Source organism: Streptomyces sp. ISL-100 (assembly GCF_018614615.1).
Taxonomy (GTDB): domain Bacteria; phylum Actinomycetota; class Actinomycetes; order Streptomycetales; family Streptomycetaceae; genus Streptomyces.
On the sequence record NZ_JAGGOK010000007.1, the window covers coordinates 1 to 56,844 of the forward strand.

At 67.5% G+C, this 56,844-nt stretch carries 54 protein-coding genes and 1 pseudogene; 14 read left to right on the top strand and 41 right to left on the bottom strand.

Annotated elements, in window-relative coordinates; genetic code table 11:
- On the bottom strand, positions 1-627 hold a 627-nt coding region (locus J7E89_RS04075), incomplete at its 3' end, for a reverse transcriptase domain-containing protein (protein ID WP_251060086.1).
- 443 nt (positions 628-1,070) lie between these two features.
- Between J7E89_RS04075 and J7E89_RS04080 the strand changes: the two genes are divergently transcribed.
- Complete coding sequence (locus J7E89_RS04080) at positions 1,071-1,679, top strand: IS5 family transposase (protein WP_308315327.1); 609 nt, start codon at positions 1,071-1,073, stop codon at positions 1,677-1,679.
- A 19-nt stretch (positions 1,680-1,698) separates the two neighbouring features.
- Here J7E89_RS04080 and J7E89_RS04085 read toward each other — a convergent pair whose 3' ends face one another.
- From J7E89_RS04085 to J7E89_RS04130, 10 genes are all read right to left on the bottom strand, one after another.
- Complete coding sequence (locus tag J7E89_RS04085; protein WP_214968435.1) at positions 1,699-2,814, bottom strand: hypothetical protein; 1,116 nt, start codon at positions 2,812-2,814, stop codon at positions 1,699-1,701.
- Positions 2,815-2,853: 39 nt separating this feature from the next.
- Complete coding sequence (locus tag J7E89_RS04090; protein WP_214968437.1) at positions 2,854-3,537, bottom strand: hypothetical protein; 684 nt, start codon at positions 3,535-3,537, stop codon at positions 2,854-2,856.
- A 41-nt stretch (positions 3,538-3,578) separates the two neighbouring features.
- Positions 3,579-4,811: a putative T7SS-secreted protein gene (locus J7E89_RS04095; protein WP_251060087.1), complete on the bottom strand. Its 1,233-nt coding sequence runs from the start codon at positions 4,809-4,811 to the stop codon at positions 3,579-3,581.
- A 26-nt stretch (positions 4,812-4,837) separates the two neighbouring features.
- Positions 4,838-5,128 (bottom strand): hypothetical protein, encoded by a 291-nt coding sequence (locus J7E89_RS04100; RefSeq protein WP_214968442.1) that lies wholly within the window; start codon positions 5,126-5,128, stop codon positions 4,838-4,840.
- A gap of 380 nt (positions 5,129-5,508) precedes the next feature.
- Positions 5,509-6,501 carry a type VII secretion-associated serine protease mycosin gene (gene mycP / locus J7E89_RS04105; RefSeq protein ID WP_251060088.1) on the bottom strand — a complete coding sequence of 331 codons (993 nt, stop codon included), beginning with the start codon at positions 6,499-6,501 and terminating at the stop codon, positions 5,509-5,511.
- Between the two features lie 198 nt (positions 6,502-6,699).
- The gene (locus tag J7E89_RS04110; protein WP_214968444.1) at positions 6,700-6,915 is read right to left on the bottom strand and encodes a hypothetical protein; all 216 of its coding nucleotides are present in this window, start codon (positions 6,913-6,915) and stop codon (positions 6,700-6,702) included.
- The gene (locus tag J7E89_RS04115; protein ID WP_214968446.1) at positions 6,905-7,906 is read right to left on the bottom strand and encodes a hypothetical protein; all 1,002 of its coding nucleotides are present in this window, start codon (positions 7,904-7,906) and stop codon (positions 6,905-6,907) included. The genes J7E89_RS04110 and J7E89_RS04115 overlap by 11 nt, the downstream gene beginning before the upstream one ends.
- Positions 7,907-8,388: 482 nt before the next feature.
- A complete protein-coding gene (locus J7E89_RS04120) occupies positions 8,389-8,655 on the bottom strand; it encodes a hypothetical protein (protein WP_214968448.1) in 267 nt (88 codons plus the stop codon).
- Between the two features lie 569 nt (positions 8,656-9,224).
- A complete protein-coding gene (locus tag J7E89_RS04125; RefSeq protein WP_214968450.1) occupies positions 9,225-9,410 on the bottom strand; it encodes a DUF397 domain-containing protein in 186 nt (61 codons plus the stop codon).
- Entirely contained in the window at positions 9,389-10,294 is a 906-nt protein-coding gene (locus J7E89_RS04130; RefSeq protein ID WP_308315323.1) for a helix-turn-helix transcriptional regulator, read from the bottom strand. Before J7E89_RS04130 ends, J7E89_RS04125 begins: the two co-directional genes overlap by 22 nt.
- Positions 10,295-10,528: 234 nt before the next feature.
- On the opposite strand from J7E89_RS04130, the gene J7E89_RS04135 reads away from it, so the two are divergent.
- Entirely contained in the window at positions 10,529-10,939 is a 411-nt protein-coding gene (locus J7E89_RS04135) for an ATP-binding protein (RefSeq protein ID WP_214968452.1), read from the top strand.
- An 83-nt stretch (positions 10,940-11,022) separates the two neighbouring features.
- Here J7E89_RS04135 and J7E89_RS04140 read toward each other — a convergent pair whose 3' ends face one another.
- From J7E89_RS04140 to eccB, 19 genes and pseudogenes are all read right to left on the bottom strand, one after another.
- Complete coding sequence (locus J7E89_RS04140) at positions 11,023-11,214, bottom strand: hypothetical protein (protein WP_214968454.1); 192 nt, start codon at positions 11,212-11,214, stop codon at positions 11,023-11,025.
- Between the two features lie 93 nt (positions 11,215-11,307).
- Positions 11,308-11,565, bottom strand: coding sequence for a hypothetical protein (locus J7E89_RS04145; protein WP_214968456.1), 258 nt, complete (start codon positions 11,563-11,565; stop codon positions 11,308-11,310).
- Between the two features lie 31 nt (positions 11,566-11,596).
- Positions 11,597-11,899, bottom strand: a complete 303-nt coding sequence (locus tag J7E89_RS04150) for a hypothetical protein (RefSeq protein ID WP_214968459.1) — start codon at positions 11,897-11,899, stop codon at positions 11,597-11,599.
- A gap of 128 nt (positions 11,900-12,027) precedes the next feature.
- Positions 12,028-13,287 carry a hypothetical protein gene (locus tag J7E89_RS04155; RefSeq protein WP_214968461.1) on the bottom strand — a complete coding sequence of 420 codons (1,260 nt, stop codon included), beginning with the start codon at positions 13,285-13,287 and terminating at the stop codon, positions 12,028-12,030.
- 216 nt (positions 13,288-13,503) lie between these two features.
- Positions 13,504-14,262, bottom strand: coding sequence for a hypothetical protein (locus J7E89_RS40565; protein WP_251060089.1), 759 nt, complete (start codon positions 14,260-14,262; stop codon positions 13,504-13,506).
- Between the two features lie 16 nt (positions 14,263-14,278).
- Positions 14,279-14,542, bottom strand: a pseudogene (locus J7E89_RS42290) (WXG100 family type VII secretion target); the annotation flags it as partial.
- On the bottom strand, positions 14,539-14,877 hold the full coding sequence (locus tag J7E89_RS04165; RefSeq protein ID WP_308315324.1) for a hypothetical protein: 339 nt from the start codon (positions 14,875-14,877) through the stop codon (positions 14,539-14,541). The pseudogene J7E89_RS42290 and the gene J7E89_RS04165, both read right to left, overlap by 4 nt.
- 144 nt (positions 14,878-15,021) lie before the next feature.
- Positions 15,022-16,356, bottom strand: a complete 1,335-nt coding sequence (gene mycP, locus J7E89_RS04170; RefSeq protein ID WP_251060090.1) for a type VII secretion-associated serine protease mycosin — start codon at positions 16,354-16,356, stop codon at positions 15,022-15,024.
- A gap of 89 nt (positions 16,357-16,445) precedes the next feature.
- Positions 16,446-16,784, bottom strand: coding sequence for a hypothetical protein (locus tag J7E89_RS04175; protein ID WP_214968468.1), 339 nt, complete (start codon positions 16,782-16,784; stop codon positions 16,446-16,448).
- Positions 16,785-17,380: 596 nt separating this feature from the next.
- Positions 17,381-18,733, bottom strand: a complete 1,353-nt coding sequence (locus tag J7E89_RS04180) for a hypothetical protein (RefSeq protein ID WP_214968470.1) — start codon at positions 18,731-18,733, stop codon at positions 17,381-17,383.
- Positions 18,730-19,884: a WXG100 family type VII secretion target gene (locus tag J7E89_RS04185; protein ID WP_214968472.1), complete on the bottom strand. Its 1,155-nt coding sequence runs from the start codon at positions 19,882-19,884 to the stop codon at positions 18,730-18,732. The genes J7E89_RS04180 and J7E89_RS04185 overlap by 4 nt, the downstream gene beginning before the upstream one ends.
- Positions 19,884-20,219, bottom strand: coding sequence for a hypothetical protein (locus tag J7E89_RS04190; RefSeq protein WP_308315325.1), 336 nt, complete (start codon positions 20,217-20,219; stop codon positions 19,884-19,886). The genes J7E89_RS04185 and J7E89_RS04190 overlap by 1 nt, the downstream gene beginning before the upstream one ends.
- Positions 20,220-20,422: 203 nt before the next feature.
- On the bottom strand, positions 20,423-21,754 hold the full coding sequence (mycP, locus tag J7E89_RS04195) for a type VII secretion-associated serine protease mycosin (protein ID WP_214968475.1): 1,332 nt from the start codon (positions 21,752-21,754) through the stop codon (positions 20,423-20,425).
- Positions 21,755-21,843: 89 nt separating this feature from the next.
- On the bottom strand, positions 21,844-23,403 hold the full coding sequence (locus tag J7E89_RS04200; protein ID WP_214968477.1) for a hypothetical protein: 1,560 nt from the start codon (positions 23,401-23,403) through the stop codon (positions 21,844-21,846).
- 35 nt (positions 23,404-23,438) lie between these two features.
- Positions 23,439-23,789, bottom strand: coding sequence for a hypothetical protein (locus tag J7E89_RS04205; protein WP_214968479.1), 351 nt, complete (start codon positions 23,787-23,789; stop codon positions 23,439-23,441).
- Positions 23,790-23,851: 62 nt separating this feature from the next.
- Positions 23,852-25,123 carry a type VII secretion-associated serine protease mycosin gene (gene mycP / locus J7E89_RS04210; protein WP_214968482.1) on the bottom strand — a complete coding sequence of 424 codons (1,272 nt, stop codon included), beginning with the start codon at positions 25,121-25,123 and terminating at the stop codon, positions 23,852-23,854.
- 134 nt (positions 25,124-25,257) lie between these two features.
- Entirely contained in the window at positions 25,258-25,542 is a 285-nt protein-coding gene (locus J7E89_RS04215; protein WP_214968483.1) for a WXG100 family type VII secretion target, read from the bottom strand.
- Between the two features lie 46 nt (positions 25,543-25,588).
- A complete protein-coding gene (locus J7E89_RS04220; protein ID WP_214968486.1) occupies positions 25,589-25,900 on the bottom strand; it encodes a WXG100 family type VII secretion target in 312 nt (103 codons plus the stop codon).
- Positions 25,901-26,105: 205 nt separating this feature from the next.
- Complete coding sequence (gene eccB, locus J7E89_RS04225) at positions 26,106-27,692, bottom strand: type VII secretion protein EccB (protein ID WP_214968488.1); 1,587 nt, start codon at positions 27,690-27,692, stop codon at positions 26,106-26,108.
- Positions 27,693-27,990: 298 nt separating this feature from the next.
- Here eccB and eccE point away from each other — a divergent pair, with 298 nt between their 5' ends.
- The 4 genes from eccE (at position 27,991) to J7E89_RS04245 (ending at position 33,526) form a co-directional block, all read left to right on the top strand.
- A complete protein-coding gene (gene eccE, locus J7E89_RS04230; RefSeq protein WP_214968490.1) occupies positions 27,991-29,322 on the top strand; it encodes a type VII secretion protein EccE in 1,332 nt (443 codons plus the stop codon).
- Positions 29,322-30,161, top strand: coding sequence for a hypothetical protein (locus J7E89_RS04235; RefSeq protein ID WP_214968493.1), 840 nt, complete (start codon positions 29,322-29,324; stop codon positions 30,159-30,161). The genes eccE and J7E89_RS04235 overlap by 1 nt, the downstream gene beginning before the upstream one ends.
- Before the next feature lie 215 nt (positions 30,162-30,376).
- A complete protein-coding gene (locus tag J7E89_RS42005; RefSeq protein WP_214968495.1) occupies positions 30,377-33,163 on the top strand; it encodes an SCO5717 family growth-regulating ATPase in 2,787 nt (928 codons plus the stop codon).
- 129 nt (positions 33,164-33,292) lie between these two features.
- Positions 33,293-33,526 carry a DUF397 domain-containing protein gene (locus tag J7E89_RS04245; protein WP_214968497.1) on the top strand — a complete coding sequence of 78 codons (234 nt, stop codon included), beginning with the start codon at positions 33,293-33,295 and terminating at the stop codon, positions 33,524-33,526.
- 82 nt (positions 33,527-33,608) lie between these two features.
- Here J7E89_RS04245 and J7E89_RS04250 read toward each other — a convergent pair whose 3' ends face one another.
- Positions 33,609-34,223, bottom strand: coding sequence for a hypothetical protein (locus J7E89_RS04250; protein ID WP_214968499.1), 615 nt, complete (start codon positions 34,221-34,223; stop codon positions 33,609-33,611).
- 312 nt (positions 34,224-34,535) lie between these two features.
- Here J7E89_RS04250 and J7E89_RS04255 point away from each other — a divergent pair, with 312 nt between their 5' ends.
- The 5 genes from J7E89_RS04255 to J7E89_RS04275 all read left to right on the top strand — a co-directional run bounded on the left by J7E89_RS04255 (position 34,536) and on the right by J7E89_RS04275 (position 40,570).
- A complete protein-coding gene (locus J7E89_RS04255; protein WP_214968501.1) occupies positions 34,536-36,383 on the top strand; it encodes an ABC transporter substrate-binding protein in 1,848 nt (615 codons plus the stop codon).
- A 3-nt stretch (positions 36,384-36,386) separates the two neighbouring features.
- The gene (locus J7E89_RS04260; protein WP_214968506.1) at positions 36,387-37,457 is read left to right on the top strand and encodes an ABC transporter permease; all 1,071 of its coding nucleotides are present in this window, start codon (positions 36,387-36,389) and stop codon (positions 37,455-37,457) included.
- Positions 37,454-38,371: an ABC transporter permease gene (locus J7E89_RS04265; RefSeq protein ID WP_214968508.1), complete on the top strand. Its 918-nt coding sequence runs from the start codon at positions 37,454-37,456 to the stop codon at positions 38,369-38,371. Before J7E89_RS04260 ends, J7E89_RS04265 begins: the two co-directional genes overlap by 4 nt.
- Complete coding sequence (locus J7E89_RS04270) at positions 38,368-39,351, top strand: ABC transporter ATP-binding protein (RefSeq protein ID WP_214968509.1); 984 nt, start codon at positions 38,368-38,370, stop codon at positions 39,349-39,351. Before J7E89_RS04265 ends, J7E89_RS04270 begins: the two co-directional genes overlap by 4 nt.
- A gap of 190 nt (positions 39,352-39,541) precedes the next feature.
- Positions 39,542-40,570: an ABC transporter ATP-binding protein gene (locus J7E89_RS04275; protein ID WP_214968511.1), complete on the top strand. Its 1,029-nt coding sequence runs from the start codon at positions 39,542-39,544 to the stop codon at positions 40,568-40,570.
- On the opposite strand, the gene J7E89_RS04280 is transcribed toward J7E89_RS04275, so the two are convergent.
- The 9 genes from J7E89_RS04280 to rimP form a co-directional block, all read right to left on the bottom strand.
- On the bottom strand, positions 40,567-41,517 hold the full coding sequence (locus J7E89_RS04280) for a bifunctional riboflavin kinase/FAD synthetase (protein ID WP_214968514.1): 951 nt from the start codon (positions 41,515-41,517) through the stop codon (positions 40,567-40,569). The genes J7E89_RS04275 and J7E89_RS04280 overlap by 4 nt on opposite strands.
- Positions 41,518-41,562: 45 nt before the next feature.
- Positions 41,563-45,540: a serine protease gene (locus J7E89_RS04285; RefSeq protein WP_214968516.1), complete on the bottom strand. Its 3,978-nt coding sequence runs from the start codon at positions 45,538-45,540 to the stop codon at positions 41,563-41,565.
- 218 nt (positions 45,541-45,758) lie between these two features.
- Positions 45,759-46,661: a tRNA pseudouridine(55) synthase TruB gene (gene truB / locus J7E89_RS04290; protein ID WP_214968518.1), complete on the bottom strand. Its 903-nt coding sequence runs from the start codon at positions 46,659-46,661 to the stop codon at positions 45,759-45,761.
- Positions 46,658-47,146, bottom strand: coding sequence for a 30S ribosome-binding factor RbfA (gene rbfA, locus J7E89_RS04295; RefSeq protein ID WP_214968520.1), 489 nt, complete (start codon positions 47,144-47,146; stop codon positions 46,658-46,660). Before rbfA ends, truB begins: the two co-directional genes overlap by 4 nt.
- Before the next feature lie 25 nt (positions 47,147-47,171).
- A complete protein-coding gene (locus J7E89_RS04300) occupies positions 47,172-47,465 on the bottom strand; it encodes a DUF503 domain-containing protein (RefSeq protein ID WP_214968523.1) in 294 nt (97 codons plus the stop codon).
- A gap of 154 nt (positions 47,466-47,619) precedes the next feature.
- Positions 47,620-50,787, bottom strand: a complete 3,168-nt coding sequence (gene infB, locus J7E89_RS04305; protein WP_214968525.1) for a translation initiation factor IF-2 — start codon at positions 50,785-50,787, stop codon at positions 47,620-47,622.
- Between the two features lie 156 nt (positions 50,788-50,943).
- The gene (locus J7E89_RS04310; RefSeq protein ID WP_214968527.1) at positions 50,944-51,222 is read right to left on the bottom strand and encodes a YlxR family protein; all 279 of its coding nucleotides are present in this window, start codon (positions 51,220-51,222) and stop codon (positions 50,944-50,946) included.
- Positions 51,223-51,297: 75 nt separating this feature from the next.
- Positions 51,298-52,296 (bottom strand): transcription termination factor NusA, encoded by a 999-nt coding sequence (nusA, locus tag J7E89_RS04315; RefSeq protein ID WP_214968530.1) that lies wholly within the window; start codon positions 52,294-52,296, stop codon positions 51,298-51,300.
- A 2-nt stretch (positions 52,297-52,298) separates the two neighbouring features.
- Positions 52,299-52,796: a ribosome maturation factor RimP gene (gene rimP / locus J7E89_RS04320; RefSeq protein ID WP_214968533.1), complete on the bottom strand. Its 498-nt coding sequence runs from the start codon at positions 52,794-52,796 to the stop codon at positions 52,299-52,301.
- 154 nt (positions 52,797-52,950) lie between these two features.
- Between rimP and J7E89_RS04325 the strand changes: the two genes are divergently transcribed.
- The 3 genes from J7E89_RS04325 to J7E89_RS04335 are packed head-to-tail and all read left to right on the top strand — an operon-like array spanning position 52,951 to position 54,853.
- Positions 52,951-53,463: a hypothetical protein gene (locus J7E89_RS04325; RefSeq protein ID WP_214968535.1), complete on the top strand. Its 513-nt coding sequence runs from the start codon at positions 52,951-52,953 to the stop codon at positions 53,461-53,463.
- Between the two features lie 20 nt (positions 53,464-53,483).
- Complete coding sequence (locus J7E89_RS04330; RefSeq protein ID WP_214968573.1) at positions 53,484-53,924, top strand: ferritin-like domain-containing protein; 441 nt, start codon at positions 53,484-53,486, stop codon at positions 53,922-53,924.
- A gap of 35 nt (positions 53,925-53,959) precedes the next feature.
- The gene (locus J7E89_RS04335) at positions 53,960-54,853 is read left to right on the top strand and encodes an aminoglycoside phosphotransferase family protein (RefSeq protein ID WP_214968537.1); all 894 of its coding nucleotides are present in this window, start codon (positions 53,960-53,962) and stop codon (positions 54,851-54,853) included.
- Positions 54,854-55,121: 268 nt separating this feature from the next.
- On the opposite strand, the gene J7E89_RS04340 is transcribed toward J7E89_RS04335, so the two are convergent.
- Positions 55,122-56,828, bottom strand: coding sequence for a proline--tRNA ligase (locus J7E89_RS04340; protein ID WP_214968539.1), 1,707 nt, complete (start codon positions 56,826-56,828; stop codon positions 55,122-55,124).
- Between the last annotated feature and the right edge of the window lie 16 nt (positions 56,829-56,844).

Consider the following 56,844-nt stretch of genomic DNA (forward strand, 5'->3'; position numbering starts at 1 on the left):
AGTTACCCATTGCGTTGGGGGCGTGATCGGCGCCCCTTGCGGGGTTCCACACTCCCGTTCCAGCAGAGAACCGTCGGGCATGGCGAGCGGCGCATGGAGCCACCGCCGCACATACAATTTCACCCAAACGGCGTCGGTGTGAGCTTCCACCGCCTTGACCAGCAGGTCCCAGGGCACACTGTCGAAGAACTTGGTGATGTCGAATTCCACCACCCAGTCCCGCTTCCAGCAGCGCTCCCGGCACCTTTCCACTGCGTCCAAGGCGGACCGTCCGGGCCGGTATCCGTAGCTGTCAGGATGGAAAATCGGATCCACCCTTCGCATCAGATGCCGGGCCACCACGGTCTGGGCAACGCGATCGGCGACAGCGGGAATACCGAGCATTCTCGTGCCGCCGCCATGCGGCTTGGGGATCTCCACCGCACGCACCGGAGGCGGAAAGTACGAGCCCGATGACATTCGGTTCCAGACCTTGTACAGATTGTTCTTCAGGTCCTTCTCGAAGTCCTCGATGCTCTGCCCATCCACACCGGGCGCGCCCTTGTTCGCTCTGACTTCCTCCCACGCCTCTTTGACTTCCCACTTCGAGATATCAAACGGCTTGATCTGAGACTTCAACTGGCCCATCGCACTCCTCCCGGACGCAGTCCGGTTGATGTGATCAACACAGTCACGAACGACCCGGCCCCTTCGCTCCACCCTCATTACAGGGGCTTCGTCACTACTACGAACCGGTCCGCCAGCAGGTCCCGCTTCGGTACTCGACCCCTTGCGGTGTCCGCCACTTGGGGCACTCCCTCTCCCCCGCGACATGGCGGGGCATGTCGGGACCTGCCTTCTCCTGTTCCATGCGAAAGCAGCAGACTGGACTCGCGTCGCCTACATGCCGGACACCACCTGGCCAATAAACGGGCACCCGCCAGGCTCATCCCGGGATTCTGGTCACACCCCGGTTTCGATGCCGCCTTTATCTTTTTCGACACGTCAGCAGCGATTCACTTGCGTTCGCCTTTCCAGTCCCCACCTGACGCCTCTCACGACGCCTTTTCCTCATCGCTCACCACGACGGTATTCAGCCAACGCAGCATGAGGCGGTTTGGAGCCTCCCCCCGCAGGGCGACTCCGAAGGGCCAAACCTTCATCTCTCGCACAGCACCTTTTCCAGAAGCTGTCCTACTACCAACTCCCTTTCATGTTCAGGACACAAGACCAGCAAAATCCATCTCGCATCGGACCGCAGATGCCGCCCCCTGTCACTCGTCCTGACCGCGGGACAGGCCGCCGACAGCCCACAATTCGTCCCCGTCCTCGCCGGTGTCCGAGTCCGCCAGCCCCAGGGCCGGCCCCGTTCCCGCCCCGGCGCGGTCGCCGCAGACAGGGCCTACTCCTCCCGCGCCAACCGCGCCTACCTGCGCAAACGCCAAATCAAAGCGGTGATCCCGGAGAAGAGGGACCAAGCCGCCAACCGCAAGAAGAAGGGCAGCCGGGGCGGCCGGCCCGTCACCCATGACTCCGAGCTCTACAAGGAACGGAACACCGTCGAACGCCTGATCAACAAACTCAAGGCCTGGCGAGGCATCGCAACTCGCTACGACAAGAAACCCGAAAGCTACCTCGCAGGCCTCCACCTCCGCGCCTCGATGATCTGGATCGACGACCTCCTGAAAACATCCCGCTGATCACGACATCACACAGGGCCTAACCGAAATCCGAAGTCGCAACTGAGCGAACCTGCCGACGGCACTCCGATTGCACCTCTATCGTGAGATGCCCTTCCCCCATGTCGGCATTGACACTTATGGAGTGCCGCGGTCTCCCATCTCCCGAGAGACCCACCTGCTGAGCTTGCACCCGCCCCTCGTGTCGACCGTCCTCCAACTTCCAGCCATGGTCGGTGAAATAGGCCGACACACCCTCCAGAGCAACGGTCAGCTGGTTGGCAGTGAGGTCCCCCACGCGCCAATGGTGCTGCGCTGTGCATGAGGACCGAAGTCCTCTGCTCCAGCACTCCGAGCATGCGGCGCCCGACATCCAGTCCTGGTCTTCGATGAACCGCCCCCGGACCACACAAGCTTCGAGCACACGGCTGGAATGCCAACGGAGGTCCTGCCTCATATCGTCCCCCAAGCTGTCACTAGGGGCGGAGGCGAGGGCTTCGCGGCGATGGAACTCGGCAACGTCCTCGTCAGTGGAGTAGTCGATGGTACGGAGGATCTCAGCGAAGAGTTCGGAGTAGAGGTCCCAGTCTTCTAGGCAAGTGGTGCTCAGTTCGAAGATGAGAAGTTCCGTGCTATGGGGGATGGGGACATACGCCTGGACGAGGTTGCGGGGAACAGCGTGAGCCTGTCCGTCGGGGGCTATTTCGGCGGATAGGAAGATGGAGTCGGCCCCGATGCGCGTGACAGCAGGCACCCTAGGGAGGAACACGATGCGGATGTCGTCGCCGGGGTAGGCGCGGCGGAGAGAGTCCTCGGTCTGGGAGCAGACTGCCACGTCGCTGTCACCGTCGTGTGTGATTTGGGATACGAGGATGGTGGCCATGCTGGTGCGGCCGTCGATGTCGAGGAACGCCATTCCCGCGTAGACGGCGTTCGCCTGCTCGATCAGTTGAACGGTGAGCTGGAAGAGGACGACTGCGAACTGGGCCTGCTCTTCAGGGCTTCGGCCTTCGAGGATCGTACGGGCTCGGTCGCAGACCTCATCGACCAGGTTGTCCTCGTCGGTCGCCTCCAGGGGAAGCTCCAGCAGAAACGGCGGCATCAGCCAGCCCATTCGGGCCTTCGAAGGGGATGATGGAGCGACTGGAATGCTCATGCGGGACGGGCACCTCGCGAGATTGTGCGGTGGGTCAGGTCAAGCTGGTGGGATGGGCTGGGTACGGGGGAGGATTTCAGGGAAGACCTCGCCATAGTCGGGGAAGCCGTGGACGGCAGCAGCCACCAGCGTCATCCAGGAGCCATCGGCAAAACCGAGCTGGAGACCACCGTCGTTGAGCTTGTCCCGGCTGTCACGGGTCCAGGTCAGCTGTTGAATGGGGATCGTCCAGTTGGCCTCGGCAGCACTTCCGAAGTTTGCGCTGCGGGTGGCGTTGAGGACGTGGAAGACCAGCAGCTTGGTCGGGGTGACGGCAAGATAACTGTCAAAGCGACTGCGGGACTTGGGTTGGGACGCGACGAGCAGCTGGCCAGCGATGCTGTCCCAGTCGCCGAACTGCCAGCAGGCCCTGATCCAACCGATTGTTCGTTTAGTCGACTTCTGCTGCAGTTTCGCGCGCTCTTCTGGAGTCGTAGGGCGCCGAGTGTCCTCGCCGGCGGGTGGCCCACCCAATCCCTCCAAGAGGCTGATCAGCAGGCGACGCAGCCCACTGCCAGGGCGTTCGTAGCCATGCAGGATCTCAATCCGACGCTTGTTGGAGATTAGGGAGTGGCCTGCGTCGCCAAAGGCAAAGAGGCCACGGACCTGCTCGCCGTTGCTGAAATGCGTGGCCCAGGACGACACTTTCTCGGCACGTGCGGCGCGTTTCTCTTTCATCATCATTCTCCGCTGTGGAACTTTCCCGCCGTCGCAGTCTTCTCCAGTCACGCAGCCAACGCGCCATGGAACGCGGTACCGCTGGGAGCCTTCGGGGCCTGGACAGTTGTCTCACCGTCATCACCCATTCTCTGGATGGCGCCGTAGGCGGAGCTGGCGCCCTTGATGATCCCCTGCGAAGCCGCGTTGAAGTTCTCCACGGCCTTTTCGCCCATCTCTGCGCCGAATTTTCCGAGGATCTTTTGAGTGGGGTTAGTGATGAGGTGCATTTGGGTGAGGGAGTCCCTGAGTTTCGTCGCGGTGCCTTCCGCGAATCGGCTCAGCGCACCCCCGGTGGCAGTAGCGTCCTTGCCGAGCTTGCCGAGCTTGGCGAGCTTGGTGAGCTTGGTGACGCCACCGACGAAGGGCAATACTCCGGCGGCATCTAGTGCAACCTTCCAACCAGGAGTGCCGTTACCACGGGCGTTACCCATCCAGTGCCCGGCCATCGCCCCGGCGGCGCATACCCCAGCACCGACGGCGAGCACGCCCCCGGCGATGTTGCCGACCACGGGGATGAACTGGAGAGCCATGGCGGCGGCGGCCAGACCTGCTGAGATGGTCGACAGCAGGTCGGCGTTCTCAACCAGCCAGTCTTTGAAATCACGCCATGCCTCCTTGAGGCCGTCCGTGATGCGGCCCCACAACGACAGATCCGGGGGAGAGTTCTCCGATGCCTTAAGGATGGATCGCTCTGCCTCACCGGCACGGTCTTTCCACTGGGCGTGGATCCTCTCGGCCTCCCTGATCAAGCCGCCTAGCTTTTCATTTGCCGAAGAAGCATCATCACGCGCTTCATCAAGCGTGCGATTGATCTGCTTGACCTGATCCTCAGGGAAGATCCGCCCCTGATACTGGGCGACAAGCCCGTCGTACCGGGCTGCGCACCGCTCGGCGGTTCTACGGGCAGTGACAGCCTCCGCCTCGATGCGCTCGGCACTGGTCTGAAAGTCCTGGAGCTGGCCTTGCCAGCTATGGAGGGCCTTCGCGCAAGCCTGCATCGACTCAGTGCCCTGCTTAAGGTACTTGGGGAGTTCACCAAGCTTTTTGGCGAATCGGTCTGCGGCATCCCCCCTCCAGAAGCTGTCTGAGTCCCCGACGGTCTTCAGTAGATGCTCCAGCTCGTCAAGTTCTTTACCGACGGCATCCACGTCCTTGGCCAGAAAGCCAATGGCTTCCAAGTCACCCTTGGCGGGGTTGAACTGGACGCCAGGCCACGCACTGTCGTCCTCGATGAACATGCTTCGCCACGTCATATCTGATCCCCCTACTTCACGCCGAAGCCTTCAGCGTTCGCCTTGTCGCCTGCCTTGTAAGCATCGATCGTCGCCCCAAGACGGTCCTTGATATCCTGGGAAGCCTTCTCGATCTGCTTAATACCGTCGCCCCACTCACTTTGGAAAGTGTCGCAGGCTTGATCGAGCCCCTCAGTGCCAAGGGTTTTTGGCCCGACCTTCTTCAGCCGATCTCTCGCCTGCTGCATACGCTCAGGCGCATCTGTCAGCTTGCGAAGTGCTTTCTCGGCATCTTGAATGTCGATCTGGAAGCCAGAACTCATCGTTCGATTCCCCGTGGTCATGGCCTACGGCCAAGTGGTCTGAGGGCTATGTGTGAAACTGACGTACCGTAGTAACCGCTGGCAGCGTTCCACCTTGTGCGTTCCGCTCTGCGGCCCGGTCGCGTTGACGCGAATAAGGGCTCGGACAATACCTCGACTGACAGGACGTCGTTACTGCTCCTGGTACGGCGGCTGTTGCCCGTAGGGATTCCCGCTGGGATTGTGCGGAGACTGACCCGGAGCGGCGGTGTGGTAAGGCTGCTGGCCCGATGGATACGGCGGTTGGTTCGGATAGTCCACGCCCCCTGGGGAAGCTCCGCCGCCGTCACTGCGGTTGCGGCGGCTACGGACTAGCGCGAAGACGATGCCGACTACGACAACTACCGCTGCGATGCTGGCGATGACAATGATGCTGCCGGAGGAGAAAATCTTCTTCGCCGGGGACCCGCTATCCTGCCCCTCCCCGGAACTCGGGGGAGGGGCAGGCAACGAGATCTTGCCGAGAGGGCCTTGCTGGGGCCCTTCGGGATGTCCATCGTGAGCGCCGAGTATGGGCGGATCATTCCGTATCCGTACTCCTCATCGGGTACTTTTTCCACCTTATGATCAAGCAGCGTTGCTGACTTGATCAGACGGTTTATTACCTGACCGGCCGTGAGGTTAGGAAACTTAGATCGGACTAGCGCCGCTGCAGCCGAGACGTAGGCAGCAGATGCTGAGGTGCCGGTCCCGTTGGCGTACCCGTTCGATTTGGTCGGATCCGCGCCCACAATGTCGACGCCCGGGGCACTAAGAACTACCTCTTTACCGGCATTTGACCCGTACCAGAACTCGCCATCCTTGTCGATGGCGCTTACTGCCACCACACCGGGAAGTGCGGCGGGGTCGTCGACACCCAGGCCATCGTTTCCAGTGCTTGCAACCACGATTACATCGTGAGCCTGTGCGTACGCGAGGGCTTCCTCACCTTCACGTCCGGTGAGGCCGAAGGTCTTACTCAAGGACATGTTCACTACCGATGCGCCGTGATCAACCGCGTACTTAACTGCGGCTGCCCAACGCTTTTCGGGAAATTTGTCGTCTTTCGTTGTGCCGTAACGCAACGGCAGGATCTTAGCCTTGGGTGCCAGCCCCATTACCCCCGAGCCATTGCCCGAGCCATGACCGTGCCCAGCGATGAGGCTTGCCATGGAGGTACCGTGGCCGTACACGTCTTCCTGCGCATTTCCGTTACCGGTGAAATCTTTTCCCGCCAAGACTTGTCCAGTGAGGTCCGGGTGACTGCCATCCACTCCTGTGTCGACAACCGCGACTGTGACACCTTGGCCTTGAGATTGAGCCCAGACCTCTTCTACGCTGAATTGATCGAGCATCCACTGCCGATCCCGGATGTGATCCGCTGAAGCCGCCGGGGCTGAAGTGAGGAGCAAAGCTCCCGTCAACGCCACGACTCCAGCCGTGGACCAGACTCGCTTGGCACCCAATTCCTTGCTCCTCACTCAACTGCGACTGGTTACGCCAGCCTTCGCGTACGAACCGACGACAGCTTTCCGTGTGGCTCGCTCGTGTGCCTACTCGATGTTCCGCGGCACGTTCCGGTTACGGTCCTCTTCCGACACCCAGGTCTCTTCGTCCTCGACCAGGTAGTCGGGACGATCGCCCCGCTCATTCTCTTCTCCTGCGCAACGGCCGCTGCGACCGCCCATGCCTCCAGCCATGCCACCGCGCTGCGTACCGCCCCGGCTGCCGTGCAGGCCCGCGCCGCCGCCGGTCCCCTTACCAATCATTTGCTGCCACAGCGTCGGGTTCGTTTGAAACATCCACAGGACGAAAACTGATGCGGCTGCCACGAACCCCAAGAGTGCACACCACGTCCCGATCTGGCTGGACCAGAGCATGAGCTACCTCATGACGCGAGATGTCCGCCACATCGCACTGCCACGAGGGTGAGGTAAAGCGACCCGACGAGGCGTCCATCTTGATGCGCGCGCCGCCGAATTCGAGCTCGTCCTTCTCACCGCCGTATCGCTCGGCATCCCATCCGATGTCTTCGCCCGCGCTGTTGTAGAGCTTCGCGTACGTTTTGCGGTCGGGCTCGAGTACTACGAGGAAGCCCTTCGGCGTGTTGGCCACCGAGGGCCCCTTCGACTCCCACAGCTCCAGATCAGTCTTGGCGCCCTGCTCGATGATCGGGGCGAAACGGCTCGCGTCTGCGGCGTTCTTCTTGGCCGCGATCGTGACGGTGTGGGGCTGACGCTTCACGTACATATCGTCGTAAATGTCCCAGGGGGCTGGGTAGTAGACCGCGGAGGCACTGCCGCACGCGGAAGGCGAGCCACCCACTTCTGTGATGCGCGGCTCCGCTGCCTCGGACTGCCGTTCCACCGTCCATCGGTACCACTCGGACACCGGGTGTACGTCAACCCCCTCGACCTGATGGACGAACGCGACGTCGAGCGCAAGCTTCACATCGGACCCGTATTCGTTGGTTCCATCCCCTGTCTGCAGGATGACCTTGTACTTGGCTTCCGCGAAAGGAACCTTGCGAAGATTGCGAAACAGCTTTCGCTGGGTCTCTTTCGCCTTACCGGCAAAGGGAGCGAGGCACTCGTCCTCGTCACCGCTTTTCAGCGCCGTCGTCCGGCCGTCGAGCAACGTGCCGATGTCCTCCTGGCTCAGCACCTGGTCGGCATCGGGGACTCCGCCCTCGGCGCCGTTCATTGAATTTCCGCCCACGGCCTTGAAAAGGGCGAGTCCGCCGACGCCGAGCACAGCCACGACAGCCAGGTTCAGGAGGCCAATGACAGCCCCTTCAGCCCCTTGCCACCACCGGAGTTGTGCGGCGGTGGTGGCGGCAGAGGTGGCTGCCAACTTGGCTGCTGCACCGGCGCCCCATAAGGGCCCGCACTCCCTGGGCCTCCAGCGGCGTCGAATAAGACATGACTCCCATCTCACACAGTGCTTCTGGTGAGGGGCGCGAGGCGCGGCAGTCCGCACACAAGGGCGGGTCAGCATCTCGGCCGACCCGCAACGGAGTTACAAATACGAGTCGGCGCCACGCACCACCCGCAACTTCCGCTTACACCCTCCCCGTTAATCACACAACACCCTATGGCCTTCACTAACGCAGGGCGTACAACCCTCGTGCGACTTCCGTGCAGGAATCGTGATCGACTAAGCCCGTCCACCCCTGCCCGGCAGGGTGCCGTCCGGCTGAGGGCACCATGCCGGGCGCCCAACCCGGAGAGCCCCCAGGCCGACTATCCGGGCAAGACACTGAGCCGCTGCCGCTGCGTACGGTCAGGCCGCCAGTCCCCGTGCGGCAGGAACCCGGTCGGCGAGGTCGGCGCCGCCGCCTCCGGCACGTCCCGCGATGCCGCCCGCTTCCGCCGCGTGGGGGCCCAGGAGATCAGCGGCCCGAGCAGGGCCACGCCGATGTAGGCCAGCACGTCCCATCCCGAGGCGGGTTCGATGTACCGGAGCAACAGGCAGACCGCGACGCCGGCGAGCCCGCCCCACTTCAGCACGCCACCGACATCAGACCCGCGCAGGGAACCCGGGCCTACTGGCCCTGGTGCGGGGGTTGTGTCCTGTAGGGGTTCGGGTTCTGGGCAGCTCACCCTGTCGTTACGGCCCTTCCCGGCACCGCGGAACCCGAAGACCGCGAAACCTGCGTAGATCAACAGCCAGGCGAACACTGCCGCGTATCTCTGCACTTCTCTCCAGAACTCTCACCACCTTGTCCGCGCCGGTGACATGGCGGTGGCGAACGCCACAACGAAGCTCATCACCAGCAGGACAGCGGGAGCGATCGCCCCTTACGGACATTGCGACGACTCGTGTGTACGACCACGGCGTCGGATGCCGACGAACGCGTATACGACGGGACCGTGCGCGCGATCCCAGCCAAGGCGCCCACGCGCTCCGAGGCGCCCACCACCCCAGGGACCGATGGGCAGTGCCACCGGCTGAATCCGTCGTTGAGGCTGGTGGCTCAGCGCCGCTGTCCAGCGTCTTGGCCCGTACGACCTTGGGCTTCACCCCTTGTAGTTGTGCTGCAGCACCAGTTCGACGGCACGGGCCTCGGGCAGGCTCGTCAATTGAAGATTCCGTGCGCCTGAAATGCGAATGCTTGCCATGCAGCCGTGCCGAAGCGGAGTATCTCGCCATCCGGGTCCTTGGAGTCCCGTACCGCGATGGTGCCTGGGATGTTCGTGGCAACCTCGACACATTCGCCGGCGGACGTGCTGTAGCTGGACTTCACAAACTCGAACCGGGCCACGCCTGCTTCCCCTTGCCAATGCTGTCGATGAGTAGCTCGGAGTCGTGCGGCGACAGGCTGAGCCTGGCCGTACGGTCGAAGAACGTGCCGTACGCCGCGCCTTCGTTCGTGTCCTCCACCCATACCGTAGAGGCAATGGTGTCCACATGAACCACGTCCACGGCACCAGCTTCGGCGAACGAGACGATGTTGAAGGCCCCGCCGATACAGGGGTATCCACCGGCCCGGAAGGGCAGCACCTGAACATGGATGTTGGGGAGTTCGGCCATATCCAGCAGGTGATCGAGCTGGGCTCGCATGACCTCCGGGCCGCCGACTAGTTGCCGCAGCGCCGCCTCCCAGATCACAGCGTGCACCTGCAGGGGCGTCTCGCCAGTCAGGCGGGCTTGCCGCTTTATCCTGACCGCGACGATGCGCTCGATGTCGTCCGGGTCCTCCCATACGCCGTCGCTCACGGCGAGTGCACGTGCGTACTCCGCAGTTTGAAACAGTCCGGGAACCAACGACAGCTGCCAGGTGCGGACGCGTGTGGCCACGTCCTCCATGGCAATGTACTCGGCCAGCGCCCCCGCGTTTGGGGAGTGCTTCCACCAGCCTTTGGCCTTCCGTCTTTCGCGGTCGAGCTTCGCGATATGCAAGAGGCTGTCGACGGTCTTCGAGTCGTCCACCCCGTACAGCTGGCAGAGAGCCAAGATGTCGGGGTCCCGGAACGGCACCCAGCCCCGTTCCATCTTGGCAACCTTCGCCGCCGTAGCACTCAGTGCCGCTGCAGCCTGCGGTTGGGTCAGTCCTGCCGAGTCGCGTAGTCGCAGTAGCTCGCCGCCCAGCTTCCGGGCCAGGACCGTCGACACCCGGTTACCCAAACTGGTCTGACCGCCTGCCACTTCGCACCACCTTTCTCGATTTGAACCCAGTGTGCAGTCGATCTCCGAGTCAAGACAAGCGACTCTCGGGGATAGATATCTCCGAGAGTTCTTGCACCTTCGGTGTCGACGCGGCTACCGTCAGTACTCCACCGCTCGCACAGCGGAGCCAGTTGGCGGAAGTGCATCGCTCCGCCTGCGCGGGCGCGGCATGCCACCGCCTCGCGGCCCGCTCGCACAAGGAGGTGCGTGTGCATGGAGGCATCAGCCAACGCCCGCTACGACGTGGTTACTTACTCGCCCCGGCTGGAGTCCGTCCCCACCGCCCGCAGGCGGATCGCGTGGCTGGCCGGTGAATGGGGACATCCTGAAGTCGCCGGGGACGCGGCCCTCGTGACCAGCGAGCTAGTAACGAACGCCCTGCTCCACGGCTGCCTGAGGGACCGGCTATTCCGCGTGGAGGCGGCCCTGTCCGAGTCGGTCTTACGGATCGCCGTCACCGATCCGAAGGGTGAGCGCAGACCGGTTCCCCGCTCTGCCGAGCGTGAGGACCAGTTCGGGCGCGGGCTCGTCATCGTCCATGCGCTCGCGGCGCGTTGGGACGTGGAGGCGCTCACGGTTGGCAAGACCGTTTGGGCGGAGCTGGAGCTGAAAGGGTGCGCGTAGAGCTGGCGAACCGCGACGGGGGGCTATACGCCGTACATCATCCTCGGCTTCTTCTCGATTACAGTAGGTCTCACACCGTGCGCTCACTGCCGATGCAGGGTCATCAGTCCGTGCCCGCCCGGCAGAGCGAGGACGCCACCGCGGTCCGGGTTGCCCGCGAACCAGGCTCCGTGCTCGAACTCTCCCGACCAGCGCTTGCGCCGACGCCACGTACGCGCGGCGAGGACCGGCGTCCAGTCCTCGTCGCTGCCCCCGACACCGAGCCTGAGTTGCACGGCAGCCCTCGCACCGACTTTCACGTCTGACCTGCTGACCGCAGTGCAGTACCTCCAGGGGCGGGACTTCAGAACACTCTCGACAGCACGCAGTCAACGCAGCGCCTTGGCCGGCCCCGCCAGCAAGAAGGCAGCAGGTATCAGCAGGAAGGATGCAGTGCCCGAGACGAGGTGTGTCTCCTCTTCCGTGAATGCCTTCGCCACGATGAGCAGGGCCAGGAACACGCCACTCTGATCAAGAGGCTGACGCGAGCACTGCGTCGGACCCTCAAACGCCTGCCGGGTGGCGGGATCGTCGAAGGCGCACTCGGCCAAGGGGAGGGGGACAGAGGCACCGGACTGCACGCGCACAACTCCTCGTCCTCGGGTTCAGCAGACGTTCTCACGCGCTACGGCCCCCACTCAAGCTGCCGATACCAGCCCTCTTGTCCCGCGCCATTCGGTCCTTGTCGCGGGCGATCTCCAGGTACGCCTCAACGGGCGTCCGCCGGTCCCGCTCCAGCGTCATGAGGTCCCCGCCCCCAGGCACCGCGATCACTCCACCGAATTCAGGGTCACCGGCGAACCAGGCACCCTTCTCCATCGCCCCCGTCCAGATCGCCCCCGTCCGGCCCTTCCTCTGCAGGGGGTTGATCGCCCGCATGATCTTGGACCAATCGGCGTCCGCGTCGGCCTTTAGCTGCACGGCCAACGCCATCGTGTGCTTGACGTCGCGGCAGGAACGTACAAACGATCGGTACTCAAGGCACCCGCTACAGGGACAGCCCCCTCAGGCCAGGGTCGCTTCGCCTTCGGAGGCCGTCGCCAGCCCACTCATCGGCTTCCCGCCGGGTCGGTGGTGGGCTCCACATCCGGCAGAAGGTTCTCCAAGTGCCGTGTTCGACGGCTTGCGGTCACCATCCACGCGACCGCAGGCGACAGGAATGCAACGGCGGCCAGGACCAACGTCCAGACATTACTTACGCCGATAGCAGTGATCGCCAGGGCCAGCAGGCTGATCAGCAATGCCCAGAGGCCGGCGGAGTGCAGTGCAGGGTGCCACACAGGGTACGTACGGAGCGCTCGCAGTTCGCGCCCTTCAGGAAGTTGCTTGGCCGCAGGTACCGGCGAGCCTTCAGGAAGACCGGAGCCATCACTGGTCTCCGCCCAGCCATTGATGTATCCCTCTCCCTCCACGACCAGTACCGCATGGGCGGCCGAGGCAGCGTGGCGTTCCACTTGAGCCCCGGGCCCCCAATAGAGCTTCGCCCGGCTGCCGACGATGCGCCGGGCCAGGTCAACAGGATCAACGACCCTGTCAGTGAAGAGGTCCAGACGCTCTCCATGCGCCGCCTCAAGCCGCAGAACCGGCTTTGGCCGGTTCGGCACCGATCCCTTCGGAGGTCTTTCGTCCAGGGCCACGCCCGCTTCTACCACGGTGACCAAGAGACAGCGGGAACGCCCCTTCCTCAGGGCGGGCCTGAACCTCCGAGTAGCACCGGCAAGCCCTCCGCCTCCGAGCGCGAGCAGCAGACAACCGGCGGTCCACCCCAGCGTCAGGAGCACCAACGGCGCTCCCGCCGATGCCCCGGTCTTCTCCTCCAGAGAACCCCGGTCGCCCGCGACGATCGCCCCAGGGCTTGCCGAGGAGGGGGCGTAGAGAGCCCACACCTGGTCGCCGGGCTCAACAGGGGTTTCCGAGAAGACCTTGCCCTCCTCAGGCTCATTACCGCTGTCGAAGGGCACGAGGACCTGGACCTCGGTGACGTAGTGGCCGTTGCGGGTGCGCTGGTTCTTGACGTACTCCGAAGACATCACCTGCTGGACTTCCACCGCGCGAATCGTGTGACCTGCGTCAACAATCCGCCAGGCCTCCGGCGAGTACGACATCGACGCGTAGAGCAAGAGGAACACAGGCATGAGCCATGCAAACAGCCCAAAGAACATCCATGCGCTGCGCTGCTCAGGCCACCAGAACCGGCGAGCCACCAATGCGCCCGGCTGCGGGAATGGGCCGCGCCGCAAAACGGCGAGGCAACCAGCAACGCCAACCGCTGATACCCCAAGGCAGACGAGCAGATCCCACCTGGGCATCGGCGCGGAAGGTTCCGCCAACGCTCGTACGACTACAGCCAGTAGCCCCAGACCGACCAGTGTGAGGGCAACCCTCACAACATGGCGTCTCTTTCTCATCCGAAGTCATCCCTAATGCTGCGCTGCCGCGGCGACGGCTGGGCCCGCGTCTGAGTGTCGTTCTTCGAGGAATCCTCCTTCGAGGACTCCTTGTCGGCAGAGTCATCCATGCTCTGCTCAACCACTTCTTTGCCCGCTCCGGGGATGCCAGCTCCAACCGCACCAAGCGGCGCATCGATCGCCCAGCTGGGACCCCGTCCGCTCTGGCGCCGGCGTGAAATTCTCGGGCACTTGCAGGCCTTCTGTCGGCCGGTTGAGGTGGCCGGCCCCTCCTACAGCCGCTCCGCCGATGCCGCCGCCAATGACGTTGACGAGGGCATCCGCCCCCACCTCCTTCGCGCCCTCCCCGGTAAACGGAATGTCGCCCGTCGCCAGTCTGACGCCGTCAACACCCAGCCCGCCCGTGACGTTGCCTACGATGCCGCCAGCCGCCCCGGACGCGACTTTCCCCGAGAACATACTCGCCGCCTTGAGTCCCGGCCCTGTTCCCACTACCGCCCCGAGTGCGCCCTGCCAGGCCGCCTCCTTCAGATCCTCACCGCTGGGGGACCCCCCGCTCCACGCCGCACCCGCGATCGACCCGCCTGTATTTCCTGCGGTGTTGATAGCCACGTTCGTGATAAATTTGTGCGTCCTCGCCAGCTCACGGAGCCTTCTGAAGGCTGTACCAATGCGGCGCAGGATTCCCCCGAGGCGCCCCGCGATGCGAATGGCTTGGGCGGCCAGTCGGGTTGCGTTAGCTGCAGCGACTGCACCACCGAAGCCGAATGTAACAAAGGAGAGAGCTACGCCCACCCCGACCGAGACACCGATTTCTACATAGATTGCATGAATTTTCATCGTTGCACTGCTCGATGGCATCCGCTGCTTCGTCAAGGCCTTTAGCTACTTCGTCGTACTGCTCCGTCGACTTTTTGACGGATGCCTTGAACTCAAGCCAATACTTCTTGAAGGCTTCAGCCGCGGGACCACGCCATGTGTCCCCCACTGTATCTTCAACGTTTCTATCCAGGGCTTTGAGTTGGCCCTCAACGTCAGACTGCAGTTGACGCCACGCCTTGGCTGCCTGCCTTAGCTCTTCCGGCCTACCGCCCGGATTAACGATCTCAAATCCGGCCTCGACGATCTCCTCGGCTACTGATTCTTTTCCACTCATCGCTTGCCCTCATCGCTCTTCTTGCCGAAAAGCACTGCAACATCGTCATCCGTCACTTCAGTGTTGCGGTTTACTTTTCTGAGAGCATCAGCTATGGCATCCAGATGCTCATGCACAAGCTTCACGACATCGGCAGCATCCGTGGAATAGTCAATGTAAGCGGACGTCACCTCCTCGGATTCCGTCAGGATGCCAAAGCCGTCGGTGATGGCTTCTTCTCCTGTCTCGGCCTTGAACTTCTTCAGGTGGGCCCGCAGGTCATATGCCTGCATTTCGAATTTGCGAGCCAGTTTTCTACCCGCATCGTCCGCGTAAAACGGTGCGTCGTCAGCCACTTGCAATGCCTCATTCCATATCGGTTGCACACGTGGGGGAAACTCATGTCCCGGCTCTTAGCCCTGGCACGTAGGAGATTTAGGCCTGGGCGGCCACCGGCCCGGATACCAATACGAGGTTCAGGCCAGGCAACTCTGTTCCGCCTATTGACCTTGGTGTGGAGGCCTTTGAGCGTAAGGGTGGGGGTCCTGGGCCTGTCCCGGAGGAGCGGTGGGGTACGGCTGCTGGGCCGTCGGGTACGGCGGCTGGTTCGGGTAGCCCATGCCGTGGGGGGAAGCTCCGCCGTTGGGGCCACCGGAATCGGGTCCGCCGTTGCCGCGGTTTCCGCGGCTGCGCATGACCGCGAAGATGATGCCGCCGATGACTAGGACGGCTGCGACGCCTCCTGCGATGAGGGGCAACATGCTACGTGTAGCGGACTTCTCCTCGGCGGCTTGCCCCGGACCCTCATTGCCTGCGGACTTTGACGCTGCGTCCGAGGGGAGGGCGCCCAAGGGGCCCTCCTTGGGACCCTTCGGGATGTCCATCGTGAGCGCCTTGTAGGGGCTGACGATTCCGTAGCCGTAGTCCTCGTCGGGTGCCTTCAAGCCCTTGTGGTGGGCGAAGGTTGTCGACTTGATGAGGCGATTGATGACTTGGCCTGCGGTGAGATCCGGGTACTTCGCGCGAACCAGGGCGGCGGTGGCTGATACGTAGGCTGTTGCGTTCGAGGTTCCGTCAGACAGGCTGTATCCCTGCGAGCGGGTACTATTCGCAGAGAGATTTTCCACACCAGGAGCCATGAGAGTAAGCCCCTTTCCGGTATTGGAAACATTCCAACGGTTTGCTTTTTTATCTACGGCACCGACTGCAACAACACCAGGAAGTGCCGCCGGATCATCGATGGCAATTGATCCATCATTTCCAGCACCAGCAACAACTACGACGTCGCGCGCTTGCGCATATGCGATTGCTTCACGACCGACGCTCAGCGTCTTGCCGCCGTCATTACTGAAAGAAAGATTAATTACCTTGACGCCCTTATCGACCGCATATCGAACCGCAGCGGCCCAGGTCTCATCCGCGTTCTTGCCATCCTGACTCTGCATTGTCCGCAGTGGCAAGATTTTTGCCTTTGGCGCAAACCCCATCATGCCCGAGGCGTTGTTCGCGCCATGACCATGCGCAGCGATGATACTTGCCATGCCGGTCCCATGCCCAAATTCATCCTCATGGGCATTTCCGCCGCCGGTAAAGTCCCTGCCTTCGAGGACTTGGCCCGCCAGATCTGGATGACTGGCATCAACACCGGAATCGACGACAGCGACGGTAACGCCCTCCCCCTTGGACTCAGCCCAAACATCCTGCATCCCGAACACATCCAAGACCCACTGTTGGTCCCGAACATAGTCAGCCGAGGCTGTCGGGGCTGAGGTGAGGAGCAAAGCTCCTGTCAACGCCACAACTCCCGTCGTGGACCAGACTCGCTTGGCACCCATTTCCTTGCTCCTCACTCAACTTCGACTGGTTCCGCCAGTCTTCATACAGGCGAGCCGCACGGAAAATCCGTGCGGCTCGCTCGTGTGCACTACTCGATGTTGCGCGGTACGTTCCGGTTACGGTCCTCTTCGGAGATCCAGGTCTCTTCGTCCTCGACCAGGTAGTCGGGACGCTCGCCCCGCTCATTCTCGTCCCCGGAGCGACGGCCGTTGCGACCGCCCATGCCTCCGGCCATGCCGCCGCGGCTCCCGTGCAGGCCCGCGCCGCCGCCGGCTCCCTTGCCGGTAATGCCCTTGGCCGCGCCGACTACGCCGCCGCGAGCCTTGGCGAGGGCCCGAGACGCCCACCAGTACCAACGCCACCACGGCCAGCCGCGCCAGCTCCGGCGCCACCGCCAATGCCGGGTCGGCCTCCGGCCCCTGGGCAAGCCAGCCCCGGCCCGGTATCCCGCCACGCCTTCGCACCATGACGTGTCAGGACGCCTTGGCGTTCTTGGCAAAAGCCGCCTGGAACGCGCGAACCGAGCAGCACCAGGAGGCCCTTGTGTCGCATTTCCACTCGGTCATGTCCGTCGGGTCCAACTCGGCGTCCTCGTCGTGCGATCTTCTCGCTCGCCAGTTCGACAATGCGGCTGACCACCCCGCGCGGCAGCATCGGTACCCCTCGGACATGAGTGAGCGGAGTGGGCGGCGGTACGGCCGCTGTCGCCGGTACCGACCTGGCTGGAAAGGAGGGGCGGCAAGGAACCGGTGCCTGGCAGGCGAGGGCACGGCCAAGAGCGAGCAGAATTATTTCCTGCCACAGCGCCAGGGTCGTTTGAAACATCCACGGGGCGAAAACTGATGCGGCTGACATGAACCCCAAGAGTGCACACCACGTCCGGATCACGCGAGATGCCCTGTAGATCACGGGAGTTCGCTTGTCGAAACACCAGCCAAAGTCCTTGCCAATTGAGCCAGTTGCCACCCAGCGACGGCCGCGTGCCGTCGCTGGGCGTACAACTAGCCCCGTTCGATGGAGGGCTCAACGGCTCTGCGGCGCAGCGTCGTGCCGATTCTTGTCAGGGCCCAAACTCTGCAGGCGGCTCGTGAGACGGCTCCTGAAAACACTGCGGGCAATGATGGGCGACACGTACGCGACAGCAGCCAAGACAACTGTCGCGAAGCTCCCTACACCGAGGGAGGTAATCACCAAAGCCAGCAAGCTGATCAGCAGCGCCCACAGGCCGGGGGAATGCAACGCCGGGTCCCACACAGGAAACGGTCGAATGGCGCGCAGTTCGCTTCCTTCCGGCAGTTGCTCGCTTGCGGGCACTAGCAATCCCTGCGGCAGATTGGAACCATCAGCGGTTTCGACCCATCCCTGGACACAGCGTTGATCACTCAACACCAGCACCGCATAACCAACCGATGCCCCATACGGAAGTTTCTGAACCGGCGGCCTCCAGTAGAGGTTCGCTTGGGCGCCGGCAAGCAAACGACCCAGCGGCTCAGGTTCAATGACCTGGTCCAGGTACAGATCCAGGTGGCGGCCGTCGGCCAACACCAAACGCACACACGGCTTGAGCAGTTTCGTCGTGGAGCTCTTCGACGGACGTTCGTCGACCCGTACACCCACATGGTCAACGACCACAGAGAGAACGCGGACTCGTCCCGCCACGAGTGCACGCTTGATGGTGTTAGTAGGTCCGGGTCGCACGCTCCCCAGCAGATTGAGCACCCAACAAAAGGCAGCCCAGCCGATGGCCGCGAACACCACCGAAGCCTCCGCCGGTCCTCCGGTCTCCGTCTCGAGGGAACCTCGATCATCATCGATCAGCGCACCCAGAGCGGATGAAGACGGGGCATAAAGGACCCAAACCTGGTCACCGACTCTCACCGGTGATTTCGAACTAAACCTGTTCTCGACAGTTCTGGATCCCTCGCCGAACGGCGCCGAGACTTGAACCTCGGTGGAGTAATGGCCTGACCTGTTGCTTTGAACCCACCTCGAAGCCAGGACCTTCTCAACTTCAACCGTGCGAATCGTGTGCCCGGCATCGACGATCTCCCATGCTTGCGGTGAGGGAGTAAGTGCTGCACTGGCCACGAAGAACACAGGAATGATCCACACCCAGAGAACGAAGCCCAGCAGCCCATTACGCTGAGCCGGCCACCAGTACTTGCTGGTTCCCAGCCCATCCGAATCCGGATGAGGACCACGGCGAACAATGACCAAACATCCCCCAACACCAGCCAGGGCCAGAGAAAGTGAGATGGCCAGATCCCACCGCGGCAGCGGGACCGAGGGTTGAGCCCACACGCAGAAGACCGCGGCCACGGTTCCCAGACCGGCAATGCCCAAGCAGACTGCCAGAGCGCGAGACTTACCGCTCATCCGAAGTCCTCCCGGATACTGCGCTGCTGGCGAGCAAACGGCGACTGCGGTTCAGTCTCCTTCTTCGGGCTCTCTTGCTCATCCGGACCAAGAACCTCTCCGCCTACTCCAGCGATGCCAGCACCAACCGCGCCAGCGGGCCCCTCGGCGCCCATGCTTGGAGTATCCGCGCTTGGCCTGGCGAACGGGTAATTGAAGTTGGGGTTGGCGGGACGGTCTATCATGTCCTGTCGATGGTGACCTATTCCACCTACGGTTGCCCCTCCCAGGAGACCGCCTCCGGCATTGACCAGACCGTTCTTAAGCCAATCCGGATCCTCATCGGTGGTTAGGGCGGTATGAGCGTCAACACCGACCCCGCCGGCAACGTTGCCAGCGACGCCAGCCGCGATGTTCTCCCCCATATTCTTTTGGAACGCGGACGCGCCGATGTCATCCAACTTGGACGCGGCCTTGCTCGCCGCCCCAGCACCCACAGGAGTCCCAATCGCCGCCGCGAGGCCTCCCTGCCACACCGCCTCCTTGAGGTCAACGTCCCCGCCAGAAGCCACCGAGCCGAGTACGGTGCCTCCTGTGTTGCCGACCCAGTTGATGACGAAGCTCCCCCCCAGCTTTGTCAACTTCCCTGCCCGCTGGTACGCGCGGATAGCGGTGGCGATACGTTGGAGAAGCGCGCCCAGGCGTTGAGAGATCCGTATAGCCTGAGCTGCAAGCCGAGTCACATTTGCTGCTGCAGCGCCGGCTCCAACGCCAAGCGTCACGAATGACAGGGCCACACCTACACCGATCGAAACACCAATCTCGATATAGATCGCATGGATCTCATCGTTGACTGTCTCGATCTCGTCGGCTACTTCATCAAGCTGTTTGGCAATGTCGTCATACTGTTCCGTTGCCTCTTCGACGGCCGCCTTGAACTCGCGCCAATGCTTCTTGAAAGCTTCAGCAGCGGGACCACGCCAAGTGTCCCCAACGGTGTCCTCGACGTTTGCATTCAAGGCTTTGAGGAGGCCCTCGGCACCAGAAACTTCGGATTTAAGCTGCCGCCACGCTTTGGCTGCCTGCCTTAGCTCATCCGGCCTGCCGCCAGGATTGACGAGTTCAATTCCGAGTTCGACAAGCTCCTCGGCTCCAGTCTCTTTCCCGCTCATTACTTACCCCCGTCGCTCTTCTTCCCGAAAAGCGCTGCCACATCGTCGTCGTTCACTTCAGTGTTGCGATTGACCTTCCTCAAAGCATCGGCTATGGCGTCCAGATGTTCATGGACAGCCTTCATAGCATCGGCGGCGCTCGTTGAGTACTCGATGTAGGCGGATCTAACATCGTCTGACTCTGTCAGGAAGCCGAAGCCGTCAGAAATGGCTTCTTCTCCCGTCTCATTCTTGAACTTCTTCAGGTAGGCGCGCAGGTCATACGCCTGCATCTCGAACTTGCGAGCCAGCTTTCTACCCGCATCGTCCGCGTAAAAGGGTGCGTCGTCAGCCACTTGCCAAGGCCTCATTCCATATCGGTTGCGCACGTGTGTGGGGGGAAACGCATGTCCCGGCTAGCTATTAGCCCTGGCATAAAGGAGGGTTAGGCATGGAGGTTAGACAGCCGGAGCCGGCTGCGATCGGCTCTGGTGGAGGTGATGTCCGTGACCTGGCCGGACCTCCCACCAGGAGATCGGTCTGCCAGGCCGCGTTTCACCTACTGGCCGTGGGGAGGGGGCTGTTGGCCGTAAGGGCTCGAGGTCTGCGCTTGTCCCGGTGCCGCAGTGGTGTGCGGCTGCTGGGCCGCCGGGTACGGGGGCTGGTTCGGGTAACCCATGCCCTGAGGGTAAGTTCCACCGGGGCCGCCGCTACCTCGGTTGCTGCGACTGCGGATTAGCGCGAAGACGATGCCACCGATGACTACTACGGCTGCGATACCGGCGATGACCAGGATGCCGCCGGAAGAGGTCTTCTTCCTTTTCTTGGCCTGGCTCGTCGTGCTGTCGTCGCTCTCGGAAGCGCTGCCAGCCTTCGAGGACGTGGACGAAGGGGCCTTGGCCAGAGGGCCCTCCTTGGGGCCCTTGGGGATGTTCATTGTGAGCGCCTGGTAGGGACGGAGGATGCCGTAGCCAAACTCCTCGTCAGGCACCTTCTTGACGTCATGCTTCAGGAGTGTCGCCGACTTGATCAGACGATTAATGACCTGCCCTGCTGTGAGATCGGGATACTTGGAGCGCACTAGGGCGGCGGTGGCTGAGACAAACGCTGTCGAGTCCGAGGTGCCGGCCGTTTCTGCATAACCGCCGGAGCGTGTGGGATCGGCGGTTAGATTTTTCTCCCCCGGGGCAGTCAGCGTCATCCCCTTCCCGAAGTTGGACTTATCCCAAAAATCTAGCGATCGGTCGACAGCGCCTACGGCAACCACTCCAGGCAATGCGGCGGGGGTGCTCACCTTCGCTTCCCCGTCATTACCTGCACCGGCTACAACCACGACATCGCGCTCCTGTGCATACGCAATCGCTTTTGCCGCATCGGTCCCTGGATAGGCATGCTCATCAATGAACGAAAGGTTTATGACCGACGCCCCCTGGTCTACCGCATAACGAATCCCAGCCGCCCAGCGACGTTCATCGATTACATCTCCCTTGCCTGTGCGCATAACCCGCACTGGCAAGATCTTTGCCTTAGGCGCAAGGCCCATCACGCCAGCGGAATTATTCTCCCCATGGCCGTGACCAGCAATAAGGCTCGCCATCCCCGTACCGTGCCCACCCTCGTCACTATGAGGGTCTTCATCGCCAGTGAAGTCCTTGCCCGCCAATACTTGCCCAGTCACGTCAGGATGACTAGCGTCCACTCCTGTGTCGACGACAGCAACAGTGACACCCTGCCCTTGAGATTCGGCCCAGACCTTCTCTGAACTGAACACGCCCAACGTCCACTGCTGGTCACGAATGTAATCCGCTGAGGCCACGGGGGCCGAAGTGAGGAGCAAGGCTCCTGTCAGCGCCACGACTCCTGCCGTGGACCAGACTCGCTTGACACCCATTCCTTGCTCCTCACTCAACTACGACTGGTTACGCCAGCCTTCATACACGCAAGCCGCACGGACGTTCCGTGCGGCTCACTCGTGTGTGCCTACTCGATGTTGCGCGGCACGTTCCGGTTGCGGTCCTCTTCCGAGATCCAGGTCTCTTCGTCCTCGACAAGGTAGTCGGGACGGTCGCCCCGCTCATTCTCGTCTCCTTGGCGACGACCATTGCGGCCGCCCATGCCTCCAGCCATGCCACCCGGCATGCCGCCGCGCTGGGTTCCGCCACGGCTACCGTGCAGGCCCGCGCCGCCGCCGGCGCCCGCGCCGGCAATGCCCTTGGCCGCGCCGACTACGCCGCCACGAGCCTTGGCGAGGGCTCCACGGCCACCAGCACCGGCGCCTGCACGGCCGGCCGCGCCAGCTCCGGCGCCACCGCCCATGCCGCCCATGCCGGGTCGGCCTCCGACGCGGCCCGTGCCTCCGGCGCCACTCGGGACGCCAACTCGACCGCCACGGCCACTAACGGGGCTGATCCCGCCGCGACCACCGGCCGGGCGGATACCACCTTGCGAGCCGCCGGGGGCGATAAGGCCTGGGCCTGTGCTGCCACCTCCACCGCCGCCGCCACCGCCACTGACGGGACCCGGGCTAAGGCCAGGTCCAGTCAGGCCGGGCTTGATGCTGTCCACGTTGGTGCCGGTCGAGGGCGGGAGCTGTGCACCTCCCGTGATTCCCTTAGCGCGGGGAATCTGGGGAGCTGTGCCAATCTTGCTGGTGCTGCCAGCGCTCCACGGCTTTGGAGCTGCACCCGCCGCACCTGGTCCACTTCCCGAAGGAGTTGGCATGGTGATGGGGGGAGGCATCGTCACATCGTTGCTTGGCGGCTTGAAGGGGTCCTTCGGGTCGTTGACGGACCCACTCCTCAGGTTCTTGGAATAGACCTGGTAGTTGGCTGCCAACTCCTCCATCACAGCAACGCCCTGCAGCTGCGCCTCCTTGCCCGCTGAGAGCATTTCCTCGTTCGCCTTCGCTGCAGCCTTGGCGTCGACGCCCTTCTTGACGTCTTCGTCCAGCAGGGTCGTGTCCCTGCCCCCGGTGTCCCCCATCCTGTTACAGAAGCTGTCCCAGCCCGAGGGAACCTTGACGTCCCTCATCTTCTCCTTCGCCTTGCGCAAGTCCTTCTGCACTGCATCCAGCTGCGTCGCGGTGAGGTTGGCATGGCTGGCACCATTCCTGATGTCCTGGCCAATCTGAGCCGCCCTCCTCTGGAACGCCCGGGCCGCGTCGCCCTCCCAGTGCTCCATGACGTTATCGACAGCCGACTGCATCATGCCGGCCACGCTGTCCTTGGCCGAGACCGCGTCAACACCGCCTCTGGCGCCGTCACCATCTCCGCCGGAGAGGATGTTGTGGACCTGCTTCCAGCTCAGGCTGGCTTCAAGGATGGAGTCCGGGTCCGAGTCAAGGATCATCCGACGCAGCTCAGGAATACCTTCTTCCATGAAATTCGTCTTGAACTTGCTCCGGTCATACCCCCTACCGCCATTTTCGTGCTCTTCGAGCTTCTCGTCGTGTTCGTCCTTCAGACGCTTCTCTGTCGCCTTCTGCTGCGCTTCTTGCTGCGCAGGCGTGGGCGGTGGCATGACGATGCCCATCTCGATCATCCCCTCCGTCAGTGACCGGTGTGCCTGAAATTAAGTTACGCGCCGAGGTCGTTGTTCTTGGCGGGACCCGAGCCGCCGCCCATGCCGTGCTTATTGGCATGCTCCTGCTCGTTGTACTTGTCCCGGACCTTCGAGGCGCTCTTCCCGAAGTCGTCGATCAGGCCGTGCAGCCCCTTGACCATGCCCTCGATCTTGGTCTTCATCTGCTCGTGGGCCAGAAAGAGGTCGTTCGATTCCTTGAATTTTTCGTTGCCGAACGCACTGCTCGGGACGTTTGTCGAGTACTGCACCTTGCCGCCGGCCTTGTCCATGTCGTCGAGAAGCGCCCAGAGCTTCCGGATGACCTCATCCAGAGCGCTCAAGTCCACCCGCATTCCGTCACTCATACCCCGTGTCCTCTCCCCTGTTTTCTAATTTCCAGCGCCTGCTCGCGCTCAAGTGCCCTGAACTACCTTGACTGTCCAGCCCGCTTGCTCTGCCAGTCCCGTACCGCCACGCCGCTGCCCCCCACCAAAAGAACCAGCAGCATGCCCGCCCCCACCACGTACATCGCGATCCGGCTTTCCTGTTCCGCTTCTGTTTCGCCCATCGTTACCGCCATGGGGATGACCGCGCCTGAGCCCGGTGCCACCTTTGGGTCTTCTTTGGGACGGGTGCCGGGGGTGGAGTCGTCCGAGAGGGCGGCTACTGGGTCTACTACGCCCCAGCCCAGGTAGCGGTTCGGGCCGCGGCCGGGGCGGTTGGCGGATTCCTGGATGCGGGTGGTGATCTGGGCCGCCGACCAGTCCGGGTGCTTTTCCTTCAGCAGCGCCGCTACGCCCGCCACGTACGGCGCCGCGAAGCTCGTGCCGTCCGCCGCGCACTGGCCGCCCTTCGGAACGGTCGAGACCATGCCGACGCCGGGGGCCGCCACGTCCACGAAGTCGCCCGCCTGCGAGAAGAAGGCTCGCTCGTCGTTACGGTCCGAGGCCGCCACCGCCAGGACCCCTGGGTACGACGCGGGGTACGTGTTCGCGGACTTGCCGTTGGCGCCGTCGTTGCCGGATGCCGCGACGATCAGGGCGCCCTTCTCCACGGCCGACGCCACGGCGTTTCGCAGCTCCGGGTTGTCCTGCTTCTTCGCCGTGTCCGAGGAGATGTTGATGATGTCCGCGCCCTTGGCGACCGCGTCACGGATCGCCGCTGACATGGTCCTCGAGTTGCCCTGCTTCTCCTCCCCGCCCGTGTAGCGCAGAGAAAGGATCTTGGCTTCCGGGGCTATGCCCGCGAAGCCGGTGTCCGGGATCACGCGGGCCGCGATGATGCCCGCGACCCGGGTGCCGTGGCCCTCGAGGTCATCCGTGCCGTCGCCCTTGCCGACGTAGTTCTTGCCGCCCGCGGCCATTGCGCCGCGCAGTTGGGGATTCGAGTCGTCTACGCCGGTGTCGATCACGGCGACCGTGACGTTCTTGCCCTTCGCCTGCGCGCGCAGTTGGTCCAGGAGTACGCGCTGGAGCGACCACGGCGTGGACTTTATGATTTCGCCGCCGAACGTGCACTCGGAGCTCGAGGACAGTCCGAAGGACGGAGTGTCGGAGCCGGCGAGGCGCGTCGGAGTGGCGGCGGCCGTCGGCGGGGCGGTCGTGAGACACACCCCGGTGACCGCGAGTACGCCAAATGCCCGCTGCAGTGCGCGGGTTCCACTCGTGCGCGTGCGCGGACGGGGTGTCAGGACCCCCATGTTCAGGCTCCCCAGGCTTCTTTGCTTCGATGATGAAGCTCTAGCTGCTCTAGCTGTTGTGCGGAAGTGGGTCGGCCCAGCGGACGCCATGGCGTCGGCCGGGCCGGCCCATCTCGTCTTCACCTCGGGTTGGTTCAGCCCCAGGTGTTGGCGTTGCTCTTCTCAGTGGCCTGGTAGTTCTCGGCCGAGTTCTGCAGCGCCGCGGCGATCTTCATCAGAGTCGCGTGCAGTGCGGCCGCGGTCTTGTCCCAGTCGCGCTGCTTGCGCTGGTAACCCTCCTGCGCCTCACCTTCCCAGGTGGTGGCGACGCGCCGGACAGCGGCCTCGACGTCATCGAGCTGCTGCTTGATGCGGCCGGCGGTGTTCTTCACGTCCGTGGACGCGTTGGTGATGGTGGCGTAATTGACGAGGATCGACATCGTCGCTTCCTTTCAGGAAGAGGAATGTGGGAAGTGTGAGAGCGGATCAGCCGAAGTCGGACATGATCTTGCTGACTTCAGCGTTCTGCTGCTCTTCCGACGCGGTGTAGTTGCTCCGCGTGGAGTCCACGGCTTCCTTGATGTCGTTGAGGATGTCGCTCATCTTCTTGGCGTCCTCGTTCCACCGGTTCTGGAGCTCGTGGTACGACTTGGCCGCCTGGCCCTGCCAGCCACCCGCGACCTGGTCGATCACTCCGCTGAGACGGCGGATCTCGCCCTGGATCTGACCATTCACCGTGGTGATCTGGCCCGAGAGCCTGGTCAGCTCATCTTCTGTTACCCGAAACTGCCCGGCCATGGTGAACCTTCCCCCATGTCGTTGTTGGTCCGGGAAGCCTGTGCCACTCCCCGGATAAGCGTCATATCAGTGAGCGCTGCAAGCACTCTATCGCCCGTCCGTCACACATCCGCATGTGGCGGTTATCAGTTACAGAGTTCACACACATGCGCGACGACCATGTGATCGAAAACACCAAGTCCGGCCGCAACCAGGCTCGTTGACGTCACTGGCCCTGCGGCTGCGCCGCGCTGCCGGTGTCGAGCGTGGGCCCCTTCGGGATGAACTCCGCCCACGACTGGGGCACGACCGCAGGGTTGACGACCTTCTCGTATCCCAGTCGCGTGCGCGCCTTGTCGGTCTCGCTCGGCTCGCCTTCCGAGCCGTCCGAGGAGGAGCCCGCGCCGTTCTTGTCCGCCGCGCTGTCGTTGTTCGACGGCAGCGAGTAGCGCAGGCCCGTGTCCGTCAGCAGGTACGTCGCGCCACCGCCCTGCGCCGAGCCGGTGACCTCCTTGAAGAGCAGCCCCGAGCCCGAAGAGACGTAGGCGTTCAGCGAGTCGGCGATGACCTTCTTGGGGTACGTCGTCCCTGCCCAGGCGGCGAGCTTCGGCTTCATGTCCGCCCCCAGGGTGCCGCTGTAGACGCTGCACGAGGTGTTCCGGGCCGCACTGGCCGCCGTCGCCACCGGGTTGGCCTGCTTCGGGACCGTCAGCGGCCAGCCCTTGTCCCCGTAGAAGTCACTCGCCTTGCCACCGTTGGCGGTGATGATGTCCGAGGTGCTGGCCTTGATGTAGGCGGGATCGGCGTCTCCGTACGCCACTTCGGCGGACGGCGAGTGCGTGAGCAGATTGGCGACGAACGGCGAGACGGCTGCGACCTGGTCCTTCAGTACGACGTAGTACCGATCCCCCTGGGCTTCCTGCGCCTTGAGCACCCGGCCCACCGTCCCCGCCGCGTCGGGAAGCCCTCGGACCGTCGTCTGCGTCCCGAGGTCCGGCACGGTCGGGAACGCGATGGCGCCGCGCAGTGTGAGGGTCCGCAGCCACTCCGTGCTCACCGGCTGCGGCTCGTTCGGCGTGCCGATGACCGCGGCCTTCAGCTGCTCCATCTCGGTGTCGTCAAGACCCGATGTGCCGCCCAGCAGGAAGGCGTTGCCCTTGCCGTCGATCAGGTATTGCAGCTTCGTCTTGCTGTCGACGACGTACAGCGCCTCGTGCGCGTCGACCTTGCCCGCGTCCTTGACCGACTTCGCGTCGTCGCTGTCGAGGACGAAGACGGCGCGGTCGATGGAGGCGTTCGTACCGCGGGTCGGCCGCTCGCAGACCGCCCAGGTCTTCGCCTCCTCGGCGTCCTCCTTGGTGGGCAGCCGGTCGGGGGCGTACGGGATGCCGAGCGTCGCGCCGTGCGGGATGCCGCTCTTGTCGATGTCCTTGCCGGGGACCTCGATGACGGTGCCCTTGCCCTTGTCCAGCAGGAGCTTGGCGGAGGCGTAGTTGAGGACGGGATGCAGCGTCCGGACCTTCTTGCCGCCCTTGGTCTCGTCGTTGATCACCACGTAGCGCGTCGTGGAATCGCTGTCGACGATGATGTGCTCGCCGGCTGTGTCCCACCCCTTGGGCGCCGACGGCTTGATCACACCCCAGGCGATGAAGCCGATCACCAGGACAACACCCACCGCCAAGCTGGGCATTACCGTCCGAATGGGACGCGGTGCGCCTTCGTCCGAACCTCCCGGCGAAGGTGCCAGGAACGCTGCGACAGTGCGCTTGCGAGCGAACGTATAGGCGGCGAGCTCATCCCGACGCGTTGCCATGGTCCTGGCTCTCCCGTTTTGGTCGTGCGTAAAGGCTGCTTCAGCGGCCGAACAGGCCACCTACTATGCACTGCGCCGCGCGACCGTGATCCACCAGGTACGCGGTCCCCGCCGCATCTTCACAGGCCTGTGCCATTTCGTACCCCGGCACCTGTGTCGCCCCGTGTTCATCAACGGGTACCGTGACCACTCGCACAACTGACGTGGGCAATTGTGGCCCCAGGCCCCGTCGCTGGGATTCGACAGAGAGTTCCGCACCGACGACGGCCACCACTTCGCGAAAGGGATGTCCCGGGGGATGACCAGCGCTACGAGCACTCGGCGCGGACGCCGCGCACAGCAGCAACCGGGCCGTGGCCGCAGAGCCGCGCCGGCCCCGGCTCCCGCCACCACCAGCACCGCCTCGGCGGCGCCGCGCACGCTGCCCCACCCCGGCGGCATGGGTCCGCTGCGACTGCAGCAGCTGATTCTGGTCGAGCTGGCGGCGGCCATCATGCTGGCCGCCTGGGTCACCAGCGAGCGCTGGCTGCTCGCCCCGGCCGGCGCCGTGGCCGCACTGCTGCTGCTCCTGGCGGTCCTGCGCCGGCACCACCGGCCGCTGCCCGAGTGGTACGAGACGGCCCGCGCCCTCAAGCGCCGCCAGCGCGAGGCCAAGCTGCCCGTCCCGCCGGGTACGGATCCGATGCTGGCCCCGACCGTGGAGTGCGACTCCGCCCTGCGGACGTACACCTTCGTGTCCCGTGACGACCGCTCGATCGGCATGATCGGCGACGGGTCCTTCCTGACCGCCGTGCTGTTCGTGCAGCCGGGCGACGAACCGCTGCGCCCCGGATTCGCCGGGCGCCAACTGCCGCTGCAGCTGATCCAGGACGCCCTTGAGGTCGACGGCATCAAGCTCGCCTCCGCGCAGGTCGTGCAGCACACCCAGCCGGCGCCCGCGCCCCATCTGCCCCAGCAGTCCGTCGCAGCACGGTCGTACGGACCTCTCCAGGCCCAGGCCGGTTCTCCCGCGCTCCGGCTCACGTGGGTCGCCCTCAAGCTCGACCCGGAACTGTGCCCCGAGGCGGTGGAGGCGCGCGGCGACGGCGCCCCCGGCACCCAGCGCGCTCTGCTGCGCGTGGCCGACCAGCTGGCGAGCCGGCTGGCCGGAGCCGGCTTCGAGGCGACGATCCTCGACGAGAACGAGCTCGTACAGGCGCTCGCGACGTCGAGCTGCCTCAACCCGCGGGCCAACAACGCGCAGCGCGGTCAGGACGGGCGCCCGGCTCAGCGGCGTACGGTCGAATCGGTGCGCAGCTGGCGCGTCGACGACCGGTGGCACTCCACCTACTGGATCTCCCGCTGGCCGCAGTTGGGAGACAACGGCGTCGCACTGCCGCGGCTCATCACCCAGTTCACCTCGCTGCCCGTCCTCGCGACGACGTTCAGCATGACCCTGAGCAAGGCTGGCAACCGCGGCGTGTCCGTCACCGGACATGTGCGCATCACCGGGCGCGGCGAGAACGAACTCGGCCAGGTACGGCGGGACTTGGAGCGCGCCGCGAGCGCGTCCAAGGTCGGCCTGGTGCGTCTCGACCGGGAACAGGTCCCCGGAGCACTCGCCACCCTGCCGCTCGGAGGTACCTACTGATGTCCTACCCCACACCGACCATGAACCAGGGTCAGCGCGGCCAGGAGCCCGCCCGCACACCCGCGCATGTGGCCTCGCCCACCGACACGGGCCTGATCCCGGTCATCCGGCCGGAAACGCCTCAGCAGCAACGGCGCATTTTCAGCCCGGGGTTCGGGCTGCGCGGACCGCGCCGTAACCGTCATGTCGTCACCGCCGAGGAAATCGCGGCGATCAGCATGCCCATCGGCGACGACGGCGTGATCATCGGCACCGACACCGCCTCCCAGCCGGCGGTGCTCGGCCTGGCCCGGCCCACCGCCTTCGACGTCGTCGTCGTGGGCGGCCTGTGGATGGCACAGGTGCTGGCGCTGCGCTCGGCCGCGACAGGCGCGCGCGTGGCCGTCGAGACCGGTCGCCCACAGGCCTGGCAGCAGCTGGCCCAGGCGGCGGGTGGCGGTCAGCAGTGCATGACGATCTATCCGGTGGGGCGGGTTCCGGCGCAGGGTCCTTCGGTCTCCAGTCCGGTGGTGCTGATCCGCGACTGCGGCGTACGTCCGCCGCGTGGACGGGTTACGTCCCTGCCGTGGCAGGCCGTGGTGACCGTGCTGCCGTTCGTGGGCGAGCACGCGCCGCGCTGGCTGGCGCAGGCGCAGTTGGTCGGGATCCAGCGCATCTCTCCGCAGGAGACCGAGGTCGTACGGGAGATCCTCGGCATCCCGGCGGAGCACTTGGAGATGCTGCCGACGCTCTCCGACAACGTCGCGCTGTGGTGCACACGCAAGCATCGCAAGTACGTCATGACCGAGGCCACGGACGCGGAGACGGGCCTGCTCGGTATGGCCCGCCGCCTGGACTAGCGTCCCGCGCCGAGCGTCGCGGGCTGGGGGCGGGCCGGGCCGGTCGCCGGGGGAACAGTGGGGCCGGTCCGCACGCAAGGGCGCTTTTCCGTACGGTGGGGCGAAAGATTAGTCTTCTGGTGATGCGGTGAACGTCGCAGCCGCGTAGGAACGCGCCACCCCATCCGCCCGACCGCGACGACGCCAGCAGCAGTGGCTGACCAGGAGGCAAAGCAGTGAACAGGGATCGGTCCGAGTACGACGGCGGCGGCCAGTCCTCGGACGGGGACGACCGCGAGCTGGATCTCACCGGCGAGTTCGAAATCGTCTACGAGCCTCCTGCCTGGTACGACCAGAGCACGCGGGGTGGAGCCGCGCAGGGCGGACAGGGCGACTCCGGGCACGTGTCCCCGCCGCCGCCGACCGGACCGCCGCTCGGTCAGGGTGGACCCGCTCCGCAGGGGCCGCCGGCACCTCAGGTCCCCGCGCAGGCGCAGCCGTACGCTCAGGGCGCTCCGCAGGGTTACGGGTTTCCGCAGCAGCAGGGCCCCGGCGTGCCGCAGCAGCCGACGCCTCAGCAAGCAGCACCCCAGCAGGCCGGTGGGTACGGATATCCCCAGCAGGCCGCGCCGGGTGGATACGGGTACCCCCAGCAGCAGCCCCCGCCCGCCGCGCCCCAGCCGGGCCAGGACACTTCGGGCGGCTACGGGTATCCGCAACAGCAGCAGCCGGCCCAGCCGGTCGCGGCCGCCATGCCCCAGGCACCGGCCCCAGCACCGGCACCGGCACCCGGCTTCCCTGTACTGCGCCCGGTCGACGACGGCGGGCAGGCCGCCGCGCCCCAGGCCGCCGCACCGGAGCCGAACGTCCCCGAACAGCGGGCCCCGGCGCAGGAGATCCCCGAGCCCAACTACGCCGCCGCCGACGCCGAAGCGGCAGCGCTGTTCGGCAGCGCCGATGACGACGACTCGGCAGAGGAGCACACCGACGAGGCGGCAACGGGTGACTCCGAGGCCGCGTCCAGCGCCGAAGGCGACGCCGGCACTGACTCCGGCTCGGCGACGGACGCCCAGGCGGATGCGGAGGCTGCGGCCAGCGGCGACGGCGCGGACGCAGCCGGTGCCGCGTCGGCAGCAGTAGCGCCCGGCGCACCCGAACCCCAGTCGGCCGCCGCGCATGTTCAGCCGCCGCAGAGTGAGCCCGCGCAGCAGGCTTCCCAGGAGCTTCCCCCTCTGCCGCAGGGTTACCAGCCCGCGCAGCAGCCCGTACAGCAGCCCGTCCAGGGGGCACCGCAGCAGGCCGGCCAGCCGGACCCGCAGGCCGCGGCCGCGCAGGCCGCCGGATACGGCTACCCCCAGCCCGTCGCCCAGCCGCAGCCGCAGCCGCAGTACCAGATCCCCCCGCAGGGCACCTTCGGCGCGGCCCAGCCACTGCCGGCGGCGCAGCAGCACCCGGGGTACCCGGCGCAGGGCGGACAGCCCGCGCCCAGCTACCCGCAGCAGCCCCAGCAGCAGGCACCGCAGGCCGCACAGCCGCAGCCCGTACACCCGCAGGCGGCGCAGCCGCAGCCCGTACACCCGCCGCAGCAGCCCCAGCAGCCGCAGCCCGGCTACAACTACCCGCCGCAGCAGGCCGGTTACGGCTACCCGCAGCCCGCACAGCCGCAGCCTCAGCCACACCAGCAGCAGGCACAGCCGCAGCAGCCGCAGCAGCCGCAACAGCCCCAGTACCAGCAGCACCCCCAGCAGCAGGCGCCACAACAGGCGCCCCAGCAGCAGCAACCCACCCCACCGCCCGCCTACGGCAACCAGGGCTGGACCGCTCCGGCAGGACCGCAGGCCGGTGCTCCTCAGCAGCAGGCCGCACCGGGCACCCCGCTCGGTTACAACGCCGCCGTCGAGCTCTCCTCCGACCGGCTGCTGCGCAACCAGCCCAAGGCCCGTAAGAACAACGCGGGTCCGTCCCGCTTCAAGCTCGGCGCCAAGAAGGAAGAGGAAGAGCGACAGCGCAAGCTGGCGCTGATCCGTACGCCGGTGATGTCGTGCTACCGGATCGCGGTGATCAGCCTCAAGGGCGGCGTCGGCAAGACCACGACGACCATGTCGCTCGGCGCCACGCTCGCGTCCGAGCGCCAGGACAAGATCCTCGCGATCGACGCCAACCCGGACGCCGGCACGCTCGGCCGACGCGTTCGGCGCGAGACCGGCGCGACCATCCGCGACCTGGTGCAGGCGATCCCGCAGCTGAACAGCTACATGGACATCCGCCGCTTCACCTCGCAGGCCCCGTCCGGTCTTGAGATCATCGCCAACGACGTGGACCCGGCGGTCTCCACGACCTTCAACGACCAGGACTACCGCAGTGCGCTCGAAGTCCTGGGCAGGCAGTACCCGATCATCCTCACCGACTCGGGCACCGGACTGCTCTACAGCGCGATGCGCGGAGTCCTCGACCTCGCCGACCAGCTGATCATCATCTCCACGCCGTCCGTGGACGGTGCGAGCAGCGCCTCGACGACCCTCGACTGGCTCTCCGCGAACGGCTTCGCCGACCTCGTCCAGCGGTCGCTCACCGTGATCTCCGGGGTCCGCGAGACCGGCAAGATGATCAAGGTTGACGACATCGTCGCGCACTTCGAGACCCGCTGCCGCGGCGTCGTGGTCGTGCCCTTCGACGAACACCTCGCGGCCGGCGCCGAGGTCGACCTGAACATGATGCGTCCCAAGACCCGGGAGGCGTACTTCCACATCGCGGCCCTCGTCGCCGAGGACATCGCCCGCACCCAGCAGGGCCAGGGCTTCGCCGCCCCGCAACAGCAGGCCCCGCACCAGCAGGCCCCCCAGCAGCAGGCGCCGCACCAGCAGCCCCCGCAGGGGTACCCCCCGCAGCAGCACCCCGGCGCCGCTCCCCCGCCGGGGCAGGGCTGGCAGCAGCAGCCTCCGCAGGGTCAGGGCTGGCAGCAGCAGCCGGCACCGCCGCAGCAGAACCCGCAGCAGCCCGGCCCCGGCTGGACGCAGCAGTAGCACCTGGGCCTCGTCGCCATCCCCCGTGTGGGTGAGTTCCTCCAAGGTGCTTATACGCACGGCATATTGAGTCGGCCTAAGATGCCCGAAGCGTCGTCGTCCGGCCGTTACGAAGAGGGAGATTGACTGATGGGGAGCGCACAGGAGAAGGAAGAGCTGTACGCCCTCGATATCTCAGGCATCGAGTGGCACAGCGCGCCCGGCACGAGTGAGAACGAGGAGCGGGTCGAGATCGCGTACCTGCCCGGCGGGGCCGTCGCGATGAGGTCGTCCATGGATCCGGAGACCGTGCTGCGGTACACGGAAGCCGAGTGGCGGGCGTTCGTACTCGGAGCGCGCGACGGTGAGTTCGACCTGACCTGAGTGCCGTGCCGTGACCTGCCGTGACAGCACTTCGCCCCGCCGGATGAGATCCGGCGGGGCGAAGTCGTTGCGAGCCGCGGTGTCAGCGGCGACTTCTGCCTATGAGGAAAGCCAGACCCCAGGCGGCGGCCGCGGCGGCCAGGAGGCCGAGCAGGGTGTGCCATTCGCTGTTGTTCGCGCTGCCCCACCACACCTCGGCGGGATAGAAGGGCGCGTCCCGCATCATGGCTTTGAAGGCGAACCACCCACCGCTGTCGGCGGTGATGAGAACGATGCCGTTGGTGTAGCCGAAGAAGGTGCCCAGCATGGCCACAAGGACGCCGCTGATGTGGGCGCCGGTCCTGCTGCGGCCCACCAGGCCGACCACGGCGCCGACGGCCGCCCCGTTCAGCAGGGCGTGGACCACGTACAGCGTCATGGTCGTGTTCTTCGTGAGGTCTTCGTACGTGCCGTACCAGACGAGGCTGTAGAGCGCCGCGATGACGATCGAGACGAGAAGCCCAAGGAAGAACGCGCCGACCGGGTTGCCCGACCTCGGCTGCGGTGCGTACGGCGCCTGATAGGGGTACCCGGGCTGCACCGGGAACTGCCCGGGGGCCGGCGGCGGTGCACCGAACCCCTGCGGGGGCGCCGGCGGCTGTGGGGGTACGGGCGGCTGGTTGCCCGGGTTGTACTGCGGCTGCCAGGGCTGGCTCATGAAGGGGTCCCCCGAGAAACAGATGGTGATTAGCTCAAATTATCAAACCCGATCACGCACGCCCCTACGGGCGATCTCAACCTCCGCCAGATCCTCACCAGTAGGGCAACAAGGGTGTAGACCAATGAGGGCGCACGCCGCTTCCACGAGGCGCGCCTTGTGTCGTTCGCTCAGGCATTCCCGCAGTACACACGGGGTTTCGGACATCGTTGACGCGGCCGGACCGGCGCTGATAAACCTTCGCTTCACCAGCTGGACATCAGTGATCAACACGCCTTCTCCGAGCGAGTGATGACACGAGGTCAAGGTCCCATGGACACCACAGTTCCGCGCAGTACCCGGCCCTCCACCCGAATCCGAACGCTGCTTGCCGTCGGAGCCACCGCCCTGGCCCTGACCGCCGGAGCCGCGACCCCGCTGAATCCCGCACCGCAGGAAGCGCGAGCAGACGGCTCGCGGACACTGACTGTCGCGGTCTCGCAGAGCGTCGACTCCCTCAGCCCGTTCCTGGCTCAGCGCCTGGTCTCCACCACCGTCCACCGGCTGATCTACGAGAACCTGACGAACTACTCCCCCAAGGACAACCACGCGATCCCGGGCCTCGCCACCAAGTGGCAGCCGTCCCCCGACAAGCTGACGTGGACGTACACGATCCGTGAGGACTCGAACTGGTCCGACGGCAAACAGGCCACCGCCGAGGACGCCGCGTGGACGTTCAACACGATGATGAAGGACGAGGGCGCGGCCACCGCCAACGGCAGCTTCGTCGCCAACTTCAAGAAGGTCACCGCCCCCAGTCCCACCCGGCTGGTCATCGAGCTGAAGAAGCCGCAGGCCACCATGGCCGCGCTCGACGTGCCGATCCTCCCCAAGCACGAGTGGGAGAAGGTCGGCGACTTCTCGAAGTTCAACAACGACAAGAAGTTCCCCGTCGTCGGCAACGGTCCGTTCGTCCTCACGGACTACAAGGTCGACCAGTACGTCAAGTTCAAGCCGAACCAGAAGTTCTGGCGCGGCGCCCCGAAGTTCGACGAGCTGGTCCTGAAGTACTACAAGGACGGTGACGCGGCCGTCGCCGCGCTCCAGAAGGGCGAGGTGTCCTTCGCGGCCAACCTCACCCCCGCCCAGGCCGCGTCCCTCGCGAAGGCCAAGAACATCAAGGTCAACGACGCCCCGGGGCGTCGCTTCTACGCGCTCGCCACCAACCCGGGCGCCAGGTCCAAGGACGGCAAGAAGTTCGGTGACGGCCACCCCGCGCTGCTGAACCCGAAGGTGCGCCAGGCACTCCTCGCCGCCACCGACCGCAAGACCATCATCGACAAGGTGTTCCAGGGCCACGCCGTCGAGGGCGAGGGATACATCCCGCCGCGCTTCTCGGCGTACCACTGGAAGCCGGCCGAAGGTCAGAAGATCGCGTACGACCCGGCCAAGGCGGCCACGCTCCTCGACGAGGCGGGCTACAAGAAGAACAAAGCAGGCAAGCGCGTCGGCAAGGACGGCAAGCCGCTGGACTTCCGCATCCTGTGCCACGCCACCGACCCGAACGACAAAGCCATCGGCAAGTACATGCAGGAGTGGTGGGGCGACCTCGGCATCGGGCTCAAGGTCGACTGCCTCGACAACGTCTCCGACCCCTGGCTGGCCGGCGAGTACGACCTGGCCTTCGACGGCTGGTCCGTCAACCCCGATCCCGACTTCGTCCTCTCCATTCACACGTGCGCCGCGCTGCCGTCCACGCCCAAGGACACCGGCGCGACGGACAACTTCATCTGCGACAAGAAGTTCGACGAGCTCTACGCGAAGCAGACCGCGGAGTACGACCAGGCCAAGCGCGCCGATCTCGTCAAGCAGATGCAGTCGCGGCTTTACGACACCGGGTACATGAATGTCATGGCGTACCCGAACGCGGTCGAGGCGTACCGTACCGACCAGATCAGGGCGATCACGACAATGCCCGAGTCCGGCGGCAATCTGTGGGGCCAGGACGGCTACTGGAGCTGGTGGTCCGCCGTGCCCGCCGACGTGAACGACACCTCCGAGGAGGGCGGCGCCGCCTCCACCGGTCTCGTCATCGGAATCGGCGTGGCCGTCGTCCTCGCCGCGGGACTCGGGGCCTTCGTCGCCATGCGCCGCCGCTCCACCGCGGAAGACCGTGAGTAGTCCATGAGCACTGCAAGCACCGCCCCCCTCGCGGAGGGTGCGGCCGACGGCCCGGTCCCGGTGAAGACCGGGCCGTCCGGCCCCCGCGCCCGCTCCGCCCGGGCCTACCTCCTCTACGTCGCCGGAAAGCTGGGCGGCGCGGCCGTCTCGCTCTTCGCCGTCCTCGTCACCAGCTTCTTCCTCTTCCGGATCATCCCCGGCGACCCGGTGCGCACCATGACGCACGGCCGCCAGGTGTCCGCCGAGCAGCTCGCGTCGCTTCGCCGGCAGTTCGGCCTGGACCTGCCGGTGTGGCAGCAGTTCACGGACTACTGCGCCAAGGCGCTGAGCGGCGATCTGGGTACCTCGTACCAGTTCCACGCACCAGTGGGCGAGCTGATCGCGGAGAAGCTGCCCGCGACCCTGCTGCTGACCGGGGTCGCCGTCGTCATCTACTCGGCGCTCGGCCTGTGGCTCGGCACGCGTTCCGCGTGGCGGCACGGCCGGCTCGGCGACAAGGTCAACACCGGGGTGGCCCTCACCCTCTGGTCCGTCCCGTCGTTCTGGCTGGGCCTGCTGCTGATCATCACCTTCTCGGTGGGCATCGGCCCGATCCCCGGCATGTTCCCGACCGGCGGCATGGAGACGGGCGGCGAGACCGGTTTCGCGTACGTCGCCGATGTCGCGCACCACATGGTGCTGCCCGTCGTCACCCTGACCGCGGTGGGGTACGCGCAGACGCTGCTGGTCATGCGGGCCTCGCTGCTCGACGAGATGGGCAGCGACTATCTGACGACGGCGCGCGCGAAGGGGCTGCGCGACGACCTCGTACGACGCCACCACGCCGTACCGAACGCCCTGCTGCCCACCGTCACCATGGTCTTCATCAACCTCGGTCATGTGGCGGCCGGTTCGATCCTCGTCGAGACGGTCTTCTCCTGGCCGGGGCTCGGCGGGCTCTTCTACCAGGCGCTGAGTGTGCCCGATCTGCCGCTGGTGCAGGGGCTGTTCGTCGTCTTTGCGGGCGCGATGATCGTGATGAACCTCCTCGCCGACCTGCTCTATCCGCTGCTCGATCCCCGGGTGGGCCGATGACTAGTCCTGTGACCGCTGCCCAGACCGCCTCGTCCCTCGCGTGGGCGCGGCGACGGCACTCCGTGGCCCGGTTCTGGGGTTCGTACCGTACGCACCGGGCCGGCCTCTTCGGACTCGGCGCCCTGGCCGTGATCGCGCTGGTGGCACTGGCCGCGCCGCTGCTCGTCGGCAGCGACGTACAGAGTGTGACGAGCGCTCCGGGATCGGCGCTGGAGTCGCCGAGCGGTCAATTCCCGCTCGGCACCGACCAGTTCGGGCGCTCGCTGCTGGGGCTGCTGATCTGGGGCGCGCGAATCTCCTTGACGGTGGGCCTGATGGCGGCCGCGCTGTCAGTGGCCATCGGTACGCTCGTGGGCATCCTCGCCGGGCACTTCGGCGGCTGGTTCGCGACCGTGACCATGCGGATCACCGACTGGTTCCTCGTGATGCCGGCGCTGGTGCTCGCGATCGTGCTCGCCACGGTGATGTCGCGCAGTGTGTGGACGGTGATCCTGGCGATCGGCGTCACGAGCTGGCCGACGACGGCCCGGCTGGTGCGGGCGCAGACCCTGGCCGTCGAGTCGCGTCCGTACATCGAACGCGCGACGGCGCTCGGCGGCGGCCACGGGCACATCATGAGCCGCCATGTCCTGCCCAACGTCATGCCGCTCGTGCTCGCCCAGACGACGCTCGGCATCTCCAACGCCATCCTGACCGAGGCGACGCTCGCCTTCCTCGGCCTCGGCGACCCGGACGTCGTCTCGTGGGGCGGCATGCTCCAGGACGCGCGGGAAGCGGGCGCGGTCTCGTCCGGCCACTGGTGGTACCTGGCGCCGCCGGGCATCGCCATCGCGCTCGTCGCGCTGGCGTTCACGCTGTGCGGGCGTGCGGTGGAGTCCGTACTGAACCCGAAGCTGGGGGTGTCCGCCCGATGAGTGCGCTGCTTGAGGTGAAAGACCTGCACGTCACGTACGGCGCCGGGACGCGGGCCGTACGGGGTGTAGATCTGTCCCTGTCGGCCGGTCAGAAGCTCGGCGTCGCAGGCGAGTCGGGCTGCGGCAAGTCGACGCTGGCGCTGGCGCTGCTGCGCCTGCTGCCCGCGTCCGCGAGGCTCAGCGGTGAGATCCTGCTCGACGGCGAGGACGTCCTGACGATGAAGTGGGGGCGGCTGCGGGCCGTACGGTGGGCGGGCGCCTCGATCGTCTTCCAGGGCGCCATGCATTCGCTGAACGCCGTGCACCGCATCGGCGAGCAGATCGCCGAGCCGGTGCTGCTGCACCAGAAGTCCACTGCGGCGGCCGCGCGGCGGCGGGTCGGCGATCTCCTGGAGCAGGTGGGGCTGCCGGTCTCGCGGGCCGACGCGTATCCGCACGAGCTGTCCGGCGGTCAGCGGCAGCGCGTGATGATCGCGATGGCGCTGGCATGCGATCCGCGGCTGATCGTCGCGGACGAGCCGACGACGGCGCTGGATGTGATGATCCAGGCGCAGATCCTGCGGCTGATCGAGCAGTTGGTCGCGGACAAGGACATCAGTCTGCTGATGATCAGCCACGATTTGTCGGTGCTGGCCGACACGTGTGACCGGCTCGCGGTGATGTACGCCGGGAGGGTCGTGGAGGAGGGTCCGGCGGACCAGGTGTTCACCGATGCGCGGCATCCGTACGGCCTGGCCCTGTCGGCGGCGTTCCCGCGCATCGGCGACCCGGCTTCGCGCCGGGCCCCGCGCGGCCTGCCGGGCGACCCGCCGGATCCGTCGGCGCTTCCGGCCGGCTGTACGTTCCACCCTCGGTGTCCGGTCGCGCTGAACGAGTGCGCCACGGAGGACCAGGTGCTGCTGGAGGCGGGGGTGGGGCGGCGGGCGGCGTGTGTGCGGGTGGGGGCGGCGGTGCCGGCGCCGGGGCTGCCGCCGGCGTGAGCGGGGCGCCCCGACGTGGGGCTCCGCTCCAGACCCCGCTCCTCGAACGCCGGAGGGGCTGGATGGTGCGGCCGAACCCAGCCCGTCCGGCGTTCGAGGACACGCCCGAAGGGCGTCCCGGGGGCTGGGGCTTGCCCACACGCACCCCACCGCACCCGCATCCACACCCACCACCCCACCGGAGCCAGACATGACCAGCACCACAACCACCCCCACCACCCCCCTCCTCTCCGCCACCGGACTCCACATCGCCTTCCCCGGCCGGCGCGGCGCGGCGACCGCCCGTGCCGTCGACGGGGTCGACCTCGACATCCGCCCGGGCGAGATCGTCGCGCTCGTCGGCGAGTCCGGCTGCGGCAAGACCACGCTCGCCCGCTCCCTGCTCGGCCTCGTCGCACCCACCTCCGGCCAGGTCACCTTCGCCGGCGCGCCCCTCGGCTACGGCTCGCGTTCCCTCAAGGCGTACCGCAAGCGCGTCCAGCTCGTGCTCCAGGACCCGAGCGGCTCGCTCAATCCGCGTCACACGGTGTACGACGCCGTGGCGGAAGGCCTGCGGATCCACGGCTACACCGGCGACGAGCGCGAAGCTGTCGCCGGGGCGCTGTCCCGCGCCGGGCTCAGGCCCCCCGAGCGGTTCTTCCTGCGCTACCCGCACGAGCTCTCCGGCGGCCAGCGCCAGCGCGTCGTCATCGCCGGCGCGCTCGTCCTCGAACCCGAACTCATCGTCGCCGACGAGCCTGTGGCGTCACTCGACGCGTCCGTACGGGGCGAAATCCTGGCCCTGCTTCTCTCCCTGCGCGACGAACTCGGGCTCTCCGCCCTCGTCGTGACCCACGACCTCGGTCTCGCCTGGAACATCGCGGACCGCGTGGCGGTGATGTACCTGGGCCGGATCGTCGAGACGGGACCGACCGAGAAGATCCTGACGGCTCCTCAGCATCCATACACACGCGCGCTGTTGTCCGTACTTCCGGAGTCGGGCGAGGTCCCGGTCGTCCTCACCGGTGAGCCCCCGGACCCGTCCCGCGTCCCCGGCGGCTGCCGCTTTCACGCCCGCTGCCAGGTGCTCGCCTCCGGTGAGGCCGAGCGTACGGGCGTCGCCGCCGACTGCCGTACGACGCTCCTGCCGGTCCTGACCGGCGGCGGCGACGCGCAGGTGGCCTGCCACTGGGCGGCGGCCCGGCCCACGGAAGAGGCCGCTACTGGGGCCGCTACTTAAGCCTCGTACGCCTCGATGAGCTCGCTCGAACGCTTCACGTCGTCCGCGATCGCTTCCAGCAGCGCCTCGATCGAGTCGAACTTCTCCTGGCCGCGTACGTACGCGAGGAAGTCCACGGCGACGTGCAGCCCGTACAGGTCGAGGCCGACCCGGTCGATGGCGTACGCCTCGACGGTCCGCTCGGTGCCGTTGAACTGCGGGTTCGTGCCGACCGAGATCGCGGCGGGCATCTCCTCGCCCTCCACCGTCAGCCAGCCCGCGTACACGCCGTCGGCCGGAATCGCGGTGTGCGGCAGCGTCTCGACGTTCGCCGTCGGGTAGCCGAGCTCACGGCCGCGCTGCGCCCCGCGCACCACGATGCCCTCGACGCGGTGCGGCCGGCCCAGGATCTCCGCGGCGCCTTCGACGTCGCCCTCGGCGACCAGGCGCCGTACCAGCGTCGACGAGAACGGCTCGCCGCCGCCCGCCGCTCCGCGCACGTACAGGTCGACGACCTCGACCTCGTAGTCGTACGTCTGGCCGAGCTCGGCCAGGTATGCCACATTGCCCGCCGCCCGGTGCCCGAAGCGGAAGTTGGGGCCCTCGATGACCGCTCGCGCGTGCAGCTTGTCGACCAGCACCTTCACGATGAAGTCGGCCGGCGAGAGTTTCGAGAACTCGGCGGTGAAGGGGAGGATGAGCACCGCGTCCACGCCCAGCTCCGCCATGAGCTCCGCGCGGCGGTGGTGCGGGGCGAGCAGCGGAGGATGGCTGCCGGGGCGCACGACCTCGCTCGGGTGCGGATCGAACGTAACGACGACCGACGGCACGCCCAGCTCACGGGCGCGCTCGACCGCGCGGCCGATGATCAGCTGGTGCCCGCGGTGTACGCCGTCGTAGGAGCCGATGGTGACGACGCTGCGTCCCCAGTCCTGGGGGATGTCCTCCAAGCCACGCCAGCGCTGCACTGTGACCGCTCCCCTCGTCCGAACTCGAACCCGATTACGCATCGATTACGCAGGTCTAAGACTGCCATGCCCACGGGGTGCGGCTCGCATCGGCATCGCAGTGGCCAGGCTCCCGACGGTCCGGCGGGCGCTCGGCCCGACCACCGCCGCCCACTCGTCCGGCGCGGCGGCCAGCCAGCCGGCGACGAGGGCCGCGAATCCGGGGACCTCGCGGGCGAGCCCGACCAGCAGCCGGTCGAAGCGGGTGGCGCCCTCGGGCGTACGGACCAGGAGCATCCCGGTGCGGTGCACGAGATCCCTGGTCCGGGCCTCGCCCCTGCGCCGGGCGCCGGTGCCGGCGGCCAGCAGCACCGCCTCCAGGACCCCGGGATCCCGTACCTGATGCTCCCCGTACCCCCCGTACTGCTCCCCCTCCAGCAGTACGTCGAGCAGCTCGGCCCGCAGCGGGCGCGAGGCGCGGCTGCCGGGCGCGGCGAGCACGGGGGCGAGGGCGCGCCGCAGCGGGCCGGGATGATCCCGCAGCAGGCCCGTGACCAGCGGGAAGAGGACGGCGCGGGCGGCGGGGCCGTGTTCGAGGCGCCGGTCGACGTACGCGGCGGTGTGCGCGGCGCCGCCCTCCGGGTGGCGGTCGGCGTACGCGCGGACGAGGGCGGCGGCGCGGCGGGCGAGGGCGGGCGTCCTGACGTCGGCGAGCACGCGCAGCACTTCACCATCCGCATCTCCCCCTTCCAGACGCGCCTGGAACGCGGCGAGGACGGGCTCGGGGTGGGTGGTGAGCGCGGCGGCGAGGGTGGCAGCGGGCGGCCGGGAGCCGTCGCCGCCGAACGCCGCCAGGGCCCGGTCCAAGTAGCGCGACCGGGTTTCCGGATCTCGTACGAGCAGCCCGAGGGCGGGTCCGTGCAGGGTGCTGTCACCTGGCCGGGCGAGCAGCGAGAGCGCGGCGTACCTGAGCAGCTCGCAGTCGGCGCCGGTCGTGACGTGCGGCGCGGCGGCGAGCCCGTGCAGGGCGGCGGCGACCCGCCGCTCCGGCCGTTCGCCGTCGTGGGCCCAGCGGTCGACGGCCCGGCAGAGCGCGGACGGCTCGTCCTCGGCGAGGGCGGTGAGCAGTTCGGCGGCGCGGGGGTGCGCGCCGTCGACGAGGGCCTCGGTCAGATCGTCGATGGCGAGCTCACGGCGGGCGTAGAGCAGCGCCTGGGCGACGCCGGCGACGGTGGGACGTACCGCGGCGTCGTCGGCGGCCGGCAGCGGCCGCTCGTCGTCGAACCACTGGCAGAGCATGGGCTGGACGGTCCGTGGCGCGGCCTCGAGCCGCCGCGCCACGGCGTCGAGATACCGCCCCTGTGGGGGTACGTGCCCGCTCCCCGGCGCCCCGTCGGCAGGCAGGAGCCGCCGCAGCAGATCGATGCGCTCCCCCTCCGCGACGGCGACCCGCTCCCAGAACCAGGGCCCGAACTCGCCGAGCCCGCCGAGACTTCGCGGCTCGCCTCGCCGGACGCACGGCCGGCTGACGCAGTCGGCCAGCGCGCGCAGCACGCCCAGATATCCCCCCGCGCCCCCCACCCGCAGCAACACCTCCCCCAACAACCGCCGCCCCCACCACGAAGCCTCCTCGGAGGGGGACGGAAGGTTTTCCAGCGCGCGGACCAAGGCCAGCAGCCTGCGGGACAGCGCGGCCGGCCCGTGCACACGTTCCACGAGCAGCAGCGCCTCCACCACCGCCCCGATGCGATGCCGAGGCACCGACGACCAGCGCCCCTCCCCGCGCGAGCCCGCCGGCGACGGCACCCGCGCATCCACCCCGCGAGGCGCCCCCGCCGGAAGCGGCACACGCACGCACGCTTCACCGGACCCGACCCGCGCCTGACACCCGGCGTGCGAGCTCGCAGGACGCGGCACGTGCCCGCCCGCCTGACCAGAGCCGGTCTGCGTCTGCCACTCGGCGGGCTCCGAGCCGGTCCGAGACGGCACCTGAGCATGCCGCTCGCAGTACGTCCCCGGCACAAGCGGCGCTCTCACGCACTCCGCGCAGGTCCCCCCGTGCGAGCCGCACGCCGCACCGGCGCCGGCGTCCGCCTGCCCGTCGGCGGTCCCTCGCTGCGCACCAGGCGGGGGTGGGATGTGCCCAGCGGGTTCCGGCGTAGGCGTCGGTTCTGGTGGGTGGGGGTCGTGGGCTCGGTGGACCAAGGCGTGCAGCGCCTCGTCGATGTCCAGGTGCTCGCCCTGGAGCCAGTCCGCCAGCTCCTCGTGGGCGAACCGGTAGCCGCCCCCCGCAGGCACCAGCAGTCCCTCCGTCAGTACCGCCGACGCCCACCCCGTACGCCAGGGGAAGATCTCCTCGAAGGATTCGCGGTCCAGCTCGCCCTGCCCCGGCCCCAGACACCGCCGCGCCGCCTCGTGCACCTGCCCCGACACCTTCGCCGCCAGCCGCCGCACTGCCGTGCCGCGCGGCGACGGCCGGGCCGTCGCCGCCAGTCGCACCGCGATGCGCAGGCACATCAGGTCCAGGTGCGCGGCGAACACCTCCTCGCGGGTGGGTCGCCCCGGTACATCCCCCGGCAGCGCCTCCCGTACCTCAGCCAGCAGCCGCAGCGTCAGCGGATGCCGGGCGTCGGAAGGGTCCGCGAGCGCCCCGTCGGGGATGCCGTACCGCTCCCGCGCGCGCAGCGCCTGGGCCTCGGTCAGGTCCTCGATCCGTACGGCGGAGGGCAGCCCGGGCCACGGCCGGTCAGGCCGGGCAGGCCGCGCCGGCCGGTGCAGGGCGCCCTCCGGGTACAGCGCGCCCGCCTGCTCCCAGTGCTCGGACCGGCACGCGACGACCATCCGCACCCCCGCCGTCCGCAGCCAACTCGCCGTCGCCGCAGTCCAGTCGGGCAGCCGGTGAGTCAGTGCGGGCGGCATTTCCTCGGGTCCGTCCAGCAGTACGAGCAGTGGCCGCCCGGCGTCGAGAGCCAGCCGCGCCACCCGCTCCGGCGTCGCGCCTCCCGGGTCGCCGCTCCACTCCCCCGACGCGGCGACGATCCGCCCCGCCTGCTGAAGCGCCCGCGCCACCGCGTCCGCGACCGACGTGTCACCGGCCCGCAGCTCGGCGCCGCGCAGCCAGAGCGTCGGTGCGGGTTCGGGGCCCTGGGCCCGCCGGGCGGCGAGCGCGGCGAGTTCCGTCGTACGACCGGTCCCGGGATCACCGACCAGAGCAAGCACCAGCGCGCCGCCGAGGGCGGAGAAGGACGCGAACTCCCTTGCTACCTCCGGCCGTTCCACCGGTTCCTGCCCCGGCCCCCGCTCCGGCCCACCCACCGGCCCGGCCGACGTCGCCGTCAGCTGCAAGGCGCCCGCCAGGTTGAGGTCCGGCCCATAACCCGGCACCGTCGCCGCGTTCCGCCGCAGCAGCTCCGCGAGCGGGCCGTCGGGAGCCGCCGCTGCCGCCGCTCGCAGTGGTACGGCGAAGCCCGCCGCCCGCTGCTCAGCACCCAGCGCGGTGCCGAGCACGGCCAGCACCGCGCCCGTCCCCGCGTCCAGGACCGGCCCGCCCGCGGCCTGGCTGCCGAGCCGCAGCGCGTCGGTGCCGGCCGTTCCCATCGCCAACTCCACCGCGTGCTCGATGAGATGGAAGCGGTCGGTCGCCGTGTAGGTGACGGAGAGCGGTCTCAAGACCCGCGCCTCACGCCACCCCCCCGCCGGCAGTCGCACGTAAGTGCCGGTCTCGATCCGGTCCCGCGCCGCGACCGGGACGGGCCGTACGCCGAGCCCCTGCGTCGTTACGAGCGCCAGATCCATCTCCGGCAGCGGGACGATCGCGTCCGCCTCGGCGAGACAGGTCCGCTCGCCGGAATCCCCGGACTCACCGGGCGCGTGCAGGACTACCCGGGTCAGGCCGTCGACGGCCTCATGGCTGGTGACGACCGTTCCCCGGTCGTCCGCGACGAACCCGGTCCCGCGCGGCCGCCCGGCCAGATCGCAGATCCGCACCAGCTTGACCTGCGGCAGCGGTGGCACCGTCGGCAGCGGCGTCTCCCGTACCGCCATCGCCGAACCTCCCGCCGTGCCCCGTATCCCCGACGGTAGGTCGGCGGTGATCAGCAGGAGAAGAACGCACAGCGAAAGCGCCCCCCAGTGCACCCGTCATTCACTCCGAGCGCCCGCCCGAAGGGGTGAATCGGCGGGGCGGCGTGGACAGACCCCTTCCGAGGGGGATTGTGGAGCGGCCGGCCTGCGGGCCGCCCGCTCCACGGTGGAACAGAATCTCAGCCGAATACCGCGAGACTCTTCGCCTTGCCCCGGTTTTCCTCGACGAGTGCCAGGAAGCGGCCCTCCGGCCCGAAGACCGCGACCGGGCTGGTGTCGTACGCCGGCATGTCGAGCCGTACGCCGTTGGTCACCAGGCCCGCGCGCCGCTCGTCCACGTCCCAGCGCGCGAACGCCGCAGCCGCCGCGTCGGCGATCGGCATGACGGTGAGCTCCTCCTGGAGCTGCTCCAGCGTCTTCGCCGCGTCGAGCCCGTACGGGCCGACCCGGGTGCGGCGCAGCGCGGTCAGGTGACCGCCTACGCCGAGACCCGCGCCGAGGTCACGGGCGAGGGCGCGGATGTACGTACCGGAGGAGCAGACCACGGAGACGACGAGGTCGACGACGGGCGTCCCGTCCTCGGCCACCGCCGGGCGCACGTCGTACACCTGGAAGGACGAGACGGTCACCGGCCGGGCCGGGATCTCGAACTCCTCGCCCTCGCGCACCCGCGAGTACGACCGCTTGCCGTCGATCTTGATGGCGCTGACCTTGGACGGCACCTGCATTATGGCGCCGGTCAGCTCGGCGACGCCCGCGTCGATGCCTTCCCGCGTCACGCCCGACGCATCGGTGGACGCGGTGACCTCGCCCTCAGCGTCGTCGGTGACCGTGATCTGGCCGAGCCGGATCGTACCGAGGTACTCCTTCTCGGTCAGGGCGAGATGGCCGAGCAGCTTCGTGGCCTTCTCGATGCCGAGGACGAGGACGCCCGTCGCCATGGGGTCGAGGGTGCCCGCGTGCCCGACGCGGCGGGTCTTGGCGATCCCGCGCATCTTGGCTACGACGTCGTGCGAAGTGAAGCCGGACGGCTTGTCGACAATGACAAGGCCGTCCGGCGTCGTGGTGGTGCGCTTCTTCATTCCGCGGTTTCGCCCTCGTCCTCGGCCTCGTCGTCAGCCTCGACGTCAGCTGCGTCGTCGTCGGCATCCTCGGGCTTGCGGTACGGGTCGGCCTCGCCGGCGTACGTCTTGCCCGTCGACACCTGGCGCACCTCGGCGTCCTTGGCGCGCGCCTTGTCGAGGAGGTCCTCGATGGTGCGCGCGTTGTCCGGCAGCGCGTCCGCGACGAAGGCCAGCGACGGCGTGTGGCGCACGCCGGTCTGCCGGCCGACCTCGGAGCGCAGGACGCCCTTGGCGCTCTCCAGCGCGGCGGCCGAGGCGGCACGCGCTTCGTCGTCGCCGTAGACCGTGTAGAAGACCGTGGCCTCCCGCAGGTCACCGGTGACCCGGGCGTCCGTGATGGTCACGAACCCCAGTCGCGGATCCTTGATTCGCCGGTCCAGGGTCTCCGCGACCACGACCTGGATGCGATCGGCCAGCTTGCGGGCCCGCGCTTTGTCGGTCACCGGTCCGTCTCCTCTTTCTGCTTCGTCAATCTTCGTCTGTGTGCAGCCGCCGCCGTACCGACAGCAGCTCCACCTCGGGCCGGGCGGCGACCATGCGCTCGCACCGGTCGAGTACGTCTGTGAGATGCCCCGTCTCCCCCGATACCACCGCCACGCCGATCCTGACCCGGCGGTAGACATCCTGGTCGCCGACTTCCGCCACACTGACCGCGAATTTCCGCTGGAGTTCGGCGACGATCGGGCGTATTACGGAGCGCTTCTCCTTCAACGACCGTACGTCGCCGAGGAGCAGGTCGAAGGACAGTGTCCCCACATACATGTGTGTCCGGATGTCCCGCCGGTTCGGGGTCGTGCCCCGCCAACCACTTGGCAGGGACACAAGAACCGTACACGCAACGGCCGGGGCCGCTCGACGGAAATAACTTCCGCCGAGCGGCCCCGACACCGCGCGTAACTACACAGTGCTACACGGCTCAGCCGCGCGGCTTCTCGCGCATCTCGTACGTCGCGATGACGTCGTCGACCTTGATGTCGTTGAAGTTTCCGAGGTTGATACCACCCTCGAAGCCTTCCCGGATCTCGGTGACGTCGTCCTTGAAGCGGCGCAGACCCTGGATGTTGAGGTCCTCCGCGATGACCTTGCCGTCGCGGATGAGGCGTGCCTTGGTGTTGCGCTTGACCTCGCCCGAGCGGACCAGGACACCGGCGATGTTGCCCAGCTTGGACGAGCGGAAGATCTCGCGGATCTCCGCCGTACCGAGCTCGACCTCTTCGTACTCCGGCTTGAGCATGCCCTTGAGGGCCGCTTCGATCTCTTCGATCGCCTGGTAGATGACCGAGTAGTACCGAACGTCGACACCCTCGCGGTCCGCCATCTGCGCGGCGCGGCCGGCAGCTCGGACGTTGAAGCCGATGACGATGGCGTCGGAGCCCATCGCCAGGTCGATGTCGGACTCGGTGACCGCACCCACACCGCGGTGCAGGACCCGGATCTCAACCTCTTCACCGACGTCGAGCTGGAGCAGCGAGGACTCGAGAGCCTCCACCGAACCGGACGCGTCGCCCTTGATGATGATGTTGAGGTCCTGGACCAGGCCGGCCTTGAGCACCTTGTCGAGGTCCTCGAGGGACACCCGGCGGGTGCGCTTGGCGAAGGCGGCGTTGCGCTCACGCGCAGCACGCTTCTCGGCGATCTGGCGGGCCGTACGGTCCTCGTCGACGACCAGGAAGTTGTCGCCGGCGCCGGGGACGTTGGTGAGACCCAGGACCAGGACGGGGGTCGACGGACCCGCTTCCTCGACGTTGTTGCCGTTGTCGTCGAGCATGGCGCGGACTCGGCCGTACGCGTCACCGGCGACCATCGTGTCACCGACGCGGAGCGTTCCGCGCTGGACGAGCACGGTGGCGACGGCGCCGCGGCCCTTGTCGAGGTGGGCCTCGATCGCAATACCCTGCGCGTCCATCTCGGCGTTCGCACGGAGGTCGAGCGACGCGTCCGCGGTGAGGATCACGGCTTCGAGCAGCTGCTCGATGTTGAGACCCTGGCGCGCGGAGATGTCGACGAACATCGTGTCGCCGCCGTACTCCTCGGCCACCAGACCGAACTCGGTGAGCTGACCGCGCACCTTGGTCGGGTCGGCACCCTCGACGTCGATCTTGTTGACCGCGACCACGATCGGCACGTTGGCCGCCTTGGCGTGGTTCAGCGCCTCGATCGTCTGCGGCATCACACCGTCGTTCGCCGCGACCACGAGGATCGCGATGTCGGTGGACTTCGCACCACGGGCACGCATGGCGGTGAACGCCTCGTGACCGGGGGTGTCGATGAAGGTGATGGCGCGCTCTTCACCGTTGACCTCGGTGGCGACCTGGTACGCACCGATGTGCTGCGTAATACCGCCGGCCTCGCCCGCAACGACGTTCGTCTTGCGGATCGCGTCCAGCAGTCGGGTCTTACCGTGGTCGACGTGACCCATGACGGTCACGACCGGCGGACGGGAGACGAGCATTTCCTCGCCGCCCTCGTCCTCGCCGAACTCGATGGAGAAGGACTCGAGAAGCTCGCGGTCCTCTTCCTCCGGGCTGACGATCTCGAGGATGAAGTTCATCTCGTCCGCGAGCAGCTTCAGCGTCTCGTCGGAGACGGACTGCGTAGCAGTGACCATCTCGCCGAGGTTCATCATCACGCCGACGAGCGACGCCGGGTTGGCGTTGATCTTCTCGGCGAAGTCGGTGAGCGAGGCACCGCGCGACAGGCGGACGGTCTGTCCGTTGCCGCGAGGCAGCATGACGCCGCCTACCGACGGGGCCTGCATGGCCTCGTACTCCTGGCGCCTCTGCCTCTTCGACTTACGACCACGACGCGCCGGACCGCCGGGACGGCCGAACGCACCCTGCGTGCCACCACGGGCACCGGGGCCGCCGGGACGTCCACCGAAGCCGGGACGACCGCCGAAGCCGCCGCCACCGCCGGGACGACCAGCGCCGCCACCGCCACCGGGACCACCGGGACGGCCGGCGAAGCCGCCACCGCCACCGCCGGGACCGGCCGGACGGCCTGCGAAGCCGCCGCCACCGGGACGACCGCCGCCACCGCCGGCCGGACGGCCACCGGGGCCGCCAGGACCGCGGCCACCGCCGCCAGGACCGCCACCGGGACGGGGGCTGGCCGCGGGACGCTGCGGCATCATGCCGGGGTTCGGACGGTTACCGCCCGGAGCGCCACCCGGGCGCGGGGCGCCGCCCTGCGGACGGGGCATGCCGCCCGGGGAAGGACGTGCGCCACCCTGACCCTGCGGGCGCGGAGCGCCGCCGGGAGCACCCTGCGGACGCGGGGCGCCACCAGGGGCACCGGCGCCGCCGGGACGCGGGGCGCCACCCGGACGGGGCGTCTGCGGACGCGCCATACCGGTGGAGCCACCAGAGGTGAACGGGTTGTTGCCGGGACGCGGACCCGCGGGACGGGCGCCTCCCGGGCGGGGGGCCTGCTGGCCACCGGGGCGGGCGGGACGCTCGCCACGCTCGCCACCACGGCGGTCGTCACGCTGGCCACCCTCGCGGGCACCGCCGTCGCGCTGACCGGCGTCACGCTGACCGGCCGGAGCCGGACGGGCGGGACGCGGCCCGGGCGTGGCACCCGCGGGACGCGGGGCCTGCTGCGGCTGCGCGGGGGCAGCGGGGGCCTGCTGGGCGGGCTCGGGCGCGGAGAACTCCGCCGCGGGCACCGGGGCCGCCGGAGCGGGCTTGGCCGGTGCGGGCTTCGGACCCGGACGCGGGGCACCGGACGGCGCGGCCGCGGGCGGGGTGCTGGCCGGAGCCTCGGCAGCGGCCGGCTTGGGGGCCGGTGCGCCGGGCTTCGGGGCGCCGGGACGTGCTGCCTGCGCCGGGGAAGGCGCGGACGAGGGGGTAGCCGGGGACGGCTTTGCGGGCGCTGCCTTACGAGGCGCACCCGGCTTGGCTGCGGACTTGCCGGCGTTGCCGCCGGGACCCTGCAGTGCGTCAGTCAGTTTGCGTACAACCGGCGCCTCGATCGTCGAGGACGCCGAACGGACGAATTCACCAAGTTCTTGGAGCTTGGCCATGACGACCTTGCTCTCAACACCGAACTCCTTGGCGAGTTCGTATACCCGGACCTTTGCCACTTCGCTCCTTTTAGGTCCGGGTTACCGCCGGACCGTCGCTACTTCATGGGCGTACTCATCGCGTACTCATCGAGTGCTCATCGCAATCTCGACCTACTTCCAACTCGCGAGGTACCTGACCGCACGGTTATCCGTGCCGTTCTGTTCTTACGGTTCTTACGGTGTTGCCTGCTCGACAAACTGGCTCAGTGCCGTTGTGCCGAGCGGTGCCCGGCCCCGAAAGGCCCGGGGAAACGCCCGGCGGCGGACCGCCAGGGCGAGACAGGCAGGGGCGGGATGAATGTACGCACCCCGGCCGGGCAGCGTACCGCGAGGATCGGGGACACATTCACCCTCGATCTCCACGATGCGCAGCAGTTCGCGCTTGGCCGCTCGCTCCCGGCATCCCACACAGGTTCGCTCAGGGCACACGCGGGCATGCGTCCGGCCAGACACTATTAAGTCTACCTCCCCGCGGCGACCTCGCCCCATGGGGGCAGAAATCGAACGGATGTTGTCGTAAAACGTGCCTCAGTCCTGGTGGGAGGACTCGGGCTGCTCGGTGTCAGAACGGATGTCGATACGCCAGCCGGTCAGCCGGGCGGCGAGACGGGCGTTCTGGCCCTCCTTGCCGATGGCCAGCGAAAGCTGGTAGTCGGGCACGGTCACCCGGGCGGAGCGGGCCGCCATGTCCACGACCTCGACCTTGCTGACGCGCGCGGGCGACAGGGCGTTGGCCACCATCTCGGCCGGGTCGTCCGACCAGTCCACGATGTCGATCTTCTCGCCGTGCAGCTCGGCCATGACATTGCGCACACGGCCGCCCATGGGCCCGATGCAGGCACCCTTGGGGTTGAGCCCCGACCGCGTCGACCGTACGGCGATCTTGGAGCGGTGGCCGGCCTCGCGGGCGATGGCCTCGATGACGACCGAGCCGTCGGCGATCTCCGGAACTTCGAGGGCGAAGAGCTTCTTCACGAGGTTCGGGTGGGTGCGGGACAGCGTCACGGACGGACCGCGCACACCCTTGGCCACCCGTACGACGTACGAGCGCAGCCGGAGGCCGTGCGTGTACTCCTCGCCGGGCACCTGCTCCTGCACCGGCAGGATGGCTTCCAGCTTGCCGATGTCGACGAGGACGTTCTTGGGGTCCCGGCCCTGCTGTACGACGCCCGTGACGACATCGCCCTCGTGTCCGGCGTACTCGCCGAAGGTCCGGTCATCCTCGGCGTCGCGCAGACGCTGGAGGATGACCTGCTTGGCGGTGCTGGCGGCGATCCGTCCGAAGTCGGACGGGGTGTCGTCGAACTCCTTGGGCTCCTGGCCCTCTTCGAGATCCGCCGGGTCTTCCTTCGCCCAGACCGTCACGTGGCCGGTCTCGCGGTTGAGCTCCACGCGCGCACGGCGGAAGCTTCCCTCGGTGCGGTGGTACGCGATGAGGAGGGCTGCTTCGATCGCCTCGACCATCAGGTCGAAGGAGATCTCCTTTTCCTTCGCCAAGCCCTTCAGGAGCTTTACGTCGATATCCATGGCTACGCCTCCTCTTCCTTCTTGTCCTTGCGACTGAATTCAATCTCCACGCGCGCCTTGGCGATGTCCGCGAAGGCGACCCGGCGGGCGGTGGGCTTGCGGCCCTTCACGCCCGGCACTTCGAGGTCGAGCCCCTCGTCGTCCACGGTCAGAATGCGTGCGACCAGCTCGGTGGCGTCGTTCAGCGTGAGCTTGGCGAGGCGGCCGGTGGCCCGTACGTAGTGGCGGTGCTCCGACAGCGGGCGGTCGGCGCCCGGGGAGCTGACTTCGAGGACGTACTCGCCCTCGCCCATCGCGTCCGTCTCGTCGAGCTTCTCGGAGATGGAGCGGCTCAGCTCGGCACAGGCGTCGAGTTCCACGCCTTCGTCGGAGTCGACAACGATCCTCAGCTGGCGGCGCCTGCCTGCCCGGGACACCTCGATGTCTTCCAGATCGAGGCCTTCCGCGCTGACCAGTAGTTCCAGGAGTGCGCGCAGCCTGTCGCTCTGGGTGGTGCTCATCCGGGTGACTCCTCGGCCGCGTGTGCTGTTGTGTGGATCGTCGCGTGTCAGATCAAAGGGTATCCGGTCCCGAGGGGTGTTGCCGTCCGCCTGCCGGGGAGCCGCAGGTACGCTCGCCTGCGGTGATCACCGCTGAGGCCCGAGGGAGACACAGGTGCGGCGCACGGAAACCACACGCAGGGGTGCGCTCGCGGCGACCGGGGCCGCGGCCGTCGCGCTGCTGACCGGCGGGTGTGCGGAGGATTCGGCTCCGCGGGGCAGGGAAGGTTCCACGGCCGATGCCGTGGCCGCCGCCGCGCGGGCCGAGGCCGGGCTGCGGAAGCGATCCGCCCGGACCAGGCAAACGCTGTTGGCCCGCTACGACGCAGTCATCGCCGCCCATCCTTCCGTCGCAGAGCGGCTGGAGCCGCTGCGCGACGCGGTGGCCAGGCAGGCGGACGCCCTGCGGGGCGAGGGTACGGCGGGCCGTGCCGGGGCGCCCCCGGCCGTCGCCGGTGAGCACAAGGCCGCGCTCAAGGAGCTCGCCGCCGAGGAGCAGCGCGGCGCGGACGCACACACCGCGGCTCTCGTCGAAGCGCCGCCGGAGCTGGCACGGCTGCTGGCGTCCGTCGCCGCGGCCGGCGCCGCCCACGTATATCTGCTGACTGAAGGGAGCGACGGGCGATGAGCGGGACGACGCCGACCGCCATGCAGGCGGTGGAGGCCGTGCAGGCCGCGCTGGCCGCCGAGCACGCCGCCGTGTACGGGTACGGAGTCGTCGGCGGCCGGATCGCCGACGAACGCCGGGGCGAGGCGCGGGAGGCGTACGACGCCCACCGTTCGCGGCGCGACGCGCTGGAGCGGACCGTGCGCGACCTGGGCGCCACCCCGGTGGCCGCAGCCGCCGCGTACGCCCTGCCCTTCCCGGTGCCCGACGCGGCGGCGGCGGTACGTCTGGCGGCCGAGCTGGAGGACCGGGTGGCCGGGGTCTACTCCGACGTCGTACGCGCCGCCGGGGGGCCGTTGCGGCGCGAGGCGGCGGGGGCGCTGCGGGAGGCAGCGGTGCGGGCCGTGCGCTGGCGGGGACGCGGCGTAGCCTTTCCGGGGCTTGCCGAGCTGACCACGCCGGCTGTGAGCCGCAAGCAGTGAGCTTTGAACCGGCCTTTGAAGGGGACACCACACGCATGCTTTTTGAACCGCCGCAGCGTCTCGTACGGGCGCTCGGCGAGGTGTACCCGGACGTGGCCGCCGACTGGCTCGGGCAGCTGCCCGCCCTGGCCGAAGAGGCCGTGTCCCGGTGGAAGTTGACCGTCGAGCGGGTGCAGAACCCCGGCGGCAGGAGCAGCCTGGTCGTCCTCGTACGGCAGCAGGACGGCTCCCCGGCCGCGCTCAAGATCGCACCGGAGGCGGCGGGGCCCACGCTGGAGCGCGCGGCGCTGGCGCACTGGAACGGCTGGGGAGCGGTCCAGCTGCTCGACGGGGACGCCAAGACCGGTGAACTCCTGCTGGAGCGCCTGCACTCCGAGGTCTCGCTGCGTTCCCTGCCGGAGGCCAAGGCCCTTCTGGAGGCGGCCGGGATCGTACGCCGGCTGTGGATCGAGCCGCCTCCCGACCACCCCTTCGAAACGGTCGCCGACCGCACTTCCCGCCAGGCGGCGGCGATGCGATCGGCCGACCCGTCACTGGCGCCGCTGGTCGAAGCGGCTCTCGCGGCCCGCGACGAACTGACGTCCTCCGCCGATGAACTCCTGCTGCTGCACGGCAACTTCAGGCAGGGCAAGGTGCTTGCCGGCGACCGGGCGCCGTGGGTGGCTGTCGGGCCGGATCCGGTGGTCGGTGAGCGGGCGTACGACCTGGCCCGGCTGGTCCGCGACCGGGTCGAGGACCTGGTCGCTTCCGCCGGGGGCGCGTCCGCCGCCCGCCGCCGGGTGAACAAGCTCGCCGACTCCCTGGACGTGGACCGGGGCAGGCTGCACGGCTGGACGCTGTTCCGTGCGGTGGAGTCTGGTGTACGGGCGGCTGCGGCGGGCCGCCACCAGGACGCGGAACTCCTGCTGGAGTTCGCCGGCTGGCTGTAACCGGCCGGCCCGGACCCGCGGCTCCGGCGATTGAGGACACGCCCGAATTGGCGTCTGCGCTGTCTGGGGTCTGGGGGCCTGCCCCCAGCTTCGGGAAGGGGCGGGTAGGGGAAAGCGCCGCAGGCACCCCCACCCGCACCCCCACCCGCACCCAGCCGGGGCCGTCAGGCCGTCAGGCCGTCAGGCCGTCAGGCCGTCAGGCCGTCAGGCCGTCAGGCCGTCAGGCCGTCAGGCCGTCAGGCCGTCAGGCCGTCAGGCCGTCAGGCCGTCAGGCCGTCAGGCGGGCGATCGCCTCGTCGACCGTCAGCTCCTCGCGCTCACCCGTGCGGCGGTCCTTGAGCTCCACGACGCCCTCGGCGCTGCGGCGCCCCGCCACCAGGATCTTCGGTACGCCGATGAGCTCGGCGTCCGTGAACTTCACGCCGGGCGAGACGCCCGGACGCTCGTCGACCAGCACGCGCAGCCCGGCCGCCGCCAGCTTCTCCGAGACCTCGACGGCCAGTTCGGTCTGGAGCGCCTTGCCGGCGGCGACGACGTGCACGTCCGCCGGGGCGATCTCGGCCGGCCAGCACAGGCCCTTGTCGTCTGCGGACTGCTCGGCCAGGGCGGCGACGGCGCGGGACACGCCGATGCCGTACGAGCCCATGGTCACGCGGACCGGCTTGCCCTGCTGGCCCAGCACGTCGAGCTGGAAGGTGTCGGCGTACTTGCGGCCGAGCTGGAAGATGTGGCCGATCTCGATCGCGCGGTCGAGCTTGAGGCCGGTGCCGCAGTTCGGGCAGGGGTCGCCCTCTTCGACGACCACGACGTCCAGGTAGTCGTCGACCTCGAAGTCGCGGCCGGCGACGACGTTCTTCGCGTGCTTGTCCTGCTTGTTGGCGCCGGTGATCCAAGCCGTGCCGGCCGCGACGCGCGGGTCGGCGATGTAGCGGACCTTCTCCAGGCCCTGCGGGCCGACGTAGCCGCGTACGAGATCGGGGCGGCCCACGAAGTCCTCGGCCGTGACCAGCTCGACAACAGCCGGCGCCAGGTGCTCGCCGAGCTTGCCGAGGTCGACCTCACGGTCACCGGGGATGCCCACGGCGACGATCTCGCCGTCGACCTTGACCAGCAGGTTCTTCAGGGTCGCCGACGCCGGTACGCCGAGGTGGTCGGCGAGGGTCTCGATCGTCGGGGTGTCAGGGGTGTCCAGCTCCTCGGCCGGGCCGTGCTCCGAGCCGTCGTACGCGGCGGCGACGGCCTCGGCACTGAAGGTGACGGCCTCCGTGTTGGCCGCGTAGTCGCATGCCGGGCAGTCCACGAAGGTGTCCTCGCCGGCCGCGGCCGGGGCCAGGAACTCCTCGGACGCCGAGCCGCCCATCGCGCCGGACACGGCGGAGACGATGCGGTAGTCGAGGCCGAGGCGCGCGAAGATCTTCTGGTACGCGGCGCGGTGCAGCGCGTAGGACTCGGCGAGGCCCTCGTCCGTCGTGTCGAAGGAGTACGAGTCCTTCATGTGGAACTCACGGCCGCGCAGCACGCCGGAGCGCGGACGGGCCTCGTCGCGGTACTTGACCTGGATCTGGTAGAGCATCACCGGCAGGTCCTTGTAGGACGTGCACTGGTCCTTGACGGTCTGCGTGAAGATCTCTTCGTGCGTCGGGCCGAGGAGGTAGTCGGCGCCCTTGCGGTCCTTGAGGCGGAACAGCAGGTCGCCGTACTCCTCCCAGCGGCCGCTCGCCTCGTACGCCTCCTTGGGCAGGAGCGCGGGGAGCAGCACCTCCTGGGCCCCGATGTCGTCCATCTCCTCGCGCACGACGCGCGAGATGTTGTCGAGGACCTTCTTGCCCAGCGGGAGCCAGGTCCAGATCCCCGCCGCGTTCCGGCGGACGTAGCCTGCGCGCACCAGCAGCTTGTGGCTGAGCGTCTCGGCGTCCGCCGGGTCGTCACGCAATGTCTTGACCATCAGACGGGACATGCGCTGGACCTGGGCCATGGTGAACTCCTGCGAA

Bases quoted from the DNA above. Each gene is read 5' to 3' on its own strand.
- J7E89_RS04205 (WP_214968479.1), bottom strand. From the start codon at position 23,789: ATGAGTGACGGAATGCGGGTGGACTTGAGCGCTCTGGATGAGGTCATC.
- eccE (WP_214968490.1), top strand. From the start codon at position 27,991: ATGACCAGCGCTACGAGCACTCGGCGCGGACGCCGCGCACAGCAGCAA.
- J7E89_RS04220 (WP_214968486.1), bottom strand. From the start codon at position 25,900: ATGGCCGGGCAGTTTCGGGTAACAGAAGATGAGCTGACCAGGCTCTCG.
- mycP (WP_251060088.1), bottom strand. From the start codon at position 6,501: ATGCTCGATCAATTCAGCGTAGAAGAGGTCTGGGCTCAATCTCAAGGC.
- J7E89_RS04245 (WP_214968497.1), top strand. From the start codon at position 33,293: ATGGGGAGCGCACAGGAGAAGGAAGAGCTGTACGCCCTCGATATCTCA.
- J7E89_RS04090 (WP_214968437.1), bottom strand. From the start codon at position 3,537: ATGATGATGAAAGAGAAACGCGCCGCACGTGCCGAGAAAGTGTCGTCC.
- J7E89_RS04110 (WP_214968444.1), bottom strand. From the start codon at position 6,915: ATGATTGGTAAGGGGACCGGCGGCGGCGCGGGCCTGCACGGCAGCCGG.
- J7E89_RS04285 (WP_214968516.1), bottom strand. From the start codon at position 45,540: ATGGCGGTACGGGAGACGCCGCTGCCGACGGTGCCACCGCTGCCGCAG.
- J7E89_RS04275 (WP_214968511.1), top strand. From the start codon at position 39,542: ATGACCAGCACCACAACCACCCCCACCACCCCCCTCCTCTCCGCCACC.
- eccB (WP_214968488.1), bottom strand. From the start codon at position 27,692: ATGGCAACGCGTCGGGATGAGCTCGCCGCCTATACGTTCGCTCGCAAG.
- J7E89_RS04340 (WP_214968539.1), bottom strand. From the start codon at position 56,828: ATGGCCCAGGTCCAGCGCATGTCCCGTCTGATGGTCAAGACATTGCGT.
- J7E89_RS04265 (WP_214968508.1), top strand. From the start codon at position 37,454: ATGACTAGTCCTGTGACCGCTGCCCAGACCGCCTCGTCCCTCGCGTGG.
- J7E89_RS04235 (WP_214968493.1), top strand. From the start codon at position 29,322: ATGTCCTACCCCACACCGACCATGAACCAGGGTCAGCGCGGCCAGGAG.
- J7E89_RS04215 (WP_214968483.1), bottom strand. From the start codon at position 25,542: ATGTCGATCCTCGTCAATTACGCCACCATCACCAACGCGTCCACGGAC.
- J7E89_RS04100 (WP_214968442.1), bottom strand. From the start codon at position 5,128: ATGAGTTCTGGCTTCCAGATCGACATTCAAGATGCCGAGAAAGCACTT.
- J7E89_RS04155 (WP_214968461.1), bottom strand. From the start codon at position 13,287: ATGCCCAGGTGGGATCTGCTCGTCTGCCTTGGGGTATCAGCGGTTGGC.
- mycP (WP_214968475.1), bottom strand. From the start codon at position 21,754: ATGGGTGTCAAGCGAGTCTGGTCCACGGCAGGAGTCGTGGCGCTGACA.
- J7E89_RS04180 (WP_214968470.1), bottom strand. From the start codon at position 18,733: ATGAGCGGTAAGTCTCGCGCTCTGGCAGTCTGCTTGGGCATTGCCGGT.
- J7E89_RS04200 (WP_214968477.1), bottom strand. From the start codon at position 23,403: ATGATCGAGATGGGCATCGTCATGCCACCGCCCACGCCTGCGCAGCAA.
- nusA (WP_214968530.1), bottom strand. From the start codon at position 52,296: ATGGATATCGACGTAAAGCTCCTGAAGGGCTTGGCGAAGGAAAAGGAG.
- J7E89_RS04085 (WP_214968435.1), bottom strand. From the start codon at position 2,814: ATGAGCATTCCAGTCGCTCCATCATCCCCTTCGAAGGCCCGAATGGGC.
- mycP (WP_214968482.1), bottom strand. From the start codon at position 25,123: ATGGGGGTCCTGACACCCCGTCCGCGCACGCGCACGAGTGGAACCCGC.
- J7E89_RS04135 (WP_214968452.1), top strand. From the start codon at position 10,529: ATGGAGGCATCAGCCAACGCCCGCTACGACGTGGTTACTTACTCGCCC.
- truB (WP_214968518.1), bottom strand. From the start codon at position 46,661: ATGAAGAAGCGCACCACCACGACGCCGGACGGCCTTGTCATTGTCGAC.
- J7E89_RS04185 (WP_214968472.1), bottom strand. From the start codon at position 19,884: ATGAGCGGGAAAGAGACTGGAGCCGAGGAGCTTGTCGAACTCGGAATT.
- J7E89_RS04300 (WP_214968523.1), bottom strand. From the start codon at position 47,465: ATGTATGTGGGGACACTGTCCTTCGACCTGCTCCTCGGCGACGTACGG.
- J7E89_RS04250 (WP_214968499.1), bottom strand. From the start codon at position 34,223: ATGAGCCAGCCCTGGCAGCCGCAGTACAACCCGGGCAACCAGCCGCCC.
- J7E89_RS04095 (WP_251060087.1), bottom strand. From the start codon at position 4,811: ATGTTCATCGAGGACGACAGTGCGTGGCCTGGCGTCCAGTTCAACCCC.
- rimP (WP_214968533.1), bottom strand. From the start codon at position 52,796: ATGAGCACCACCCAGAGCGACAGGCTGCGCGCACTCCTGGAACTACTG.
- J7E89_RS04335 (WP_214968537.1), top strand. From the start codon at position 53,960: ATGCTTTTTGAACCGCCGCAGCGTCTCGTACGGGCGCTCGGCGAGGTG.
- J7E89_RS04255 (WP_214968501.1), top strand. From the start codon at position 34,536: ATGGACACCACAGTTCCGCGCAGTACCCGGCCCTCCACCCGAATCCGA.
- J7E89_RS04270 (WP_214968509.1), top strand. From the start codon at position 38,368: ATGAGTGCGCTGCTTGAGGTGAAAGACCTGCACGTCACGTACGGCGCC.
- J7E89_RS04260 (WP_214968506.1), top strand. From the start codon at position 36,387: ATGAGCACTGCAAGCACCGCCCCCCTCGCGGAGGGTGCGGCCGACGGC.
- J7E89_RS04330 (WP_214968573.1), top strand. From the start codon at position 53,484: ATGCAGGCGGTGGAGGCCGTGCAGGCCGCGCTGGCCGCCGAGCACGCC.
- mycP (WP_251060090.1), bottom strand. From the start codon at position 16,356: ATGGGTGCCAAGCGAGTCTGGTCCACGACGGGAGTTGTGGCGTTGACA.